Source organism: Serratia sp. NA_112.1 (assembly GCF_052691715.1).
Genome location: NZ_JBQZFO010000001.1, coordinates 339,146 through 396,816 on the forward strand (window position 1 = coordinate 339,146; position 57,671 = coordinate 396,816).

The 57,671-nt window shown below is 54.9% G+C and carries 53 protein-coding genes, 5 tRNA genes and 1 pseudogene (2 of these 59 running past the window's edge); 48 read left to right on the forward strand and 11 right to left on the reverse strand.

Translation table 11 applies throughout. The features are described from left to right. From ACUTQ5_RS01700 to ACUTQ5_RS01715, 4 genes are all read left to right on the forward strand, one after another. Window positions 1–142: the 3' portion of a beta-N-acetylhexosaminidase gene (locus ACUTQ5_RS01700; RefSeq protein WP_445649812.1), read on the forward strand. The gene continues 2,516 nt to the left of window position 1, outside the view; the window shows 142 of its 2,658 coding nt (coding positions 2,517–2,658); its start codon lies off the left edge, out of view; it ends in the stop codon at window positions 140–142. A 76-nt stretch (window positions 143–218) separates the two neighbouring features. Then, window positions 219–1,364, forward strand: a complete 1,146-nt coding sequence (locus tag ACUTQ5_RS01705; RefSeq protein ID WP_445649813.1) for an MFS transporter — start codon at window positions 219–221, stop codon at window positions 1,362–1,364. Window positions 1,365–1,413: 49 nt separating this feature from the next. Continuing rightward, window positions 1,414–2,466 carry a UDP-glucose 4-epimerase GalE gene (gene galE, locus ACUTQ5_RS01710; protein WP_261090236.1) on the forward strand — a complete coding sequence of 351 codons (1,053 nt, stop codon included), beginning with the start codon at window positions 1,414–1,416 and terminating at the stop codon, window positions 2,464–2,466. Beyond that, window positions 2,456–4,417: a glycosyltransferase gene (locus ACUTQ5_RS01715; RefSeq protein ID WP_445649814.1), complete on the forward strand. Its 1,962-nt coding sequence runs from the start codon at window positions 2,456–2,458 to the stop codon at window positions 4,415–4,417. Before galE ends, ACUTQ5_RS01715 begins: the two co-directional genes overlap by 11 nt. A gap of 177 nt (window positions 4,418–4,594) precedes the next feature. Here ACUTQ5_RS01715 and fur read toward each other — a convergent pair whose 3' ends face one another. The 4 genes from fur to ybfF all read right to left on the reverse strand — a co-directional run bounded on the left by fur (window position 4,595) and on the right by ybfF (window position 7,483). Further along, window positions 4,595–5,041, reverse strand: coding sequence for a ferric iron uptake transcriptional regulator (gene fur / locus ACUTQ5_RS01720; RefSeq protein ID WP_135315525.1), 447 nt, complete (start codon window positions 5,039–5,041; stop codon window positions 4,595–4,597). A 320-nt stretch (window positions 5,042–5,361) separates the two neighbouring features. Beyond that, entirely contained in the window at window positions 5,362–5,901 is a 540-nt protein-coding gene (fldA, locus tag ACUTQ5_RS01725) for a flavodoxin FldA (protein WP_012005674.1), read from the reverse strand. Window positions 5,902–6,129: 228 nt separating this feature from the next. After that, window positions 6,130–6,417, reverse strand: a complete 288-nt coding sequence (gene ybfE, locus ACUTQ5_RS01730; protein ID WP_012005675.1) for a LexA regulated protein — start codon at window positions 6,415–6,417, stop codon at window positions 6,130–6,132. Between the two features lie 292 nt (window positions 6,418–6,709). After that, on the reverse strand, window positions 6,710–7,483 hold the full coding sequence (gene ybfF, locus ACUTQ5_RS01735) for an esterase (protein ID WP_445649815.1): 774 nt from the start codon (window positions 7,481–7,483) through the stop codon (window positions 6,710–6,712). A gap of 300 nt (window positions 7,484–7,783) precedes the next feature. On the opposite strand from ybfF, the gene seqA reads away from it, so the two are divergent. From seqA to ACUTQ5_RS01765, 6 genes and pseudogenes are all read left to right on the forward strand, one after another. Next, window positions 7,784–8,323, forward strand: a complete 540-nt coding sequence (seqA, locus tag ACUTQ5_RS01740) for a replication initiation negative regulator SeqA (protein ID WP_445649816.1) — start codon at window positions 7,784–7,786, stop codon at window positions 8,321–8,323. Window positions 8,324–8,400: 77 nt separating this feature from the next. Next, window positions 8,401–10,044: a phosphoglucomutase (alpha-D-glucose-1,6-bisphosphate-dependent) gene (gene pgm / locus ACUTQ5_RS01745; protein ID WP_445649817.1), complete on the forward strand. Its 1,644-nt coding sequence runs from the start codon at window positions 8,401–8,403 to the stop codon at window positions 10,042–10,044. A 186-nt stretch (window positions 10,045–10,230) separates the two neighbouring features. Next, window positions 10,231–10,881: a PadR family transcriptional regulator gene (locus ACUTQ5_RS01750; protein ID WP_445649818.1), complete on the forward strand. Its 651-nt coding sequence runs from the start codon at window positions 10,231–10,233 to the stop codon at window positions 10,879–10,881. Continuing rightward, a complete protein-coding gene (locus tag ACUTQ5_RS01755) occupies window positions 10,881–11,180 on the forward strand; it encodes a DUF3861 domain-containing protein (RefSeq protein ID WP_445649819.1) in 300 nt (99 codons plus the stop codon). The genes ACUTQ5_RS01750 and ACUTQ5_RS01755 overlap by 1 nt, the downstream gene beginning before the upstream one ends. Window positions 11,181–11,636: 456 nt before the next feature. Further along, window positions 11,637–13,709: pseudogene (scpA, locus tag ACUTQ5_RS01760) on the forward strand (methylmalonyl-CoA mutase); the annotation flags it as partial. Between the two features lie 7 nt (window positions 13,710–13,716). Further along, window positions 13,717–14,814, forward strand: coding sequence for a 3-oxoacyl-[acyl-carrier-protein] synthase III C-terminal domain-containing protein (locus ACUTQ5_RS01765; protein ID WP_445649820.1), 1,098 nt, complete (start codon window positions 13,717–13,719; stop codon window positions 14,812–14,814). A 52-nt stretch (window positions 14,815–14,866) separates the two neighbouring features. On the opposite strand, the gene kdpE is transcribed toward ACUTQ5_RS01765, so the two are convergent. From kdpE to ACUTQ5_RS01795, 6 genes are all read right to left on the reverse strand, one after another. After that, window positions 14,867–15,556, reverse strand: a complete 690-nt coding sequence (kdpE, locus tag ACUTQ5_RS01770; RefSeq protein WP_445649821.1) for a two-component system response regulator KdpE — start codon at window positions 15,554–15,556, stop codon at window positions 14,867–14,869. A gap of 18 nt (window positions 15,557–15,574) precedes the next feature. Then, window positions 15,575–18,268, reverse strand: coding sequence for a two-component system sensor histidine kinase KdpD (gene kdpD / locus ACUTQ5_RS01775; protein ID WP_445649822.1), 2,694 nt, complete (start codon window positions 18,266–18,268; stop codon window positions 15,575–15,577). Window positions 18,269–18,344: 76 nt separating this feature from the next. After that, on the reverse strand, window positions 18,345–18,914 hold the full coding sequence (gene kdpC, locus ACUTQ5_RS01780) for a potassium-transporting ATPase subunit KdpC (RefSeq protein ID WP_445649823.1): 570 nt from the start codon (window positions 18,912–18,914) through the stop codon (window positions 18,345–18,347). Window positions 18,915–18,933: 19 nt separating this feature from the next. Then, window positions 18,934–21,003 (reverse strand): potassium-transporting ATPase subunit KdpB, encoded by a 2,070-nt coding sequence (gene kdpB / locus ACUTQ5_RS01785; RefSeq protein WP_445649824.1) that lies wholly within the window; start codon window positions 21,001–21,003, stop codon window positions 18,934–18,936. Between the two features lie 26 nt (window positions 21,004–21,029). After that, the gene (kdpA, locus tag ACUTQ5_RS01790; RefSeq protein WP_445649825.1) at window positions 21,030–22,718 is read right to left on the reverse strand and encodes a potassium-transporting ATPase subunit KdpA; all 1,689 of its coding nucleotides are present in this window, start codon (window positions 22,716–22,718) and stop codon (window positions 21,030–21,032) included. Continuing rightward, on the reverse strand, window positions 22,718–22,807 hold the full coding sequence (locus tag ACUTQ5_RS01795; protein WP_004949718.1) for a K(+)-transporting ATPase subunit F: 90 nt from the start codon (window positions 22,805–22,807) through the stop codon (window positions 22,718–22,720). The genes kdpA and ACUTQ5_RS01795 overlap by 1 nt, the downstream gene beginning before the upstream one ends. Before the next feature lie 446 nt (window positions 22,808–23,253). Between ACUTQ5_RS01795 and ACUTQ5_RS01800 the strand changes: the two genes are divergently transcribed. The 12 genes from ACUTQ5_RS01800 to nei all read left to right on the forward strand — a co-directional run bounded on the left by ACUTQ5_RS01800 (window position 23,254) and on the right by nei (window position 33,655). After that, window positions 23,254–23,460: a YbfA family protein gene (locus tag ACUTQ5_RS01800; protein WP_012005686.1), complete on the forward strand. Its 207-nt coding sequence runs from the start codon at window positions 23,254–23,256 to the stop codon at window positions 23,458–23,460. 142 nt (window positions 23,461–23,602) lie between these two features. Next, complete coding sequence (locus tag ACUTQ5_RS01805) at window positions 23,603–24,556, forward strand: YbgA family protein (RefSeq protein WP_445649826.1); 954 nt, start codon at window positions 23,603–23,605, stop codon at window positions 24,554–24,556. A 15-nt stretch (window positions 24,557–24,571) separates the two neighbouring features. Next, a complete protein-coding gene (gene phrB, locus ACUTQ5_RS01810; protein WP_445649827.1) occupies window positions 24,572–26,002 on the forward strand; it encodes a deoxyribodipyrimidine photo-lyase in 1,431 nt (476 codons plus the stop codon). 21 nt (window positions 26,003–26,023) lie between these two features. Further along, a complete protein-coding gene (locus ACUTQ5_RS01815; RefSeq protein WP_445649828.1) occupies window positions 26,024–27,004 on the forward strand; it encodes an MBL fold metallo-hydrolase in 981 nt (326 codons plus the stop codon). Between the two features lie 17 nt (window positions 27,005–27,021). Beyond that, on the forward strand, window positions 27,022–27,765 hold the full coding sequence (locus ACUTQ5_RS01820; protein WP_445649829.1) for a type 2 GTP cyclohydrolase I: 744 nt from the start codon (window positions 27,022–27,024) through the stop codon (window positions 27,763–27,765). Window positions 27,766–27,917: 152 nt separating this feature from the next. Then, window positions 27,918–28,574: a 5-oxoprolinase subunit PxpB gene (pxpB, locus tag ACUTQ5_RS01825; protein WP_445649830.1), complete on the forward strand. Its 657-nt coding sequence runs from the start codon at window positions 27,918–27,920 to the stop codon at window positions 28,572–28,574. Next, a complete protein-coding gene (gene pxpC, locus ACUTQ5_RS01830; RefSeq protein WP_445649831.1) occupies window positions 28,568–29,500 on the forward strand; it encodes a 5-oxoprolinase subunit PxpC in 933 nt (310 codons plus the stop codon). Before pxpB ends, pxpC begins: the two co-directional genes overlap by 7 nt. Beyond that, on the forward strand, window positions 29,490–30,227 hold the full coding sequence (pxpA, locus tag ACUTQ5_RS01835) for a 5-oxoprolinase subunit PxpA (protein ID WP_445649832.1): 738 nt from the start codon (window positions 29,490–29,492) through the stop codon (window positions 30,225–30,227). Before pxpC ends, pxpA begins: the two co-directional genes overlap by 11 nt. 177 nt (window positions 30,228–30,404) lie before the next feature. Further along, window positions 30,405–31,136: a DUF969 domain-containing protein gene (locus tag ACUTQ5_RS01840; protein WP_012005694.1), complete on the forward strand. Its 732-nt coding sequence runs from the start codon at window positions 30,405–30,407 to the stop codon at window positions 31,134–31,136. Then, the gene (locus ACUTQ5_RS01845) at window positions 31,133–32,152 is read left to right on the forward strand and encodes a DUF979 domain-containing protein (protein ID WP_445649833.1); all 1,020 of its coding nucleotides are present in this window, start codon (window positions 31,133–31,135) and stop codon (window positions 32,150–32,152) included. The genes ACUTQ5_RS01840 and ACUTQ5_RS01845 overlap by 4 nt, the downstream gene beginning before the upstream one ends. A 9-nt stretch (window positions 32,153–32,161) precedes the next feature. Further along, complete coding sequence (pcp, locus tag ACUTQ5_RS01850) at window positions 32,162–32,806, forward strand: pyroglutamyl-peptidase I (protein ID WP_445649834.1); 645 nt, start codon at window positions 32,162–32,164, stop codon at window positions 32,804–32,806. Window positions 32,807–32,863: 57 nt separating this feature from the next. Then, the gene (gene nei / locus ACUTQ5_RS01855) at window positions 32,864–33,655 is read left to right on the forward strand and encodes an endonuclease VIII (RefSeq protein WP_445649835.1); all 792 of its coding nucleotides are present in this window, start codon (window positions 32,864–32,866) and stop codon (window positions 33,653–33,655) included. 92 nt (window positions 33,656–33,747) lie between these two features. On the opposite strand, the gene ACUTQ5_RS01860 is transcribed toward nei, so the two are convergent. Further along, window positions 33,748–35,040 (reverse strand): citrate synthase, encoded by a 1,293-nt coding sequence (locus tag ACUTQ5_RS01860; protein ID WP_153857678.1) that lies wholly within the window; start codon window positions 35,038–35,040, stop codon window positions 33,748–33,750. Between the two features lie 733 nt (window positions 35,041–35,773). On the opposite strand from ACUTQ5_RS01860, the gene sdhC reads away from it, so the two are divergent. From sdhC to pnuC, 26 genes are all read left to right on the forward strand, one after another. Further along, window positions 35,774–36,163, forward strand: coding sequence for a succinate dehydrogenase cytochrome b556 subunit (gene sdhC, locus ACUTQ5_RS01865; protein WP_445649836.1), 390 nt, complete (start codon window positions 35,774–35,776; stop codon window positions 36,161–36,163). After that, window positions 36,157–36,504, forward strand: coding sequence for a succinate dehydrogenase membrane anchor subunit (sdhD, locus tag ACUTQ5_RS01870; RefSeq protein ID WP_012005699.1), 348 nt, complete (start codon window positions 36,157–36,159; stop codon window positions 36,502–36,504). Before sdhC ends, sdhD begins: the two co-directional genes overlap by 7 nt. 1 nt (window position 36,505) lies before the next feature. Then, the gene (sdhA, locus tag ACUTQ5_RS01875; protein ID WP_012005700.1) at window positions 36,506–38,272 is read left to right on the forward strand and encodes a succinate dehydrogenase flavoprotein subunit; all 1,767 of its coding nucleotides are present in this window, start codon (window positions 36,506–36,508) and stop codon (window positions 38,270–38,272) included. 16 nt (window positions 38,273–38,288) lie between these two features. Continuing rightward, window positions 38,289–39,005, forward strand: coding sequence for a succinate dehydrogenase iron-sulfur subunit (locus ACUTQ5_RS01880; protein WP_445649837.1), 717 nt, complete (start codon window positions 38,289–38,291; stop codon window positions 39,003–39,005). Between the two features lie 397 nt (window positions 39,006–39,402). After that, a complete protein-coding gene (sucA, locus tag ACUTQ5_RS01885) occupies window positions 39,403–42,210 on the forward strand; it encodes a 2-oxoglutarate dehydrogenase E1 component (protein ID WP_445650240.1) in 2,808 nt (935 codons plus the stop codon). An 18-nt stretch (window positions 42,211–42,228) separates the two neighbouring features. Further along, window positions 42,229–43,443: a 2-oxoglutarate dehydrogenase complex dihydrolipoyllysine-residue succinyltransferase gene (odhB, locus tag ACUTQ5_RS01890; RefSeq protein WP_445649838.1), complete on the forward strand. Its 1,215-nt coding sequence runs from the start codon at window positions 42,229–42,231 to the stop codon at window positions 43,441–43,443. A gap of 238 nt (window positions 43,444–43,681) precedes the next feature. Next, entirely contained in the window at window positions 43,682–44,848 is a 1,167-nt protein-coding gene (sucC, locus tag ACUTQ5_RS01895) for an ADP-forming succinate--CoA ligase subunit beta (RefSeq protein WP_012005704.1), read from the forward strand. Next, window positions 44,848–45,720, forward strand: a complete 873-nt coding sequence (gene sucD / locus ACUTQ5_RS01900; RefSeq protein ID WP_012005705.1) for a succinate--CoA ligase subunit alpha — start codon at window positions 44,848–44,850, stop codon at window positions 45,718–45,720. The genes sucC and sucD overlap by 1 nt, the downstream gene beginning before the upstream one ends. 782 nt (window positions 45,721–46,502) lie before the next feature. After that, entirely contained in the window at window positions 46,503–48,071 is a 1,569-nt protein-coding gene (cydA, locus tag ACUTQ5_RS01905) for a cytochrome ubiquinol oxidase subunit I (protein ID WP_445649839.1), read from the forward strand. 14 nt (window positions 48,072–48,085) lie between these two features. Then, window positions 48,086–49,225, forward strand: a complete 1,140-nt coding sequence (gene cydB, locus ACUTQ5_RS01910) for a cytochrome d ubiquinol oxidase subunit II (RefSeq protein WP_445649840.1) — start codon at window positions 48,086–48,088, stop codon at window positions 49,223–49,225. Between the two features lie 17 nt (window positions 49,226–49,242). Next, a complete protein-coding gene (gene cydX, locus ACUTQ5_RS01915) occupies window positions 49,243–49,356 on the forward strand; it encodes a cytochrome bd-I oxidase subunit CydX (protein ID WP_012005708.1) in 114 nt (37 codons plus the stop codon). Beyond that, window positions 49,356–49,652: a cyd operon protein YbgE gene (ybgE, locus tag ACUTQ5_RS01920; RefSeq protein ID WP_445649841.1), complete on the forward strand. Its 297-nt coding sequence runs from the start codon at window positions 49,356–49,358 to the stop codon at window positions 49,650–49,652. The genes cydX and ybgE overlap by 1 nt, the downstream gene beginning before the upstream one ends. 130 nt (window positions 49,653–49,782) lie before the next feature. Next, entirely contained in the window at window positions 49,783–50,187 is a 405-nt protein-coding gene (ybgC, locus tag ACUTQ5_RS01925) for a tol-pal system-associated acyl-CoA thioesterase (protein WP_012005710.1), read from the forward strand. Continuing rightward, window positions 50,184–50,867 carry a Tol-Pal system protein TolQ gene (gene tolQ, locus ACUTQ5_RS01930; protein WP_135315564.1) on the forward strand — a complete coding sequence of 228 codons (684 nt, stop codon included), beginning with the start codon at window positions 50,184–50,186 and terminating at the stop codon, window positions 50,865–50,867. Before ybgC ends, tolQ begins: the two co-directional genes overlap by 4 nt. Window positions 50,868–50,879: 12 nt before the next feature. Next, the gene (gene tolR / locus ACUTQ5_RS01935; RefSeq protein ID WP_135315565.1) at window positions 50,880–51,308 is read left to right on the forward strand and encodes a colicin uptake protein TolR; all 429 of its coding nucleotides are present in this window, start codon (window positions 50,880–50,882) and stop codon (window positions 51,306–51,308) included. An 81-nt stretch (window positions 51,309–51,389) separates the two neighbouring features. Then, window positions 51,390–52,610: a cell envelope integrity protein TolA gene (gene tolA, locus ACUTQ5_RS01940; protein ID WP_445649842.1), complete on the forward strand. Its 1,221-nt coding sequence runs from the start codon at window positions 51,390–51,392 to the stop codon at window positions 52,608–52,610. Between the two features lie 132 nt (window positions 52,611–52,742). Beyond that, on the forward strand, window positions 52,743–54,035 hold the full coding sequence (gene tolB / locus ACUTQ5_RS01945; protein WP_445649843.1) for a Tol-Pal system beta propeller repeat protein TolB: 1,293 nt from the start codon (window positions 52,743–52,745) through the stop codon (window positions 54,033–54,035). Between the two features lie 44 nt (window positions 54,036–54,079). After that, window positions 54,080–54,589 (forward strand): peptidoglycan-associated lipoprotein Pal, encoded by a 510-nt coding sequence (gene pal / locus ACUTQ5_RS01950; RefSeq protein WP_445649844.1) that lies wholly within the window; start codon window positions 54,080–54,082, stop codon window positions 54,587–54,589. Between the two features lie 9 nt (window positions 54,590–54,598). Then, entirely contained in the window at window positions 54,599–55,399 is an 801-nt protein-coding gene (gene cpoB, locus ACUTQ5_RS01955; RefSeq protein ID WP_445649845.1) for a cell division protein CpoB, read from the forward strand. Between the two features lie 178 nt (window positions 55,400–55,577). Beyond that, a tRNA-Lys gene (locus ACUTQ5_RS01960) sits at window positions 55,578–55,653 on the forward strand. Window positions 55,654–55,685: 32 nt separating this feature from the next. Then, window positions 55,686–55,761 (forward strand) — tRNA-Val (locus ACUTQ5_RS01965). 7 nt (window positions 55,762–55,768) lie between these two features. After that, a tRNA-Lys gene (locus tag ACUTQ5_RS01970) sits at window positions 55,769–55,844 on the forward strand. 69 nt (window positions 55,845–55,913) lie between these two features. Continuing rightward, window positions 55,914–55,989: transfer RNA gene (locus ACUTQ5_RS01975), tRNA-Lys, on the forward strand. A 53-nt stretch (window positions 55,990–56,042) separates the two neighbouring features. Then, window positions 56,043–56,118 (forward strand) — tRNA-Lys (locus tag ACUTQ5_RS01980). Window positions 56,119–56,419: 301 nt separating this feature from the next. Further along, window positions 56,420–57,481, forward strand: a complete 1,062-nt coding sequence (nadA, locus tag ACUTQ5_RS01985; protein WP_445649846.1) for a quinolinate synthase NadA — start codon at window positions 56,420–56,422, stop codon at window positions 57,479–57,481. A gap of 21 nt (window positions 57,482–57,502) precedes the next feature. Continuing rightward, window positions 57,503–57,671, forward strand: partial view of a nicotinamide riboside transporter PnuC gene (gene pnuC, locus ACUTQ5_RS01990; protein ID WP_445649847.1) — the beginning only. 545 nt of this gene lie beyond the right edge of the window; only the first 169 of its 714 coding nucleotides appear in the window; its start codon is at window positions 57,503–57,505; its stop codon lies off the right edge, out of view.

Here is a 57,671-nt window from a genome sequence, read left to right on the forward strand (position 1 = left end):
TCTGGGCATTGAGTATTCCACCGATGGCGGCAAGCAATGGCAGCGTTACGATGCCAGGGCCAAGCCAGCGGTCAGCGGTGAGGTGCTGATCCGTGCGGTCAGCCCGGACGGCAAGCGTTATAGCCGCACCGAGAAAGTGTAACTCCTGAACCACGGCCCGTCTGTTCGCCGGCGGGCCGTTATTGATGGTTAACAGCAGCGACCGGCGGTAATCAGCGATGAATTCGATACGGCTGACCTTTATGGTCGTTGCTTTTTTTTCTGGCATTGCCGGGGCACTGCAAATACCGACCCTGAGCCTGTTCCTCACCACCGAGGTTCGGGTGACTTCATTATGGGTCGGTTTTTTTTATGCGGTTAATGCCGGGGTCGGCATCATTGTCAGCTTTTTGCTGGCGAAAAAATCAGATCGCCAGCGTGACCGGCGCCATTTGATTTTAATCTGTTATTTATTGGCGGCGGGAAACTGTCTGTTATTTGCTTTTAATCGCAATTACCTGACGTTAATTACCGCAGGTGTGCTGTTAACCGCCATCGCCAATACGGCGATACCACAATTATTCGCCCTGGCGCGGGAATACGGAGAGAGGTCATCGCAAAACGTGGCGTTGTTCAGCGCCATCATGCGCGCCCAACTCTCTCTGGCCTGGGTTTTTGGCCCGCCATTGGCTTTTATGCTGGTGGTGAATTATGGCTTCACGGCGATGTTTATGTTTGCTGCCGGCATATTCCTGCTGGTCACGCTGCTGGCCTGGTGGATATTACCCGAGGTGGCTCGCCCGTCTGTGGGTAATGAAATCGCCATACCGCAAAAAACGGTCTTCGATAAAGACATTAGCCGGTTATTTTTTGCCTCGGTATTGATGTGGACCTGCAGCGCCATGTATCTGATTGATGTGCCGCTGTATATCGCGGCCGAGTTGGGTTTGCCGCAAAGTCTGACCGGTTGGATGATGGGCATCGCCGCCGCGATCGAAATCCCCATCATGATCCTGGTAGGGCGTTATGTAAACCGGGTGGGCAAGCGCCTGATGATGGCGGGGGCGATGGTGGCCGGCATACTGTTTTATGCCGGGATGCTGTGGTTTACCTCGGCCGCCGGGTTGCTGGTCTGGCAGCTGTTTAACGCGATATTTATCGGCATTATCGCCACCGTCGGCATGTTGTATTTCCAGGATTTGATGCCGGAGCGGGCGGGCATGGCCACCACTTTATTCACCAACAGTATTTCCACCGGTGTGATCCTGGCCGGAATATTACAAGGGATCCTGACCGAGTACGGGCCGCATTCCTCCGTTTATCTGTTAGCCATATTACTGCTTTGTATTGCTTTACCTGTCGGTTTTAAAACCCGGGAAGTTTAGGTGGTTTCTGAGTGAGTCGTTTATTTTTAAACACAAACAAGGATATACGATGGCTATATTGGTGACGGGCGGTGCCGGTTATATCGGTTCGCATACGGTATTGGCACTGTTGGAAAGGGGGGAGGAAGTTGTTGTACTGGACAACCTGTCGAACAGCTCGCCAGAGTCTTTGTTTCGGGTGGAGCGATTAACCGGTAAAAAAGTGATTTTTTATCAGGGAGATATCCAGCAACATCATTTGCTGGATCATATTTTCCGCCAGCATGATGTTCATGCGGTTATTCATCTTGCGGGTTTGAAGTCGGTGAGAGAATCTACCGAAGAGCCACTGAAGTATTATCAAAATAATATTTCCGGCTCATTGATCGTACTGGACAGAATGCGCCATGCTGGTGTTAAGCAATTTATTTTCAGCTCTTCAGCCACCGTCTATGGGCCGGCAGAATATACCCCACTGACGGAAAGCTGCCGTGTTGGGCAGACCACCAATCCTTACGGAACCTCAAAGCTGATTGTCGAGCAGATCCTGGCGGAGTTCGCTTCCACGGCACCGCAGATGGCAATCACCGCGCTGCGTTACTTTAATCCGGCCGGGGCGCACGAGTCCGGCTTGATTGGTGAGGATCCCGCCGGCATTCCCAATAATCTTCTGGCTTATCTGGCGCAGGTGGCTATTGGCAAACTCGCGGTGTTGCCGGTGTATGGCAACGACTACCCTACCAGCGATGGTACTGGGGTACGTGATTACATTCACGTTATGGATTTGGCCGAAGGGCATTTAAAAGCGCTGGATAATCTGCAGCCAGGTTTTAACGTCTATAACCTGGGCACCGGTAAAGGCTACTCGGTGCTGGAGATTATTCGGGCGTTTGAACGCGCCTGTGGCTTCAAAATCGCCTACCAATTTAATCCCCGGCGTGCGGGAGACATTGCCGAGTGTTGGTCCGACCCGTCACTGGCGGCAGAAAAGCTGGGCTGGCAAGCCAAACGCAGTCTGGAAAAAATGGTGTGCGATGCCTGGTCATGGCAGAGCAAAAATCCGCAGGGTTATGGCTCTTCGGTGCCGCTGTCATCGATAAGGATGCTGGCCGATGAAGCTTAACGACGGACATTTGGGGGTTATGCAGGATGATCTGTTCCGGGCAGAATACGAAGCGCGGATCAGCGACCTGAAGTTTGAGTTCGTTAAATATCAGCGCCAGACTTCACCGGCACGGCTGGAAAGCTATCAGCGTGGGGTCGCGCAACTGCGTGAGTGGCTGGCAGCGCATGGGGATTTATTCGATGCCGCCTGCTGTTCTTCACTATTTTGTGTGCCTACTCGCCCACTGGCTGCGAGTGAAAAACGGCTGCACCGTATCTGGTTGGGGGGCGCCATACCTGACGACGCCAGAGAGGTTATCTCTCAGTGGGGCGACGCGCAGCAGGCGGTGGCTAGCGCCGAGACAAATGACTGGGTCGGCATGTTATGGGTTTGGGACGCGCAGCAGTTGGCAAGGGATGCGTATTTCCTCCCCGTACAGGTGATAAAAGGCGGCTACCTGGGGGAGTATGATGCGGGCAATCATCGCTTGCAGGTACATTCGCTGAGCGAACTGGCGCAAAAAAGGGTCGGCGACAATCTGGGCTTTATCCATCAACTGCACGATAAGCGCTATTACGCCACGCTTTCTGATTACTTCCGCTTTCTGATTTTGATCGAGATGGGGGGGCTGTACATGGATATCGATACCATACCCCACCGGTCGGCGACGCTGTTTTTGAGCAAACCAGAGGTGCCTGATTATCTTCAGTTTCTGGCTGAGGGCGAGGTCAGCCACGTCAGCTGGTTGAATCTGTTTCTTGATGAAACCGGCATGATTATCAGCCGGAAAGGGGACATTTCGCTGTGCCGAATGCTGGCGGGGTTGGATCAGATCTATGCGGCGGAAAGCGGCGAAGTGCCGGACAAGAATTCGGTTTATGAACGGAAGCTGTTTGATCCCTTTTATCAGCTGTGGAGCCGCCACATAGGCCGGTCTTTCCTCAGTCACGATCGCTTCTGCCAGGATTATGGCGTCCATTATGATGCGCACCCACAGGCAGTCACCTGTGGTATCCGTGGCATGCGCCTGTTGGAGGATGTGATCACCAATGAACGGTTACCGCTGTCGCAGGAGGAACAGCACAGCTACCGGCAATGCGTCAGCCGCTTAGAACAGGTGGACTGGCAGCTTGAGCAGCCGCTGGATCTGGCTCGTTATGCGGAAATATTCACCGTTGATGAAGTACCTCGCATGGCCTATCCGGCGCAGATCCGTTCCGATATCGACCATTACCACTATTATTCCGTGCTTTCCCATGACCGTACGCTTGATCGGGTAAATCAACTTTTTGGTGAATACCTGATCGCCGATAACCGGCGACGGATTACGGCGGGTAATTACTGGTGCCCGACCGCTGGAGTAGGGGACGCGGTGTTACCGGAGCAGGGCGGGGCATTGCATTTTCTACCGGGGCGGCAGGCGAGTGCAGCCGATAAGACTCGCATGGCAAAGCTGATTTTCACCACCAGTTACCTTGAATACTGCTCTATCGGCAATCGAGCTGGGCTGGATCTGGTGTCATTGCAGCAGGCGCAAAATATTGAGCCTTATCTCGGGCTGATCACGGTAGCTTACGATCGGCGTGGAGAGTTTGTCGGCTTTTTTAATGCGGCCACCATCAGCGAGCTGTATGGCATAGAAGCGGATTATCATTATCGCGATGAAATAAAACCGCTTGATGAGGCTTATGACAGCTTTGTGCAAAGCCTGTGCACTGCTGACGATTATTTCATCTGCAGTCTGGCAATCGAGAGTCAATTCCGCGGACAAGGGCATTTTAACCAATTGTTTGCGCTGATAAAGCAGCGAGCACAACAGCACCAGGCGAAAAATATCGTGCTATGTGTATGGCAACGCAGTGATGCCAGCCAAATTTATCTGAACAAGGGGTTCCGTGTTCGAGGTGTATTCGATCACGCCTGGCCGTTGTTTTTTGATCGGTTGCTGTTTCTTGAGTATGAGCTGTGAAGAGGTTTGCCCATCCGCGTGTCGGCGGGTGAGTTGACGGTGAAGTGAGTGTAAGTGGGAAGACGGAAAGAAGTGCCTCTGCAATTGTTGTATTTCAAGCTGTGAACTTTCCCCGGGCCTGTCCGGGGATTTTTTTATCTGTTCAGTTAAGGCGGTTCTTAATGCCGGTTAAGGGCATTATTTTTTATCGTGCAGAGTTTCGTCTTCGCGGCAGTCACCAATTGCACAGTGGCCGTACAGGTACAGGCTGTGGTTGCTGAGCTTAATGCCGTGTTGCTTGGCGATATCACGCTGACGAACTTCGATTGATTCATCGCTGAATTCGATCACTTTGCCGCAGTCCAGGCAAATCAGGTGATCGTGGTGATGCTGCTGGGTCAGTTCGAACACGGACTTGCCGCCTTCGAAGTTGTGACGGGTCACAATGCCGGCATCATCAAATTGGTTCAGTACGCGGTAAACCGTAGCCAGGCCAATTTCTTCGCCCATATCTATCAGTTTTTTGTACAGATCTTCCGCACTGACGTGATGGCATTCCGGATTTTGCAGTACTTCCAGGATTTTGAGTCGCGGAAGCGTGACTTTTAAGCCGGCCTTCTTCAATGCGGTGTTGTTGTCAGTCATGCGGATTCAGTCCTGTTACTATGCTAATCAAGTTGAGGCGTTCTCGCCTGTGGCATCGGTCGGCACAAAGAGTTAATTGCGTCTCATTATAGAACCGGTTGACCTAAATAGAAACCGCCGGTTGTTAACAAAGATATAATTGCACTATTGCATGTTGCACACGCAACGTCTTGATGGGCGGGATAAACCGATAACTCAGTCTACCTTGACGATGTGGGAAGTTACAAATATGTATCTTCGATTGCAGTAATCAGTACTGCCAATGATGGCCCTGCTGGCAACACTATGCACTTTGCAGGGCTTTTGTTCAACGTTTGGCGTTAGCCGACGATTTCGGCCAGGCTCAGCTCTTCGACGATTTGTTTTACCCAGCCTTCAACACGCTCATTGGTCAGCTCAGGTTGACGGTCTTCGTCAATTGCCAGACCAATAAAGTGGCTGTCGCTTGCCAAACCTTTTGAGGCTTCGAAATGATAGCCTTTGGTTGGCCAGTGGCCGACTATGGCAGCGCCACGCGGTTCAATGATGTCGCGGATGGTGCCCATTGCATCACAGAAATATTCTGCGTAGTCTTCCTGATCGCCACAGCCAAACAGGGCTACCAGCTTGCCGTTGAAGTCGATGTCTTCCAGCGTTGGGAAGAAGTCATCCCAGTCGCACTGGGCTTCACCGTAGTACCAGGTTGGGATACCGAGCAACAGAATATCGAAGCCTTCCAGGTCTTCTTTGCTGCTTTTGGCGATGTCGTGAATTTCGCACACATCGTCACCAAACTGTTGCTTAAGAATTTTCTGGATCATCTTGGCAATGTTTTCGGTATTGCCAGTGTCGCTGCCAAAGAAAATGCCTACATTAGCCATATCGCGTATAACCTTTAAATTCAATAAATTGCATTACACGATGTTAGCGATGACCACGATAACACCGATTAAAATGATGCCATGGCAAGGGGGACCCTCACCGGTAATTGCGTATCATGCCAGAAATTTACCCCGGGGTTTTATCACGTTTATGCGATACCGGGTGGAATAAAACGATGTTGATCGGGCGTCATCCTTAACGCCGCGCCGCATGTGCGGCTGCAATGATCAATGTTCTGGCTGGTCGTCCGCCAGTTGTGCCAACAGCATTTGCTCAATAAGCTCGCTGCGGCTGATATTCCGCTGTTCCGCCAGTTTGTTCAGGGCGTCCACCGCATCCGCGTTAATCTTCAGTTCCACACGCCGTAAACCACGGACTTTATCGCGTCGAAGCTGATTACGCTTATTGATTCTAAGCTGTTCATCTCGGGATAGCGGGTTGGTTTTCGGGCGCCCCGGACGGCGTTCATCTGCGAACAGATCCAGCGTCGTGCGATCCGTTTGTTCTTTTGCCATAGGTAGCGGTACTGCAAGGGAGTTTGCATCTAAAAGCGCGTAGACGCTTCTGGATGGTTCGGTTAACACACTTCGGGCCAATAAACCCTAACCCAAATTTACCCCCAGCCAGGCGTTAATCAACACGCCGGGCACGGCGGCAAAATTATAGCGCGCCATATTACCCCAGCAGGTGGAGCAACGACAATGCTTAACTGAGCCGAAAACGCGCTAAGTCGTTATCTTTAGCGCGTTTTTTCACCAGATGGCCGTTTTGGGTGGTTGTCCGCACCAGGGGAAAGCGCCGGTCGGCTCAGGCTTCGTCGAGAAAACGGTGAATAGCGCGCAGCACCGGCTCCGGTTTTTCCGCATGAACCCAGTGCCCGCTGCCGGCGACCACATGTGCGCGAGCCTGTGGGAACTGGCGGGCAATGTCTGCACGGTAGCTGTCCTGCACGTAGGGCGACAAACCACCACGAATAAATAATGTGGGATGCGGCCAGGCGGGAACCTCCTGCCAGCCAGTGATGTTTTCATATTGATCGATCAGCACCGGCAGGTTAAAACGCCATTCGCCCTGGTGGAAGGATTTCAGCAGGAACTGGATCACTCCTTCTTCCTTCAGGTAGTCGCGCATCAATTCCGCCGCCTGCTGGCGTTGGGTGATGCCGGCCGCACTTACGGCCTGTAAGGCGACAAAAATCTCGTCGTGGCGACGGGTTTGATAATCCACCGGTGCCACGTCAATAACGATCAGTTTCTCCACTCGCTCAGGTGCGATTGCCGTCAGCGCCATCGCCGCTTTGCCTCCCATCGAGTGGCCGATCACAATGACCTTGTCCAACTGCAAGTCATCCAGCAGCGCCAGCAGATCCTTTGCCATTTCCGGGTAGGTCATTACCGGTGAACGTGGTGACAGGCCGTGGTTGCGCAGATCGACTTTAATCACGCTGTGCTGTCGGTTGAGATCGCGAGCCAGCACGCCCAGATTGTCCAGATTGCCGAACAGCCCGTGGATCATGACAACCGGCAGAGCGTCGGACTCGCAGGCCAGCAGTTGATAATGTAATTTCATGGCAAAGTTCATACTGAGTGAGATTCAGATTAGGGTATCATGATTAAAACACACGATGAAAATACCCGTCGCCTTTCAAGCCACAGGTAACAACGCTGCGGCTTGAAATCCATAGGGTATAACGCGGATTTTTCATGGTAAGGTGCGGGTTTGGCAGAGCCAATGCCAGGCAGGCTTTAGGTAATAGTCTGCTTTTGCCGTGTTGAGGCACATTGTGATGTTCGCATCTGCGCTTTTAACCTTATAATCCCATGGCTTGAATGCAGGATCTGGCTTCAGGTTCTAAGTAGAAAAAAACAGTACTGGATAAAGATGAAAACTATTGAAGTCGACGAAGAGCTCTACCGTTATATTGCCAGCCACACGCAACATATTGGTGAGAGCGCGTCCGATATTTTGCGCCGCATGTTGAAGTTTACCGCAGGTCAGCCGTTACGTGCGGTGCCGTCCGGCAGCGCCCAGAGCGCTGAGCAGGATAAAATTGTTGCCGCGTCGCGCCCGCGCGATCGCGTACGTGCCGTGCGTGAGCTGCTGTTGTCGGATGAGTATGCCGAGCAGAGCAAAGCGGTGAACCGTTTTATGCTGGTACTTTCCACCCTGTATACCCTCGACGCGGCGGGCTTTGCCGCAGCTACCGATGCATTGCATGGCCGTACCCGCACCTATTTCGCTGGCGATCAGCAAACCCTGCTGGCGAACGGAACGCACACCAAACCCAAGCACGTTCCGAGCACCCCGTACTGGGTGATCACCAATACCAATACCGGTCGTAAACGCAGCATGGTGGAACACATCATGCAGGCTATGCAGTTCCCCGCGGAACTGACAGAAAAAGTTTGCGGTACTATCTAATTTAGCGAACAGCCCGTCATGGTGGCCGTGAGCGACATATTGCCAGGCCGCAGGACAGGGATTAGGGAGATATGTCGATGGCGAATAATCCACGTGCCGGGCAGCCGGCTCAGCAAAGCGATTTGATCAACGTAGCCCAGCTGACGTCGCAGTACTATGTACTGCAACCTGAAGCCGGCAATGCAGCACACGCGGTGAAGTTCGGCACTTCGGGCCACCGCGGCAGCGCTCTGCGTCATAGCTTTAATGAAAATCATATTCTCGCTATTGCACAGGCGATTGCGGAAGTCCGTCATCAGCAAGGGGTGACCGGCCCATGCTACGTGGGTAAAGATACCCATGCGCTGTCCGAGCCTGCCTTTATTTCTGTGCTGGAAGTGTTGACCGCCAATGGCGTCGATGTTGTCGTGCAGGAAAATAACGGCTTCACGCCAACTCCTGCGGTATCCCATGCCATTTTGTGCCATAACCGTAACGGTGGGGCACTGGCCGACGGTATCGTTATCACCCCGTCTCACAATCCCCCGGAAGACGGTGGCATCAAATATAACCCGACCAACGGCGGCCCGGCTGATACCAACCTGACCTCCGTGATTGAAAAGCGCGCCAATGAACTGCTGTCATTGCAGTTGAAAGGCGTTCAGCGTCAGTCATTGGATAAGGCCTGGAACAGCGGCCGCGTGCACGCGCAAGATCTGGTGCAGCCGTATGTCGAAGGGTTGGTAGATATCGTCGATATGCCTGCTATCCAGCGTGCCGGCCTGAAGTTGGGTGTCGATCCGCTTGGCGGTTCCGGTATTGCCTACTGGCAGCGTATTGGCGAGCATTACAAGCTGGATCTGACGCTGGTGAACGACTCTATCGATCAGACCTTCCGCTTTATGCACCTGGACCACGACGGCGTGATCCGCATGGACTGCTCGTCCGTTCCGGCGATGGGCGGTTTGCTGGCGCTGCGTGACAAGTTCGATCTGGCGTTCGCCAACGATCCGGATTACGACCGCCACGGCATTGTTACGCCGAAGGGGCTGATGAATCCGAACCACTATCTGGCGGTGTCCATCAACTACCTGTTCCAGCATCGTCCAGAGTGGGGTGCCGATGTGGCGGTGGGCAAAACACTGGTTTCCAGTGCAATGATTGACCGCGTGGTTGCTGACCTGGGCCGTAAACTGGTGGAAGTGCCGGTGGGCTTCAAATGGTTTGTCGATGGCTTGTACGATGGCAGCCTGGGCTTTGGTGGTGAAGAGAGCGCGGGGGCATCCTTCCTGCGTTTCAACGGCACACCTTGGTCGACCGATAAAGACGGCATGATCATGTGCCTGCTGGCGGCGGAAATTACCGCAGTCACCGGTGAAAACCCACAAAATCACTACGAAGATCTGGCCAACCGCTTTGGTGCACCAAGCTACAATCGCATTCAGGCTCCAGCTACCCATGCGCAGAAAGCCGCATTGGCCAAGCTGTCGCCGGAAATGGTCAAGGCCAACACCTTGGCGGGTGACCCGATCACCGCTCGTCTGACGGCGGCTCCGGGCAACGGTGCCTCCATCGGCGGCCTGAAAGTGATGACCGACAACGGCTGGTTTGCCGCACGTCCTTCAGGTACCGAAGAAGCCTACAAAATCTATTGTGAAAGCTTCCTGGGTGCCGAGCATCGCGAAAAGATCGAGCATGAAGCGGTAGAGATTGTCAGCGAAGTGCTGGCTTCCGCCAAATAATTTCTTTTCTGCCTGATGAAAAGCGCTGTTTTTACAGCGCTTTTTTTATGCCTGCAATTTAGATATATCTATTTACAGAGACACTTTGCATATTTAGATATATCGATCTAGATTAGATATATCGAGGTTATTTAGATATATCTAAATAACCTCGTCAACTGACTATTCATTGAGAGGTAAAACCCTATGTTCCATCGATTAGGTTTACACCGCCGGCCCGGTTGCCACCATGACGGCGAAGAAGGGCTCGAACATCGTCGGCGCGGCGGGCGCCACCACTTTGGCGGCGAGCACGACGAAGAACATGGACGCGGTGGGCGTGGTGGCCGTGGCGGGCGTCACCGCATGTTTGAACATGGCGATTTGCGGTTGGTGCTGCTGGCGCTGGTGGCGCGCAAGCCGAGCCACGGCTATGAGCTGATCAAGGCGATCGACGAGGCTTCCTCCGGCTTGTACGTGCCAAGTCCGGGTGTTATTTATCCGACCCTGACGCTGTTGGAAGAGCAAGATTTCCTTGAGCCGATCACCACCGGTAACGGCCGTAAAAGCTACCAAATCACCGCGCTTGGTCAGAGTGAACTGCAAAAGCACCAGGCCACCGTAGATCTGATCCTTGCCCGTTTAGCCGGGGCCGGCCGCAGCCATCATCATCACGGTAATCTGGCGGAGGGTATCTCCGAAGCCATGAACCGCCTGCGCAGTTTGCTGCGCGGTAACGTGATGCGCGCCGATCTCTCGCCCCAGCAGGTTGAACGCATCAATAAGGCGTTGCTCACCGCAGTGGCGACGATCGAAAGCGAAATGAACATTCGCCCAACAGCGCAGGAGAACGACTGATGCCAGGCCACCGTTTCCGTATCACCGTTGAAGCCCTGAACGATCGCCAGGGTGAGCCGGTGGATAAAGCGCCGTTGAGTTTTGAAGTGGAAAACCACGACGATATTCTCGGCATTGTTGAGCGTATCAAAGCGCGTGAAGATCTGAACTTTGGCGAAGATAAAAGTGCAGCCTTTGCCGTCGGCTTGAAGCTGTTCTCGGAAGTGATGATCGAGAACCGCAAGCATCCGGTGTTCGCACCGCTGCGCGAGGCGTTCAAGGAATTTATGATGGGGTTGAAGAAAGGGCCACATTCGTAGGGGCGTCGCACAGGCCTCATGAACTGGGTTTGCATTTAACAGAATGGCAACTATCATTAACTCTGGTTATTTTATAAAAGTAAGCGGTTGCCATTTTTTTAATAAATATTTCAAGATTATTAATAACTAGAAACGTCATAAAACCAGTTTTTCTGCAGTAATTAAGTACAGTAAGTAATAATAGCCCTAATTAATTTAATGCTAACAATAGCATCATTTCCCCTTACCGCCATTATATTGATGGTGAGAAATTTTATTGATATTCAAAGGATTGCTTTTAGGTGTGAATTCGAAAATGAATTCACGCCGAGTCGTGCTGCGCCTGCTGTATCACTAAAGGGGGGAGTGATGAGAAAAACATACGTTAGCAGTAATAAAAAATCCGATGGTTTTGATTACGCGGTTTATTCTAATGTGCCGATAGAGGAAAGTTCCCGTTATCATTATGACTTTCCGCTAAAAGCGGTTTATAGCCGTGAGGATATCACGTCATTTCCCTATGTGGATACCTTGCCGGGAATACCGCCTTATATTCGTGGGCCGAATGCGACTATGTATACGGTAAAACCCTGGACCATAAGGCAATATGCTGGTTTTTCTACCAGTCAAGAGTCCAATGCTTTTTACCGTAAAGCATTGGCAGGGGGAATGCAGGGAATTTCTGTGGCTTTTGATTTGGCTACGCACCGTGGGTATGACTCGGATCATCCTCGTGTCGAGGGCGATGTCGGCAAGGCTGGCGTCGCCATTGATTCTGTAGAGGATATGAAAGCCTTATTTGACGGCATACCGCTTGATAGGGTTTCGGTGTCGATGACGATGAACGGCGCTGTTTTGCCGGTGATGGCAGCCTATATTGTTGCCGCGGAAGAAAGCGGCGTGGCACCAGAACAGCTTAAAGGAACGCTGCAAAATGATATCTTGAAAGAGTTTATGGTTCGTAACACCTATATTTATCCTCCCGTACCCTCAATGCGTATTGTCACCGATATTCTCGCTTACACCGCTGAGTACATGCCGAAATTCAACGCCTTGTCTATTTCGGGTTACCACATGCAAGAGGCCGGTGCGCCTGACGTACTGGAGTTGGCCCTGACGTTGGCTAATGGTAAAGCCTATATTCAGGCGGCTCTGGATCGCGGATTGAAAATCGACGATTTTGCCGGCCGCCTGAGTTTCTTTTTCGGCATGGGCATGCAGTTCTATGCCAACATCGCCAAGCTGCGTGCCGCCCGCCTGCTATGGTGCCAAATCATGCAGTCATTTGGTGCGAGTAAGCCCAGTTCATTGCTGCTGCGTACGCATTGCCAGACTTCGGGCTGGTCGTTGACGGAGCAAGATCCGCTGAACAATGTGGTACGTACCACTATTGAAGCTATGGCTGCCATTTTCGGCGGCACCCAGTCTTTGCACACCAACGCGTTCGATGAAGCCATGGGGTTGCCAACCGATAACTCCGCCAGGCTCGCCCGCAATACCCAACTCATTTTGCAGGAAGAAACCGCCATCTGTGACGTGGCCGATCCCTGGGCCGGCTCTTACATGATGGAAACGCTGACGATGGAGATGGCGGAAGGGGCGCGAAACATCATGAACGACATCAGTGCCATGGGCGGAATGCTGGTCGCTCTGGAAAACGGTTGGGTAAAACGACAAATTGAACATTGTTCGGCCATTACCCAGGCGCAGATTGATTCCGGCAAAATAGTGATTGTCGGCGTTAATAAGTATCAGTTATCGGGAGAGCGGCCGCTTGAGGTTCGCTTTATTGACAACAGTAAAGTGCGGGCTCAGCAAATAACCCGGCTGGCCTCACTGCGCCGGCAACGCAATGATACCCAGGTCGCCCATGCGCTGGCGGCATTGACGCGCTGTGCCGAGAGCGATGGCAATTTATTGGCTGCAGCAGTCGATGCAATGCGTCTGCGGGCCACGGTCGGTGAGGTGACCGCAGCGCTCGGGCAGGTATGGGGGCGTTATCAGGCGGAGCCGCAGTTTGTCACTCATGTTTATGGCGAGGAGCTCAGGCACGACCCGCAGTGGCAAAGAGTGACAGCGCAGATTGGCGCGTTCACCCTGCGACTGGGCCAGCGGCCAAAATTGCTGATCGCAAAAATGGGGCAGGACGGACACGATCGGGGGGCAAAGGTGGTGGCAGCCGGTCTGCATGACATGGGCTTTGACGTTGTACTGGGCGCATTATTCCAGACCCCGGAGGAAGTGGTACAACAGGCCAGCGCAAGCCACTGCCATGCTATTGGCGTCTCATCGCTGGTGGCAGGGCATAAAACGCTGGTTCCTGCATTAATGACGGTGCTGGCGGCGGCCGGAAGAGAGGATATCACCGTGTTCGTTGGCGGGGTGCTGCCTGTTGCCGATTACCCCTTTCTCTTCGATTGCGGTGTGGCCGATATTTTTGGCCCCGGTACGACATTGCTGACCTGCGCCGATCGGATCCTGGAACACATCGAACGCCAGCAGGTTGCTCAACAGAGTTCCGCAGCAATTCATTCTCCAAAAATCAAGTGAGGCGTATATGAACGGTGAGCAGCAAGGGCAGACCTTCAAATATAAACTGGCGGGCATCTCTACGTTAATTGGCCAGGTGGTATCGATGGACGAATGGGCGGAAATGTTTAAAGTCCCACACCGGAAAAAACCGGGGCAATACTTAACTGGCAAGGACATTCAAAAAATTATTGGTCCCGTGGAGTCCAAAAGCTGGGATCCGGATTTATTTCGCGATTTCACTCATGTCGTCAATGTGGCGCAAGAGGCTATGCAGGCGGCGGGGCTTGGCCCGAACGATATTGACGTCGTGATGGTAGCCAGCAGTACTCCGTATGAGGTTCAACTGGATTACGACTCTTTTCGCCTGATGCGAGCGCTGGGAATTCCCGATCACATTCCGCCATTACAATTGGCTGCCGGCTGTGCCGGTATGGGGCGAGCGCTGTCTTTAGCCGCCCGTTTACAGGCGAAAAATATCCTGGTAGTGACGTATGAAGTCTCTAGCCTGTACATGGTTTCACCCATTTACCGTTATAACAGCGTGCACCCGTTGCGCGATTCGTTATGGGCTTCGCCGGCTCTATTTTCTGATGGTATAGCGGCGATCGTATTAAGACAGCATGACGATGCGCAAGGCTACAGTCTTTATAGCCGGGACTCACTGTCCTTCGGTGATGAAGCGGGGTTTGAAGATCCGCTCATTCATTACCCCGGCGGCGGCGGATTGAATCCTCCCGGCGTTGAGCGTAATGAAGAACTGTCTTGCTATGCGATGGCGGGTGAGCAAACCAAACGTTACTATGCAAAAGGGATGAAATTGAATCACCTGGGGTTGGCTCAATATAATAGCAATTATTACAATGAGGTAGCGCGAATTTATACCCATCAAGCTAGCCCTAATATGGTCGAAAGCTATATTGAGCAATACTGTCATGAGACGCAGGTGGAGCAGGGTAAATTCAGTACTCACGCCCGGCGTTATGGCAACCTGGTGATCCCGAGTACGCTAAAACTTATTCACGATGATTTGAAAGAGAACAAACTCCATTCGGGCGATGATATTGCCGTGCTGGTGGTCGGTGCCGGGCCGGAAAGGGGCGCGTTTCTTATTGGGATAGAATAACCTATCTGGCCACATGTCCCGCTCGCTAAACCACATGTGGCACCCATTGACCTCAAGGTACAAAGCGGTAACCGACGCCGGTCTCGGTCAGCAAGTGTTTCGGCCGGGCCGGGTCGGCCTCTAGTTTTTGTCGCAAGTGACCCATATAAATGCGCAGATAATGACTGTGTTCGACGTAGTTCGGCCCCCAGACGTGGCTTAATAGCTGACGTTGGGTGATCACCTTGCCGGAGTTGGCCAGCAGTTCGGCCAGCAAACGGAACTCTATCGGCGTCAGATGCAAATCCTCACCCTGACGAAGTACCCGGCGGTTGATCAGATCGACGGTGATTTCGGAGAAGCTGACCAGTGGACTTTCTTGCAGGCTACCGGAATGACGGCGTAAGGCGACCCGTACGCGTGCCAACAGCTCACCGATACCAAACGGCTTGCTGAGATAGTCATCCGCCCCGGCGTCGAGCGCGGCGATTTTGTCTTCCTCAGCGTTGCGTGCCGACAACACGATGACCGGAATGGCGCTCCATTGGCGTAAATCACGAATATAGTTAAGCCCGTCGCCGTCCGGCAACCCCAAATCGAGAATAATCAGATCCGGCTTACGCGTACCGGCTTCAATCAGCCCGCGTTGCAGCGTTTCGCTTTCAAACACCCGCAGGCCTTCACTTTCCAGGGCGGTACGGACGAAACGTCGGATCTCTTTCTCATCTTCAACAATCAGAATATTGGTTGGCGTATTGCTCACAAGACTCCCGGGACTTGATTAAAGATCAAAGGCTTCGCTGTCTATTTCTGGCGGTTTCTCCAGCGGTAGCACAAAGCGGAAACGGGCACCGCCGTTGGCCCCGTTTTCGGCCCAGATACGGCCACCGTGCACTTCAATGATGGCACGGCAAATCGCTAACCCCAAACCCACGCCGGGGATCGCCGACTCTTTATTACCGCGGGAAAACTTATCGAAAATAAGCTGTAATTTCCCTTCGGGAATGCCCGGACCATCGTCCCAGACTTCGACTTCCAGCCACTCTGGCAGAGTATGGGCACGGATACCGATAGTAGCATCGTAGCTGGCATATTTATTGGCATTTTCCAAAAGGTTAGTGAACACGCGCTCCAGCAGGCTACCGTCGCAATTAACCAATACCAGCTCCGCCGGAAGCTCAACCTTGATTTGATGCTGGGCCATCAGCGGCTCCAGCATGTGCAGCGATGCGCCAACGATCTCCTCCAGCGATTGCCACTCTTTACGCAGATTAAAACCACCGGATTGGATGCGCGCCATATCCAGCAGGTTGTTCACCAGCCGGGTGGTGCTCAACACCTGCTGGCGGATCTGACTGGCCTGGGTTGCATGGTTGGAGCCTTCCGCCGCCAGATCGAGCGTCAGAATTTCCGCCTGACCGAACAGCACCGTCAGCGGAGTACGCAAGTCGTGGGACAGCGCCGCCAGCAGCGAGTTGCGCAGTTGTTCGCGTTCGGCGTCCAACTTGGCTTCCTCGGCGCTGCGCGCCAAATGCAAACGTTCCAGCGCGCTGGCAATCAACACCGCAAAGGTCTGTAGCAGCCGCTGTTGCTCCGGCACCATCAGCTGACGCAGGTTGCTGGGCTCGATGGCCAACAGGCCAAAGGTTTGTTTCGACGTGGCTAACGGCAACAGCTGATAGGGCACGCCGGGCAGGGTATCGGTACCGGCTCCGGCTGGCATGCCTTTGTCGAAACTCCAGCGCGCAATAGCCTCATCCACCGACAGCAGGCCGCCGGTTTCCCCGACCATTTGCTGTAGTTTGCCGTCTTCCTGTGGCAGCAACAGCACGGTTTTGGCCTGGAAGCTGCTGGAAAGGAAGTGGCGGCTGGTTTTGGCGATGTCTTCGGTGGTCAGCGCCTGGCTCAGCCCACGGGAGATCTCATACAAATGACGAGCCCGCTGCTCACGATAGCGCGCCACCCGCGCCTGATAACGTACGCCGGCGGTCAGGTTACCGATAGTGATACCGACAATCAGCATGACGCCAAAGGTCAGCAGATATTGCATATCACTGACGGCAAACGACCACTCGGGCTGGACGAAAAACAGGTCAAAACTGGCGACGTTGATCACCGCCGCCAACACAGACGGCCAACGGCCAAAGAACAGCGCAACAATGGCCACGCCAAGCAGGTAGACCATCACCAGGTTGGCCTGATCGAAGCCCGGCAGCAGCCACTGGGACAGCAGGGTGATCAGGGCGCAGAGTGCGACGGCGACGGCACAGCCACGCAGTTGGATGCGCCATTTCTCGCTAAAGTTTCGACTGTCATGTTCTTTGCCTGGCTGCGGGAGGCTGTCGTTTTCCAGGGCGACAATCACCAGATCGAGGTCCGGCCCCAACTTGCCAAGGCGATCGGCAAAGCTACCACGCAGTTTCCAGCGTTGTTCGCTGCGACGGCCAATAATGATTTTTCCCAGGTTGTGCTCACGGGCGTAGCGTAAGACGGCGCGTTCTTCATCAGGTTCGGACAGGGTGGCGGTTTCGGCCCCCAACTCCTGCGCCAGTCGCAGCGCTCGCAAAATTGCCCGGCGCTGGCTCTCTGGTAAACGGTGCAGCTTGGGCGTTTCGACATAGACTGCGTGCCAGTGGCAACCCAGCCGGGCCGCCAGCCGGGCGGCGATACGCACCAACTTTTCGTTGCCGCTGTTATGGCCGACGCATAGCAGGATACTGTCACGGGTGTGCCACACGCGTTCGCGGCCCTGGGTATCCCGGAAGGCGCGCATCTGGTCATCGACCCGATCGGCGGTGCGGCGCAGTGCCAGTTCGCGCAGGGCAATCAGATTGCCCTTACGGAAAAAGTGCTCGATGGCACGTTCGGCCTGACCGGGAATATACACTTTGCCTTCATTCAGACGCTGGCGCAGATCGTCCGGTGGCAGGTCAACCAGCACCACCTCGGTGGCTTCGTCGAACACGTGATCGGGCACTGTTTCACGTACCCGCACTCCGGTCACACCGCCAACCACGTCGTTCAGGCTTTCCAGATGTTGTACGTTGACGGTGGTCAACACGTCGATACCGGCATCCAGCAGCTCTTCGACATCCTGCCAGCGCTTCGGATGGCGTGAGCCATGGGCATTGCTGTGCGCCAGTTCATCCATCAGGATCAATGCCGGGTGGCGAGCCAGTGCGGCGTCGAGATCAAACTCCTGCACCATTCTGCCGCGATACTGAATGCGCTTTTGCGCCAGCAAATCCAGCCCGCCCAGCAGCGCGGCGGTTTCGCTGCGGCCATGGGTTTCCACCACGCCGACCAGCACGTTCAGCCCTTGGGCACGCAGCCGCTGGGCTTCCTGTAGCATGGCGTAGGTTTTGCCTACCCCGGCGCAGGCGCCGAAGAACACCTTCAGGCGGCCACGGGGCTTTTCATTGGCCAGCGCCAGCAGGCTGTCAGGGTCGGGGCGCTGTTGTTCCTCTTCCACCATCGGAGTTCCTTTTTGCAGCAACGTAAAGCGGGTCCGGCACGCCGAACCCGTTACTTATCTTTTAACACGCGAGGCATTATTTCAACGCGTCGAGTGCCAGATTCAATTTCAGCACGTTTACCACCGACTCACCCATAAAGTTGGGGGTGGCTTGATCAGTGCTTTCATCAATCAGTTTGGCGATTTGCTCCGGTGCCAATTGGCGCGCCGCAGCCACCCGGGCCAGTTGATACTGTGCCGCCGCGAGGGAAATCTGCGGATCCAGGCCACTACCGGATGCGGTCAGCAGATCGACCGGGATCGGGCCTTTCATCGCTGGATTAGCCTGGTGCAGCTGTGCCGCACGCTCGGCAATGGCTTTATCCAGCGCCGGGTTGGTGGCGGCCTGATTGCTGCCGGCAGACGCCATGGCATTATAGGCCGAATCCGCGGTGGCAGAAGGGCGACCCCAGAAATACTCGGGTTTGGTAAAGTTTTGGCCGATTAACGCTGATCCCACCACTTTGTCGTCCCGGTACAGCAGCGAGCCGTTGGCCGCGCCGGAGAACAACAACTGCGATAGTCCGGTGGTCAACAGCGGGTAGGCGATACCGGTAATCAACGTCAGCAGGAACAACATCACCAGCGAAGGTCGTAAATAAGACATTTTCATTTCCTCTTAATGATTAACCGGCGATATGCAGCGCGACCAGGAGCAGGTCGATCAGCTTGATACCAACAAAGGGCACCAGCAGACCGCCCACGCCATAAAGCCACAGGTTACGACGCAGCAGCGCAGCGGCGCTCATTGGCTTGTAACTCACCCCTTTCAGCGCCAGCGGGATCAGGAACACGATCACCAGGGCATTGAATATAACCGCCGACATAATGGCGGAAGCGGGGGAGTGCAGATGCATCACGTTCAGCGCGTTCAACTGCGGATAGGTTGCCGCGAACGCCGCCGGGATGATGGCGAAATACTTGGCCACGTCGTTGGCAATACTGAAAGTGGTCAGCGAACCGCGGGTCATCAGCATCTGTTTGCCGATATGCACCACTTCAATCAGCTTGGTCGGGTTGGAGTCCAGATCGACCATGTTGCCCGCTTCTTTGGCGGCCTGAGTCCCTGAGTTCATCGCCACCGCCACGTCGGCCTGTGCCAGCGCCGGGGCGTCGTTGGTGCCGTCGCCGGTCATTGCCACCAGGCGGCCTTCCGCCTGATATTGGCGAATCAACGCCAGCTTGGCTTCCGGCGTCGCTTCCGACAGGAAGTCGTCCACCCCGGCTTCGGCGGCGATGGCGGCAGCGGTCAGTGGGTTATCGCCGGTGATCATCACCGTTTTGATGCCCATTTTACGCAGCTCGACAAAGCGTTCTTTGATACCGCCCTTGACGATATCCTTCAGCGCTACCACCCCCAGCACGCGTGGCCCTTCGGCCACTACCAACGGCGTACCGCCGGTGCGTGCCACGCTGGCCACCAGGTTATCTACCGCCTGCGGGAAGTGGCCCTGATTGGACTCCACGTGACGGCGAATGGCATCTACTGCGCCCTTACGGATCATGCGGTCCTGCACGTTGACGCCGCTCATGCGCGTCTGTGCAGAGAAGGGCACGAAAGTAGCGTTCAGCGCCTGCAGGTCACGCTCACGCAGGTTAAAGCGCTGTTTGGCCAGCACCACAATGCTGCGGCCTTCCGGCGTTTCATCCGCCAGTGAAGACAGCTGCGCGGCGTCAGCCAGGTCCTGTTCTTTCACTCCCGGCGCCGGCAGAAATTCGGAGGCCTGACGGTTACCCAGTGTGATTGTGCCGGTTTTATCTAGCAGCAGCACATCCACGTCCCCGGCGGCTTCAACCGCACGGCCACTGGTGGCGATGACGTTGGCACCCAGCATCCGGCTCATCCCGGCCACGCCGATGGCAGACAGCAGACCGCCGATGGTGGTAGGGATCAGACAGACCAGCAGGGCCACCAATACGGTGATACTGACCACCGAACCGCCGTTGGCGGCGTCGACGCTGTATTGCGAGAACGGGAATAGCGTGGCGGTTGCCAGCACGAACACCAGGGTCAGCGCTACCAACAGAATGGTCAGCGCCACCTCGTTCGGGGTTTTACGGCGTTTTGCGCCTTCAACCATGGCAATCATCCGGTCAAGGAAGGTTTCGCCCGGATTGACGCTGCACTGAACCACCAGCCAGTCGGACAGCACGCGGGTACCGCCGGTGACCGATGAGAAGTCACCGCCGGATTCACGGATCACCGGGGCGGATTCACCGGTAATGGCGCTTTCATCCACCGATGCGCCGCCTTCCAGCACTTCGCCGTCGCAGGGAATGGTATCGCCGGCTTCCACCAGTACGATGTCACCTTTGCGCAGGCTTTCGGCGGACACTTTCTCGGTGGCACCTTCGCGGCGTGGCGTGGCCAGTTTCTTCGCCCAACTGGTTTTCTTGGTGCCTTTCAGGCTTTCCGCCTGAGCTTTGCTGCGCCCCTCGGCCAGCGCTTCGGCAAAGTTGGCGAACAGCACGGTGAACCACAGCCACAGCGCGATGCTGCCGGTAAAAGCCGCGCTGCCGTCGGTCTGTCCGGCGAGGATCGCCAGCCAGATGGCCGTAGTCAGGATGCTGCCGATATACACCACGAACATCACCGGGTTACGCCACTGGGTGCGTGGATCCAGCTTTTTCAGCGCATCGATCAGCGCGGTACGGACCAGTGCCGGTTCAAACAGCGCACGTTGTTTGCGAGTCATCTCTTAATCTCTCTCTATGAGCTCTGTTATTTGGCCAGCCAAAGTTGCAAATGTTCGGCCACCGGTCCCAGCGCCAGCGCCGGTACGAAGGTCAATGCGCCCACCAGCAGCACGGTACCGACCAGCAGGCCGATAAACAGCGGCCCGTAGGTTGGCAGGGTGCCGTTGCCAGCCGGCTGGCGTTTCTTGGCGCACAATGAACCGGCGATCGCCAATACTGGCAGGATCACCCCGAAGCGGCCGACGAACATGGCAAAGGCCAGCAGCAGGTTGTAGAACGGCGTGTTGACGCTCAGCCCCCCAAAGGCGCTGCCGTTGTTATTGGCGGCGGAGGACAGGGCATACAGCACTTCGCTGAAACCGTGCGCGCCCGGGTTAAGAATGCCGGCGCGACCTACGTCGGTAGAGATGGCCAGTGCGCTGCCCAGCAGCACCAGGGTCGGCGTGACCAGGATCGCCAGCGCGGTCATTTTCATGTCATAGACGTCAATTTTTTTACCCAGATATTCCGGGGTACGCCCGATCATCAGCCCGGCGATAAACACCGTCAGCAGCACGAACAGCAGCATGCCGTACAGGCCGGAACCGACGCCGCCGAACACCACTTCACCAATCTGCATCAGCCACATCGGCACCATGCCGCCCAGTGCGGTGAAGGAGTCATGCATGGCGTTGACTGCCCCACAGGACGCTGCGGTGGTGACCACCGAGAACATGCTGGTGGCAAGAATGCCAAAGCGCGACTCCTTGCCTTCCATATTAATGTTGCTGGCACTGCCCAACTCGCTCAGATGCGGGTTACCCGCCAGTTCGGCGAACATCACCACCACCACGGCCACGATGAAGATCAGTGACATCGCCCAGATCAGCGCATGGCCCTGGCGGTTTTCACCGGCAACCTGACCGAAAGCAAAACACAACGCGCAAGGGATCAGGAAGATCGCCAACATCTGCACAAAGTTGGTCAGCACGGTCGGGTTTTCGAACGGATGAGCCGAGTTGACGCCGAAGAAGCCGCCGCCGTTGGTGCCGAGCATCTTGATCGCTTCCTGCGAGGCCACCGGCCCCATCGGCAGCGTCTGCTGCGCGCCTTCCAGCGTGCTGATATGCAGGTAAGGCAGGAAGTTTTGCAGCGTGCCTTGGCTGACGAAGAACAGCGCGATCAGCAGCGAGATCGGCAGCAACACGTACAGCGTTATGCGGAACATATCGATCCAGGCATTACCAATGGTGGCGCTGGAACGGCGGGTGAAGGCGCGGATCAACGCAAAGGCCACGGCGATACCGGTAGCGGCAGACAGGAAGTTCTGCACTGCCAGCCCGGCCATTTGGCTAAGGTAGCTGAGGGTGCTTTCACCGCTGTAGGCTTGCCAGTTGGTGTTGGTGACGAAACTGACGGCGGTATTGAACGCCAGATCCCACGACAGACCAGAGAAGCCCTGTGGGTTTAGCGGCAGTGAGCCTTGCGCCATCAGCAACGCGAACAGCAGCACCAGCCCGAGCAGGTTGAACCACAAGATCGCCAGCGCATACTGCCACCAGTTCATTTCAGCGCTGGTAATGCCACAGCCGCGCCAGACGGCGGCCTCCACCCGACGCAGAGCGGGTAAAGGTTCACCTTCGATCAGGCGCGCCAGGAAACTGCCTAACGGCCGGGCCAGCAGCAAAAGCACCAGCATGAAGCTGGCAATCAATAAAAAGGCTGAAGCTGCCATCAGAAATCCTCCGCATTGAACAGGGCATAAACCAGATAGCCCAACAGCAGCAGGACCAACAGCGCACCACCAATAACGCTGATACTCACAGGACACCTCCAGAGGTGTAGTTTTTGATATGGCGAGTGTAGGGAGGGCGGTAGAAAGAAGATGAAAAAATAGCGACGACCGGTGTAAAAAAAGTATAAAAATGGCTGAAATTACAACAAAAAATGACTTTTTAATGAGGGCGGGGTGAGCGGGGGGCGCGTTTGGGGCAGGGCTTGGTCATCGGCAAAGACGCTACGGGTATAAACAGGTGATAAATATCCATAATGTAACTAATGGTTAGTTAGTTATTAACATTGACGTAACAAAATTACGTAATGGGGTATTTATTTGCGATTTTTTGACCAGTTTAGTGGTCGGATGAGTAGTAAACTTTCATCAATTGCGCTAAAATTTTGTCCAGTTACCAAATCATCCCGTTTTAATGGTTTACGCCAGTGCTGTTTGCAAGACAAATCAACAGCCGGGCGTTTTTAAGGAGGTTCGCATGTCTATCTACCCAGCTTATTCATTGCATCGGATTCTCCTGCGTCGCAGCGCAGTGATCCTGGCAGGTGTGTTGGCTTTACCGGTAATGCTTTTCCGCAGTGACCGTGCTCGTTTTTACAGCTATTTGCACCGCGTCTGGTCTAAAACCAGCGATAAACCGGTCTGGCTGCAGCAGGCGGAACTGGCGGCCTGCGATTTTTACTGATCGTTGCCGCTGTCCCCTGAAACCCTCGCTTCGCAGCGGGGGTTTTTTTATGGGCGCGGGGCGGTCATTGTGTTGGTAAGGTTCGTCCTGAGAGGGAAATTCCTCTACACTTTTACATCATCCAACGCTGCGGGAGCCCAATATGAGTGACAAAATCCCGGTCGGGATCAGTGCCTGCCTGTTAGGTGAAAAGGTGCGTTTTGACGGTGGCCATAAACGGCTGGCCTTCGCGGTGGAACAACTGGCGCCCTATGTGCGGTTTGAGGCGATTTGCCCGGAAATGGCGATTGGTTTGTCGACCCCGCGCCCGGCGCTGCGGTTGATCAAAAAACAACATCATATCGCGCTGCGTTACAGCAACGACGACAGTATCGATGTGACCGACCAGATGCAGCAGTTTTCCACCCAGCGGATTGCTGCTTTGCAGCATCTGTGCGGCTACATTGTCTGCGCCAATTCGCCAAGCTGCGGTATGGAACGGGTGCGGCTGTACGAGGAGAGCGGTGAAGGCGCGCGTAAAAGCGGCGTCGGGCTGTTCACCGCCGAACTGCAGCGCCAAATGCCCTGGCTGCCGGTGGAAGAGGACGGACGCCTGAATGACGCTACGCTGCGGGAAAACTTTGTCGAACGGGTTTATGCCTTGTATGAGTTGAACATGCTGTGGCGCAAGGGGGTGACTCGTGGTGGGCTGATCGCCTTCCACAGCCGTTATAAGCTGTCGCTGCTGGCGCACTCACAGCCGGAATACCGCGAGCTGGGGCGCTTTGTGGCGGACGTGGATAAATGGGAGTCTCTGGAGGCGTTCGCGATTGAATACCGCAGCCGCCTGATGAAACTTTTGGCGCACAAGGCGACGCGACGCAACCACACCAACGTGCTGATGCACGTTCAGGGTTATTTTCGCAGTCACCTGAGTTCCGCACAGCGTCAGGAGCTGGCGCAGTTGATCGACCGCTATCGGCAGGGCGTGCAGCCGCTGCTGGCGCCGATTACGCTGCTCAAACATTACATGGCCGAATACCCCGATCGCTATCTGGCCGATCAACGTTATTTCGAGCCCTATCCTGAGGCGTTGCGCCTGCGTTATGGCCATTAATTGACAAGGAGTTTTATGGTCACGCATCTGGTCTGGTTGCGTAACGATCTGCGTATTACCGACAACAAAGCGTTACACGCCGCCTGCAGCGATCCCGAAGCCCGCGTGTTGGCGGTGTTTATCGCCACCCCGCAACAATGGCGACAGCATGAAATGGCCCCCCGTCAGGCTGCATTTATCCATGCCAACCTGCTGCAGGTGCAGCAGGCTCTTGCCGAACGGGGCATTCCGCTTGGCTACCACCAGTGTGATGATTTTGCCGCCTCGGTTGACTGGCTGACGGCGTATTGCGCGCAGCAGCGGGTGGATACGCTGTTTTACAATCGCCAGTACGAAATCAATGAACGCCAGCGCGACCAACGGCTGGAACAGCGTTTGTCCGGGCAGGTGATTTGCCAGAGCTTTGATGACAGCCTGCTGTTACCGCCGGGTAGCGTGCAAACCGGCGGTGGCGAAATGTACAAAATCTACACGCCGTTTCGTAAAGCCTTTATCCAGCGTCTGACTGAATCCGACGCTCAATCCTTGCCTGCGCCCAAACCACGGGTAGGCGGCGCATTACCGGTAGCCGCTACCCCAGAAGCATTTGATTATCCGCCGGCAGAGTCGAACGAGGATTTCCCCGCCGGAGAAGAAGCGGCGCTACAGCGGCTACGCAGCTTTTGCCGTGAGCTGGTGCAGGATTACCTTCAACAGCGGGATCTGCCCGCCATTGCAGGGACCAGCAGCCTGTCGCCTTATCTGGCGATTGGCGTGTTGTCACCGCGCCAATGTTTTAACCGCCTGCGAGCTGAATGTCCGCAGCTGCTGGAAAACCAGGACAGCGGCGCCTTTGGCTGGCTCAATGAGCTGATCTGGCGCGAGTTTTATCGGCATTTGATGGTGGCCTATCCCGCGTTATGTAAGCACCGTCCCTTTATCGAATGGACGGATAGGGTACGCTGGCGGAATAACCAAGAACTTTTGCAGGCCTGGCAGCAGGGCGCGACCGGTTATCCGATTGTCGATGCTGCCATGCGCCAGTTGAATTCCACCGGCTGGATGCACAACCGATTACGCATGATCAGCGCCAGCTTTCTGGTGAAAGACTTGTTGATCGACTGGCGTGCCGGTGAAAGCTATTTCATGTCACAGCTATTGGACGGCGATCTGGCAGCCAATAATGGCGGCTGGCAGTGGGCGGCCTCAACCGGCACCGATGCTGCGCCGTACTTCCGCATCTTTAACCCGATCACCCAGGGCGAACGTTTTGATCCGCAAGGCACTTTTATCCGTAAATGGTTGCCCGAACTGGCGGATGTACCGGACAATGCTATTCATCAACCCCATCGCTGGGCGGAACAACAGCAGCGCGTGCTGGATTATCCGTTGCCGATTGTCGACCACAAGCAGGTGCGGCTGGAGACACTGGCCGCCTTTGAAGCGGCGAAGCGCGGGGAATATTAAGGCAACAGCAAGGAGCGAAAAATGATGAAAAAGGTGCTGGCCCTGTGCCTGAGCGGCTATTGCGCCCTGGCGCAGGCCGGTTTTGACGTGGTGGCCCTGGGCGTGGACGGCGGCGTCAGCGACGGCAATCTGACCTCCTACCTGATCCGCAGCGACAACCAGCCGCAGTATCTGGCGCTGGATGCTGGCTCACTGCTACCGGGGATCGCCAAAGGGCTGGAAAAGGGCAGTTTCCCGCAGGTTACCCCTGAACTGGCTGCGCCTTATACCCCGCAGGGCTATATATTCCGCCAGTTAATCGGCGCTTACTTTATCAGCCATGGTCATCTGGACCACGTGGCGGGGCTGATTATCGGTTCGCCGGAAGACGGTAAAAAGAATATCTATGCCCAGGTCGATACGATTCTCACCCTGCGTAATCATTATTTTAACTGGAAGGCCTGGCCTAACTTCACTGATTCCGGCAACGGTTCGCGACTGGGGACTTACCGGCTGCAAACGGTGCGGCCACAGCAGCGCGTGACTCTGGGTATGACCGGTTTGAGTGGCGTGATGTATCCGCTCAGTCATGACCGTTACCCTTCTTCGATGTTGCTGGTGTCCGATCGAAGCGGATCTTTCGCCTATTTTGGTGATACCGGAGCGGATACGCTTGAGCAGTCGCGCAATCTTGATAGCGTCTGGCGTGCGCTGGGGCCGCTGATTGAGCAGAAAAAGCTGAAAGGGATGATTATCGAAACTTCCTATCCCAATGAGGTGGAAGATAAAAACCTGTATGGCCACCTGACGCCGGCGTGGCTGCAAAAAGAGTTGAAAAATCTGACTCAGTACAGCGGCGGCGAAGACTCGCTGAAAGATTTCCCGGTGGTGATCAGCCATATCAAGCCCAGCCTGAAGCAGGGCGAAGACGTGCGCGCGACCATCAAACAGCAGTTGGAACAGGGTAACAGCCTGGGCGTAAAATATATCCTGATGGAACAGGGCGACCGGCAGACATTTTGAATTGAAGAGAGAACTCTATGCGTAACCTCGATCTGGAACAGTTGATCAACACAGAACTGAATACCGCTGCGTTTCAGGATTACGGGCCGAATGGCCTGCAGGTGGAAGGGAGAGCACACGTGCAGCGTATCGTCACCGGCGTGACCGCCTGTCAGGCGCTGCTGGATGCGGCAGTGGCACATCAGGCGGACGCCATTGTGGTGCATCACGGTTATTTCTGGAAAAACGAAGCGCCCTCGGTGCGCGGCATGAAGCGTAACCGGCTGAAAACGCTGCTGAGTAACGACATCAACCTGTACGCTTATCATCTGCCGCTGGACGCGCATCCGGTGCTGGGCAACAACGCACAGTTGGCACATTTACTCGGGATCCGGGTGATTGGCGAAGTGGAGCCGCTGGTGCCGCACGGTGAATTTGAGCAGCCATTGACCGGTATTGAATTGCAACAGCGCATCGAAAGTCGTCTGGGCCGTGCCGTGCTGCACTGCGGCGATAACGCACCGGCGCATATCCGCCGTGTAGCCTGGTGCACCGGCGGCGGTCAGGGCTTTATCGACAGCGCCGCACGCTTTGGCGTTGATGCCTTTATCAGCGGTGAAGTTTCTGAGCAAACCATTCACAGCGCGCGCGAGATGGGTATTCACTTCTTTGCCGCCGGTCACCATGCCACTGAACGCGGTGGCGTTAAGGCGCTCGGTGAATGGCTGACCCAACACTATGGCTTTGACGTGACCTTTATCGATATCCCCAACCCCGCCTGATTATCCCCCCAGGATCCAGCCCGGTGTTTACCGTGGCTGAATCCTTTTAATAGCCTAATCCCTTATTTTATAAAAGGTTATTCTATTGACAGCCAGAGCGCTGTCGCGCATAACTGTTGTGTTTTCATCGCGATAATAATAAGGAGAAAAGGGTGCAACGAGCACGATGTTACCTGTTAGGTGAAAGAGCGGTGGTGCTTGAACTGTCGCCACCGGTGACGCTGCCGAGCCAGCAGCGGATCTGGGCGCTGGCCGAAAAACTTAATCATCATCCCGATGTGCGTGAAGTGATACCGGGTATGAACAATTTGACCTTGCTGCTGCATACGCCGCAGGCCGACGCAGAACAAATGCTGACGCTGTTGCAACAGGGCTGGGACAGTAAGGAAATCCTGGTGCCTGAATCGCGCCAGGTGGATATTCCGGTGATCTATGGCGGTAAGGACGGTCCGGATCTGAACGAAGTGGCACGCCACACCGGTATGACGCCGAAGCAGGTAGTGGAATGCCACTCCTCAGCGGCCTATGTGGTCTATTTCCTCGGTTTTCAGCCCGGCTTTTCTTACCTGGGCGGAATGTCGGAAAAGTTGGCGGTGCCGCGCCGTGCCGAACCGCGCTTGTCGGTGGCGGCAGGCTCAGTTGGCATCGGGGGCAGCCAGACCGGGATTTATCCGTTGGTCACCCCCGGTGGCTGGCAGTTGATTGGCCGTACTCCTTTGGCGCTTTTTAATCCTTATGAAATGCCGCCAACCTTGCTGCGCCCAGGCGATAGCGTGCGGTTTGTGCCACAGAAGGAGGGCGTATGCTGAAGATCTTGCGTGCGGGCATTTACACCACGGTGCAGGATCTCGGCCGTAACGGTTTCCGTCGTTTGGGCGTCAGCCAGGGCGGGGTGCTCGACGAACCTGCGCTGAGGATCGCCAATCTACTGGTGGGCAATGCTGCCAATGCCGCCGGGCTGGAAATCACTCTGGGGCAATTTAGTGCCGAATTTACTCAGTCAGGTTGGATCGCTCTGACCGGTGCCGGTTGCGATGCGCAACTCGATGGCAAACCACTGTGGACTGGCTGGCGCTACCCGGTCAATGCGGGCCAACAGCTGATACTGAAAACGCCAAAACGCGGTATGCGCACCTATCTGGCGATCAGCGGAGGCATTGCGGTAGCGGAAATACTCGGTTCGCGCAGCACCGATAATAAAGCTGCTTTTGGTGGGCTGGAAGGGCGCAACTTGCGAGATGGCGACAGCCTGCCGCTGGGGCAAACCCATTCATTGCCAAAGCAGAGTTTTGGTGTGAAGCAACCGCTGTTCAACAACCGCATCCGTGCGTTGCCGGGGCCGGAATATGATGAATTCAGCGAAGAGGCGAAAGAGGCTTTCTGGCGCACCGCCTGGCAACTGAGCCCGCAGAGTAACCGCATGGGGTATCGTCTGCATGGCAGCTATGCGTTAAGCCGCACCACTGACCGCGAAATGCTATCGCATGGTCTGTTACCGGGAGTCGTACAGGTACCGCATAACGGCCAGCCGATCGTGTTGATGGCCGATGCGCAGACTACCGGTGGTTACCCGCGTATTGCCTGCGTGATCGAGGCCGATCTCTACCATTTGGCGCAGATCCGTCTGGGGGAGGCCATCCACTTTGTTCCCTGTACTTTGGCCGAGGCACAACGTGCCCGGGTCGAACAGGAGCACTTTATCCAACAGATTGCCTGGGGGTTAGATGATCGTTGATTTAAATGCCGATCTCGGTGAGGGCTGCGCCAACGATCAGGCGCTGCTGCAACTGGTCAGCTCGGCCAATATTGCCTGCGGTTTTCATGCCGGGGATGCGCAAACCATGCGTCAATCGGTGCGTTGGGCACTGCAGTACGGCGTAGCTATTGGTGCGCACCCGAGTTTTCCCGATCGCGAGAACTTTGGCCGTACCCGGATGCAACTACCTGCGGAAACGGTATATGCCCAAGTGGTCTATCAGCTTGGTGCGCTGGCTGCGATTGCCCGTGCCGAAGGCGGAGTGATGGTTCACGTCAAGCCACACGGCATGCTTTACAACCAGGCGGCTGTGGAGCCGGAACTGGCGCAGGCCATCGCCCGGGCGGTTAAAGCGGTCGATCCGACGCTGCGGCTGGTAGGGCTGGCTGGCAGTGAGCTGATCCGTGCCGGTGAAGAACAAGGATTGGTAACACGGCAGGAAGTGTTTGCCGATCGCGGCTATCAGGCCGATGGCACATTGGTACCGCGTGGCCAGCCGGGGGCGCTGATTACCAGCGACGAACTGGCCCTGGCGCAAACGCTGGAAATGGTGCGTCATCATCGGGTTCGCACCCTGAACGGCACCTGGGCCGCGGTGCAGGCCGAAACCGTCTGCCTGCACGGCGACGGTGAGCACGCGCTGGAATATGCGCGTAGGCTACGCGAACGTTTTGCCCTGGAAGGCATCAGCGTCAACGCAGAATAAAAATAATTAAATACATACAACACAAACACACAACACAATATTACCCAATGAATTTCGAGTTGCAGCTAGGCGCCCAGCTTGCTCATTCCCAGGCGCTTACTTTAGTAAGTAACTGGGGTGGACTAGTGCAGGTAACAACGCTGCGGCTTGAAAGGCGAAGGGTAAAAGGGAGATATAATGGAACAGGCCGTTAACCTCTGGCCACTGATTGGCATCGCCGCCATCGTGGTTGGGTTTGTTTTACGCTTCAACCCAGTGCTGGTGGTGATTGCCGCCGGCATTATCACCGGGCTGGCAGCGCTGATGCCGCTGGATACGATCCTGGAAAAACTGGGTGAGGGCTTCCTCAATACCCGTAACCTGCCGCTGATCCTGCTGTTGCCACTGGCGGTGATCGGCCTGCTGGAACGTCACGGGCTGAAAGAACGCGCACAGGCGTGGATCGCCAAGATCAAAAGCGCCACCGCCGGACGCTTGTTGATCGTCTATCTGTTTGTGCGTGAAATTACCGCCGCCATGGGGCTGACCAGCCTGGGGGGGCACCCGCAAATGGTGCGCCCACTGCTGGCACCGATGGCCGAAGGGGCAGCGGAAAACCGTTACGGTGAGCTGCCGGAGCGTACGCGCCACCGCCTGCGGGCCATGTCTGCCGCCACGGATAACGTCGGGTTGTTCTTTGGCGAAGATATTTTTGTCGCCTTTGGCGCAATCATCTTTATGCACAACTTTATGCTGGAATCCGGCGGCATCCAGACCGAGCCGCTGCATATCGCCTTGTGGGGCATTCCTACCGCCATCTTTGCCTTCCTGATCCATGCGTTCCGGCTTTACCGGATGGATAAACAGCTCAGCGCCGAACTTTCGCAGCTCAACCAGGCGGCGCTGCAGGCCAAAGGAGATGCCCAATGATTTTCCAACAACAATATCTCTACTGGCTGGCGGGCGTGGTGCTGTTGCTCGTCGCGGTGATGTCTTTCCGCGATCGCGCCAACCCGCGCCGCGTCACCACGGGCCTGTTCTGGGCATTGTACGGCCTGATTTTCCTGGTCGGTGACTGGACCTATAGTCTGTTGGGGGACGTGCTGGGTGAGGGCAGCAATGAGAAACGCATGCTGCATATCATCGTCGGTGTAGTGGTGGTGATCATGGCTTTAATCGCAGGTTTCGGCGGTGTGCGTCTGGGCAGCTATCACCAACGTACCCCGCAGCAGCGCGAAGAGAGCGCAAAACGCCTGGGCAACCGACTGTTTATTCCGGCGCTGGCGATCCCGGTGGTAACGGTGGCGGGCGTGCTGTTGTTCAATAATATTCCGGCGCTGCAAACCGCGGTCTTCGGCAGCGGCAACCACGCCACCCTGATTACTCTGTTCTCGATGACCGTCGGCTGTGTGCTTGGCCTGGTTATCGCGGTGAAAATGACCCACGAAAAAGCGCTACAACCAATTCAGGAAGCACGTCGCCTGCTGGACTCCATCGGCTGGGCGTTTATTTTGCCGCAAATCCTCGCCACGCTGGGCCTGCTGTTTACCACTGCCGGCGTTGGCACGGCCATTTCTCATCTCACCCAGGAGTATCTGGCGGTAGATAACCGCTTTATCGCAGTGGCGGTTTACGCCATCGGCATGGCGCTGTTGACCATGATCATGGGTAACGCCTTTGCGGCTTTCCCGATCGTCACCGCCGGTATCGGTATCCCGATCTTGATGCTGCAGCACGGCGGCAATCCGGCGGTGATGGCGGCCATCGGCATGTTTTCCGGCTATTGCGGCACGCTGATGACGCCAATGGCTGCTAACTTTAATATTGTACCGGCGGCGTTGCTGGAATTGCCGGACAAGAATGCGGTTATCAAGGCACAGATCCCGACAGGGGTGCTGCTGCTACTGGTCAACGTATTCCTGCTTTATTTCCTGATGTTCCTGTAAGGAGAACGCATGCAAAAGGTATTGATCACGGGCTTTGAGCCCTTTGGCGGCGAACGCGTTAATCCTTCGTGGGAAGTGGTAAAGCAACTCAATGATATGGAACTGGCCGGTGCGCGTATTATTGCCCGCCAACTGCCTTGTGTGTTTGGCGCAGCGCTGGAAGCACTGAATGTGGCGATTGATGAAGTGCAGCCGGTGATGGTGTTGGCTATCGGCCAGGCCGGTGGACGTACCGACATCACCCTCGAACGAGTGGCGATCAACGTTGATGATGCCCGAATCCCTGATAATCAGGGGCAGCAACCGATCGACGAGCCTATCGTTGAAAGCGGACCGGCGGCCTATTTCAGCACGCTACCGATCAAGGCCATCGTCGACTCGATGCGTGAAGCGGGTATTCCCGCCTCGGTATCGCAAACGGCCGGCACCTATGTCTGCAACCATGTGATGTACGGTCTGTTGCACCGTTTAAACAGTCAGCAGGCGATCAAGGGCGGGTTTATTCATATTCCTTATCTGCCGGAACAGGCTGCCGCACACCCTGGCGCACCGAGCATGGCGGCGACCACGGTATTGTTCGCCCTGGAACTGGCCATTTCCATTGCGTTACAGGTTGAACATGACCTGAAAGTGGTCGGCGGCGCGACGCATTAATTGCAGTTATCCCCCCGGTGCGGCCTGCTGCGCCGGGGTCCATTCAGGAGTTTTCATATGCCGGAAGGACCGGAAATTCGCCGGGCGGCGGATGCATTGGCGGCGGCGGTGATCGACCAGCCACTGACCGAAGTCGGTTTTGCCTTTCCCCAGCTTAAACACTACCGCGACCGGTTAATCGGTGAGCGCATTATCGCTATTGAGCCGCGGGGTAAGGCACTGCTGACCCATTTTTCCAACGGTCTGACGCTGTATAGCCATAACCAGTTGTATGGCTTGTGGAAAGTGGTGCAAGCGGGGGAGACGCCGGAAACCAAGCGGGAGCTGCGCGTGCGCCTGGAAACGGCGGAACGGGCGATTTTGCTGTACAGCGCCTCGGAGATTACCGTCGGGCCGCGTGAAGAAATTGAACAGCACCCGTTCTTACAGCGTATCGGCCCCGACGTACTGGATATGACATTAACGGTAGCTGCGGTGGAGCAACGGTTGCTGTCACCGGTGTTTCGCCGCAGGCTACTTGGCGGTATGTTGCTCGATCAGGCGTTTCTTGCCGGGCTGGGCAACTACCTGCGCGCTGAAATCCTCTGGCAGGCTGAGCTGGCACCCCAGCATAAGCCACAGGATCTGGAACCTGAGGTTTTACAGCGGCTGGCAGAGGCGTTGTTGGCAGTCCCACGCTTGTCTTATCAGACGCGTGGGCAGGTGGATGAGAACCGCCATCATGGCGCGCTGTTCAGCTTTAAGGTGTTCCACCGCAGTGGTGAACCTTGCGAGCGTTGTGGTGCGATGATCGAGCGCACGACGCTGTCTTCACGACCCTTTTATTGGTGCCCGGGTTGCCAGAAATAGGTTATTCAATGTTTGCCTTCCCCTTGGGAGAGGGCAAAAAAAAGCCGCCCATCGGGGCGGCTTTTTGCTGCAATACCTGGGGTAAAGCGGCGTTATTTGTTCTTCACTTGAGACTTGAAGTCACGCTCGGCATAGCCAGTGTATAACTGACGCGGACGCGCAATCTTGATGCCTTCGTCATGCATTTCGTTCCAGTGTGCAATCCAGCCGATGGTACGGGCGATGGCAAAGATAACGGTGAACATGGAAGAAGGGATCCCCATTGCCTTCAGGATGATGCCTGAATAGAAGTCGACGTTCGGGTACAGTTTCTTCTCGATGAAGTACGGGTCGTTCAGCGCGATGTGTTCCAGCTCCATCGCCACTTGCAACAGGTTGTCGTCCTTCTTGTTCAGTTCTTTCAGCACTTCGTGACAGGTTTCACGCATCACGGTGGCGCGTGGGTCGTAGTTCTTGTACACGCGGTGGCCGAAGCCCATCAGACGGAACGAGTCGTTCTTGTCTTTGGCGCGCTTGATAAACTCAGGAATGTGATCGACGGTTTTGATCTCTTCAAGCATCTTCAGTGCGGCTTCGTTGGCGCCGCCGTGTGCTGGCCCCCACAGGGAAGCGATACCGGCAGCGATACAGGCAAATGGGTTAGCGCCTGAAGAACCTGCGGTACGCACGGTAGAAGTGGAAGCATTTTGTTCGTGGTCTGCGTGCAGGATCAGGATGCGATCCATTGCGCGTTCCAGCACTGGGTTCACCACGTATTCTTCGCATGGGGTGGCAAACATCATATGCAGGAAGTTACCGGCATAGGACAGATCGTTGCGTGGGTAAACGAACGGCTGACCCAGCGAATATTTGTAACACATAGCCGCCACGGTAGGCATTTTGGACAGCAGGCGGAACGCGGTGATCTCGCGGTGACGCTCGTTGTTGACGTCCAGTGCATCATGGTAGAACGCCGCCAGGGCGCCGGTCACACCGCACAGTACGGCCATTGGGTGTGAGTCACGACGGAAGCCACGGAACAGATGGGTGATCTGGTCGTGGATCATGGTGTGACGGGTCACGGTAGTTTTGAAGGTCTCGAACTCTTCTGCGGTCGGCGTTTCTCCGTACAAAAGGATGTAGCACACTTCCAGATAGGAAGACTCTTTCGCCAGCTGTTCAATCGGGAAGCCGCGGTGCAGCAGTACGCCTTTGTCACCGTCGATAAAAGTGATTTTGGATTCGCAGGAAGCGGTAGAGGTAAAGCCGGGATCAAACGTGAAATAACCTTTGGAGCCCAGGGCGCGGACATCGAGGACATCGGGGCCCAGTGTCGGGGTTAATACGCCCAGTTCGATTGGAGCTTCACCATCATTAATGGTTAGCGTCGCTTTCTTATCAGTCATTTACAGTCTCCTTTGCGCCTTATTTTAAAAACCTCTAACAACTGAAATACCTTAATTCTCCTCAGGTTGCCCGCAAAAAATGGAGCGGACGCTAACTCTGTGAGCGACTGCGCAAATGCGCGGGTAGGGTACAGAGTGCTAACCAGGCGAACGAGGTGGGTGACCAGTTGTTAACGATTCATCGGAATTCGTTATGTTCTGTTAATCTTACCTACGACGTGTTCGGGGGTGGTTGAACCTATCCCAATAAACTGTTTTATATGCCTTATTTGTTCTCGTCTGCGGTGATGTGCTGCAAACATGACCGGCAAAAACCGCCATTGGGATAGGTTCTTTCAAATACACTGTTGCACATCCTGAACATCGGGGGAAGTGTATCTGCTGACCTATAGCGCATCATAGGACCGTTTGTGCCCCTATATGTAATGGAATTGTTGATCTCTTGTCAAATCAGATAATTAATTTTATGCCAATTGTGAAATCCGTGATCTAAATCACTGTTCGGGGGAAATGTTACCAAAGGGATTGTATGGGAATTGTAATAAGAATGTGATCCTCCTATACTGCCGCCAGGTCTCCGGGATACCCTGAAGTAGGAGCACCCAGCGTTATAACTACGCGCCGTTTAAGCACAGAGGATGTTGTTGTTTGAGCGCGTGACGTGTAAGGGTTTTGGCTCTTAACGCTGTCTGATCCCCGCCCAGGCCGGAGGAAGGAAAATAATAAGAGCTGTGTGGGCAAAAACGTGAAAAAACAAAGACCTGTCAACCTGGATCTTCAAACGATTCAGTTTCCCGTAACTGCGATAGCGTCCATCTTACACCGAGTCTCTGGCGTAATTACCTTCGTTGCCGTGGGTATCCTCCTCTGGCTGCTGGGCCTGTCACTCTCTTCCCAAGAGGGTTTCATGCAGGCTGCTGCCATCATGAATAGCTTCGTTGTCAAATTCATATTCTGGGGCATCCTCACTGCGCTGGCCTATCACATTTGCGGTGGCATTCGCCACTTGTTAATGGATTTTGGCTATATCGAAGAGAGTTTAGCCGTAGGTCAACGTTCTGCCCAGGTGGCAATCGGTCTGACCGTCGTGCTGTCAGTTCTGGCTGGAGTCCTCGTATGGTAAACAATGTTTCTGCATTAGGACGCAACGGCGTACACGATTGGTTGTTACTGCGTGCTTCCGCTATCGTCATCACCCTGTATGTTCTGTATATCCTGGGCTTCTTTGTCACGGCTCCGGATCTCACCTACGAAATCTGGCGCGGCTTCTTCGCCACTTCTATTACGAAAGTGTTCACGCTGCTGACGCTGCTGTCGATTCTGGCTCACGCCTGGATCGGGTTGTGGCAGGTGCTGACGGATTACGTCAAGCCGGTAGCGGTACGTCTGGTGTTGCAACTGGCGATCGTTGTCGTGTTGCTGGTCTATTTACTGTACGGAACAATCGTAGTGTGGGGTGCGTAAGATGAAACTGCCGGTCAGAGAGTTTGATGCTGTAGTTATCGGTGCAGGCGGCGCAGGTATGCGCGCGGCACTGCAAATTTCTCAAGCGGGTTCTTCTTGTGCCCTGCTGTCCAAAGTATTCCCGACCCGTTCCCATACCGTGTCTGCACAGGGCGGCATTACCGTCGCCCTGGGTAACAACCACGAAGATAACTGGGAATGGCATATGTATGACACGGTGAAAGGTTCCGATTATATCGGTGACCAGGACGCCATTGAGTATATGTGTAAAACCGGCCCGGAAGCGGTTCTGGAGCTGGAGCATATGGGGCTGCCATTCTCCCGTACCGACGATGGCCGCATCTATCAGCGCCCATTCGGCGGCCAGTCACTGAATTTCGGTGGCGAGCAGGCGGCACGTACCGCTGCGGCGGCTGACCGTACCGGTCACGCCCTGCTACACACCCTGTATCAGCAGAACCTGAAAAATCACACCACTATCTTCTCCGAGTGGTATGCGCTGGATCTGGTGAAAAACCAGGATGGCGCAGTAGTCGGTACTACGGCTATCTGCATTGAAACCGGTGAAGTGGTTTACTTCAAAGCCAAGGCTACCGTGCTGGCGACCGGCGGCGCAGGCCGTATTTACCAGTCCACCACCAACGCCCATATCAACACCGGTGACGGTGTCGGCATGGCGCTGCGCGCTGGCGTGCCGGTGCAGGACATGGAAATGTGGCAGTTCCACCCGACCGGCATCGCCGGTGCCGGGGTACTGGTGACCGAAGGTTGTCGTGGTGAAGGCGGTTATCTGCTGAACAAACACGGCGAGCGTTTCATGGAGCGCTATGCGCCGAACGCCAAAGACCTGGCGGGCCGTGATGTCGTAGCCCGTTCGATCATGATTGAAATCCGCGAAGGCCGTGGTTGTGACGGCCCGTGGGGCCCACACGTTAAGCTGAAACTCGATCACCTGGGTAAAGAAGTGCTGGAATCCCGCCTGCCGGGTATTCTGGAACTGTCGCGCACCTTCGCGCACGTCGATCCAGTGAAAGAGCCTATCCCGGTTATTCCAACCTGCCACTACATGATGGGCGGTATTCCGACCAAAGTGACCGGCCAGGCGTTGACCGTGAACGAGAAAGGCGAAGACGTAGTGATCCCGGGGCTGTTCGCCGTGGGCGAAATTGCCTGCGTATCGGTGCACGGCGCCAACCGTCTGGGCGGCAACTCGTTGCTGGATCTGGTGGTGTTCGGTCGTGCCGCCGGCATGCATCTGCAGGAGTCAATCCTGGAGCAGGGCGCCAGCCGTGAAGCCAGCGAATCCGATGTGGAAGCGTCGCTGGATCGTCTGAACCGCTGGAACAACACCCGTTCAGGTGAAGATCCGGTTGAAATCCGCAAGGCGCTGCAAGCCTGTATGCAACACAACTTCTCGGTATTCCGTGAAGGTGATGCGATGGCGAAAGGGCTGGAAGAACTGAAAGAGATCCGTGAACGTCTGAAGAACGCACGTCTGGACGATACCTCCAGCGAATTCAACACCCAGCGCATCGAATGTCTGGAGTTGGATAACCTGATGGAGACCGCGTTTTCCACCGCCGTGTCGGCCAACTTCCGTACCGAGAGCCGTGGCGCACACAGCCGCTTCGACTTCCCGGAACGTGATGATGCCAACTGGCTGTGTCACTCGCTGTATCAGCCGCAATCGGAAAGCATGACGCGTCGTGAAGTGAACATGCAACCGAAGCTGCGCCCGGCATTCCCGCCGAAAGTGCGTTCTTACTAATTGCGGAGATCGATTGATGAAACTCGAATTTTCAATTTATCGCTACAATCCGGATGTTGATGACGCTCCGCACATGCAGGACTACAGCCTGGAAGCGGAAGAAGGTCGCGACATGATGTTGCTGGATGCGTTGATCCAGCTGAAAGAAAAAGATCCAAGCCTGTCGTTCCGTCGTTCCTGCCGTGAAGGCGTGTGTGGTTCCGATGGGATCAACATGAACGGTAAAAACGGCCTGGCCTGTATCACACCGGTGTCGTCGCTGACCAAAGGCAACAAAAAGATTGTGATCCGTCCGTTGCCGGGCTTGCCGGTAGTGCGCGATCTGGTGGTCGATATGGGGCAGTTCTACACCCAGTATGAAAAGATCAAGCCTTTCCTGCAGAACGACGGCAAGAACCCGCCGGCGCGTGAGCACCTGCAATCACCGGAAGAGCGTGCCAAGTTGGACGGTCTGTACGAGTGCATTTTATGCGCTTGTTGTTCGACCTCTTGCCCGTCATTCTGGTGGAATCCTGACAAGTTTATCGGCCCGGCTGGCCTGTTGGCGGCGTACCGCTTCCTGATTGACAGCCGTGACACGGAAACGGAAGAACGTTTAGACGATCTGGACGACGCTTTCAGTGTTTTCCGCTGCCATAGCATTATGAATTGTGTCAGTGTATGTCCTAAGGGCTTGAATCCGACCCGTGCAATCGGTCATATCAAGTCTATGCTGCTGCACCGCGGCGCATAAATGGAATGAGATGCTGCGCCGGGCAGTTTCCGGCGCACATCAACGAGGAGGGAGCCTCTAAAAACTGACCCGCGGCTGCGGCGCTAAGCAGCCTGGTTCGCCCGCCGGTTTTTAGAGGTTCCTTGTAAGGGACCGCAAGGTCCATAGCAGAACGTACCGAGCTTAATAGCTATATCCTATGAATTTCGAGTTACAGCTAGGCGACAAGCTCGTTCATCCCCAGGCGCTTACATTAGTAAGTTACTGGGGTGAGCGAGTGCAGGTAACAACGCTGTAACTTGAAAGGCGACGGGTATAAAAGTACGTCGAGTGAACCGTTTTTACGGCAAACCGTATCCATCACGGTAATTATGTTAACCACGGCGAAAACTAAAGCTTCAAAGCTTAAGGGATCATGATGCAGAACGGCGCAATGAAGGCCTGGCTGGATTCCTCCTATCTGGCGGGCGCGAACCAGTCTTACATAGAACAGCTCTATGAAGACTTCTTAACCGATCCGGGCTCCGTTGAAGATAGCTGGCGTTCCATTTTTCAACAGCTACCAACCGCGGGTGTAAAACCCGATCAGCTTCACTCTCAAACGCGTGACTACTTCCGCCGCCTGGCGAAAGACTCCGCGCGTTACAACACCACCATCAACGATCCAGACACCGACGCCAAACAGGTCAAGGTACTGCAGCTGATTAACGCCTTCCGTTTCCGCGGACATCAGCATGCCAACCTCGATCCGCTCGGTCTGTGGCAGCGTGAGCAAGTTCCTGACCTTGAACCCGCCTACCACAACCTGACCGAAGCCGACTTCCAGGAAACCTTCAACGTGGGTTCTTTCGCCATCGGCAAAGAAACCATGAAGCTGGGCGACCTGTACGCTGCGCTGAAGCAGACCTACTGCGGCTCTATCGGTGCGGAATACATGCACATCACCAATACCGAAGAGAAACGCTGGATCCAACAGCGCATTGAATCGGTGGTGGGGCACGCCAGCTTTACCCATGACGAGAAGCGCCGTTTCCTGAACGAGCTGACTGCAGCGGAAGGTCTGGAGCGCTACCTCGGCGCCAAATTCCCAGGGGCAAAACGCTTCTCGCTGGAAGGTGGTGATGCGCTGGTGCCAATGCTCAAAGAGATGGTGCGCCACGCCGGTAAGAACGGCACGCGTGAAGTGGTGTTGGGCATGGCCCACCGCGGTCGTCTGAACGTGTTGATCAACGTGCTGGGTAAAAAACCTGCTGACTTGTTCGACGAGTTTGCCGGCAAGCATAAAGAACACCTCGGCACCGGTGACGTGAAATATCACCAGGGCTTCTCCTCCGACGTAGAAACCGAAGGCGGCATGGTTCACCTGGCGCTGGCGTTTAACCCGTCGCACCTGGAGATCGTCAGCCCGGTAGTTATGGGTTCCGTACGTGCCCGTCGTGACCGTCTGGACGAAGCGCGCAGCAACATGGTACTGCCAATCACCATCCACGGTGACGCCGCCATTACCGGCCAGGGTGTGGTTCAGGAAACCCTGAACATGTCGCAGGCTCGCGGTTACGAAGTGGGTGGCACGGTACGTATCGTGATCAACAACCAGGTTGGTTTCACCACTTCCAACCCGTTGGATGCGCGTTCTACCGAATACTGTACTGACATCGCCAAGATGGTGCAGTCGCCGATCTTCCACGTCAATGCTGACGATCCGGAAGCGGTGGCCTTTGTTACCCGTCTGGCGTTGGATTTCCGTAACACCTTCAAACGTGACGTGATGATTGATCTGGTCTGCTACCGTCGCCACGGGCATAACGAGGCCGATGAGCCAAGTGCAACCCAGCCGGTGATGTACCAGAAGATCAAGAAACACCCAACGCCGCGCAAGATTTATGCTGACGTGCTGACCGAACAAAAAGTCGCCAGTCTGGAAGATGCCACGGAAATGGTCAACCTGTACCGTGATGCACTCGACCGCGGTGATTGCGTGGTTGAAGAATGGCGTCCGATGAACCTGCACTCCTTTACCTGGTCGCCGTACCTCAACCACGAGTGGGACGAAGAGTACCCAAGCAAGGTTGAAATGAAGCGCCTGCAGGAACTGGCCCGTCGCATCAGCACCGCGCCGGAAGCTATTGAAATGCAGTCACGCGTAGCGAAAATCTACGGTGACCGCGCCGAGATGGCTGCAGGCAATAAAGCGTTCGACTGGGGTGCAGCGGAAACGCTGGCTTACGCTACTTTGGTTGACGAAGGCATTCCAATCCGCCTTTCCGGTGAAGACGCCGGTCGCGGCACCTTCTTCCACCGTCATGCGGTGGTGCACAACCAGAAAAACGGTTCGGTCTACGTACCACTAGCCAATGTTCACAGTGGGCAGGGCGAGTTCAAAGTTTGGGACTCCGTACTGTCTGAAGAAGCCGTTCTGGCGTTCGAATATGGCTATGCCACCGCAGAACCTCGCACCCTGACCATCTGGGAAGCGCAGTTCGGTGACTTCGCCAACGGCGCTCAGGTGGTGATCGACCAGTTCATCAGTTCCGGCGAGCAGAAATGGGGCCGTATGTGTGGCCTGGTGATGCTGCTGCCGCACGGTTACGAAGGCCAGGGCCCAGAGCACTCCTCGGCGCGTCTGGAACGTTACCTGCAGCTGTGTGCCGAGCAGAACATGCAGGTGTGTATCCCGTCCACCCCGGCACAGGTTTACCACATGCTGCGTCGTCAGGCGCTGCGCGGTATGCGCCGTCCGTTGGTGGTGATGTCACCGAAATCTCTGCTGCGTCACCCGCTGGCAACGTCTTCTCTGGATGAACTGGCTAACGGCACCTTCCTGCCGGCGATTGGCGAAATTGACGATCTGGATCCGAAAGAAGTCAAACGCGTGGTGCTGTGCTCCGGTAAGGTCTATTACGATCTGCTGGAACAGCGTCGCAAGAACGACCAGAAAGACGTGGCCATCGTACGTATCGAGCAACTGTACCCGTTCCCGCATCAGGCCCTTCAGGCGGTGCTGGAGAAGTATGCTCACGTGCATGATTTCGTCTGGTGTCAGGAAGAGCCGCTGAACCAGGGGGCCTGGTACTGCAGCCAACACAACTTCCGTGAAGTGGTGCCGTTCGGGGCTTCTTTACGTTATGCCGGACGCCCAGCCTCCGCCTCGCCGGCGGTCGGTTATATGTCCGTACACCAGAAGCAGCAACAGGCTCTGGTTAATGACGCGCTGAATATTGAATAAAGATTAAGGGAAAGCTAAATGAGTAGCGTAGATATTCTGGTTCCTGACCTTCCTGAATCGGTTGCCGATGCGACCGTCGCCACCTGGCACAAGAAACCAGGCGACAGCGTCCAGCGTGACGAAGTTATGGTTGAAATCGAAACTGACAAAGTGGTGCTGGAAGTTCCGGCCAGCGAAACAGGCATTCTCGATGCGATCGTGGAAGAAGAAGGCGCAACCGTGCTTTCTCGCCAGATCCTTGGCCGTATTCGTCCGGGCGACAGCTCTGGCAAGCCGACCGAAGAAAAAAGCCAGGCTAAAGAAGCCACTCCAGCCCAGCGCGCAACCGCCAGCCTGGAAGAAGAAAGCAACGACGCACTCAGCCCGGCTATCCGCCGCCTGATTGCCGAACACGACCTCGATGCAGCTGCTATTAAAGGCAGCGGCGTGGGTGGCCGTATCACCCGTGAAGACGTGGAAGCGCACCTGGCCAACGGCAAGAAAGCCGACAAGCCGGCCGCCGTTGACGTCGCACCGCAGCCTGCTCTGAGCGGCCGCAGTGAGAAGCGTGTTCCTATGACCCGTCTGCGCAAGCGCGTGGCTGAGCGCCTGTTGGAAGCGAAGAACAGCACTGCGATGCTGACGACCTTCAACGAAATCAACATGCAGCCGATCATGGACATGCGCAAGCAGTACGGTGAAGCCTTCGAAAAACGCCACGGTGTTCGTCTGGGCTTCATGTCCTTCTACATCAAGGCGGTGGTTGAAGCGCTGAAACGCTTCCCGGAAGTGAACGCCTCTATCGACGGCACCGACGTGGTGTACCACAACTATTTCGATATCAGCATTGCGGTATCTACTCCTCGTGGCCTGGTGACCCCGGTGCTGCGCGATGTAGACAGCATGAGCATGGCGGACATCGAGAAGAAAATCAAAGAGCTGGCAGTTAAAGGCCGTGACGGAAAATTGACCGTGGAAGAACTGACCGGCGGTAACTTCACCATTACCAACGGCGGCGTATTCGGTTCATTGATGTCTACCCCGATCATCAACCCACCGCAGAGCGCGATCCTGGGCATGCACGCCATTAAAGATCGCCCAATGGCGGTGAATGGTCAGGTTGTGATCCAGCCAATGATGTATCTGGCACTTTCTTACGATCACCGCCTGATCGACGGCAAAGAGTCCGTTGGTTACCTGGTGACGGTTAAAGAGATGCTGGAAGATCCGGCTCGTCTGCTGCTGGACGTATAACCCTGATGGGCGCGGTACCTTAAATAATTGGAGTTGCATCGCGGCGGCAACCGAACGAATCCCCAGGAACATAGCGAACTATGTGATTGGGGTGAGAGAAGGCAGCCAACAAAGATGTGGCTTGAAGTATGACGGGTACGCCGCGCCCACACTCTGTGCTATGTGGCCGATTAAAGTCATGCGGTTTTCCGCCAAAATGGCTCGGCTAAAACCTTCAGAACTGAATGGATAGAACATCATGAATTTACACGAATATCAGGCAAAACAGCTGTTTGCTCGGTATGGTATGCCGGCACCGACCGGTTATGCCTGTACCACACCGCGTGAAGCGGAAGAAGCCGCATCCAAAATCGGCTCCGGCCCGTGGGTGGTTAAATGTCAGGTTCATGCTGGCGGTCGCGGTAAAGCTGGTGGCGTTAAAGTGGTTAACAGCAAGGAAGACATCCGTGCTTTCGCTGAAGCTTGGCTGGGCAAGCGTCTGGTGACCTACCAGACTGACGCGCTGGGCCAACCGGTTCACCAGATCCTGGTAGAAGCGGCGACCGACATTGATAAAGAACTGTACCTGGGCGCGGTTGTTGACCGTGCCAGCCGTCGCGTGGTGTTCATGGCATCCACCGAGGGTGGCGTTGAAATCGAGAAAGTTGCGGAAGAAACTCCGGAACTGATCCACAAAATGACCATCGATCCACTGGCAGGTCCACAGCCTTACCAGGGCCGTGAACTGGCTTTCAAATTGGGTCTGACCGGTAAGCAAGTCGGCCAGTTCGCCAAAATCTTCATGGGTCTGGCGACCTTGTTCCTGGAACGTGACCTGGCCATGGTTGAGATCAACCCGCTGGTGGTGACCAAGCAGGGCGATCTGATCTGTCTGGACGGCAAACTGGGCGCTGACGGCAACGCACTGTTCCGCCAGCCTGAGCTACGTGAAATGCGTGACCTATCTCAGGAAGATGAGCGTGAATCCCGTGCGGCACAGTGGGAGCTGAACTACGTTGCTCTCGACGGCAACATCGGTTGCATGGTGAACGGCGCAGGCCTGGCGATGGGAACCATGGACATCGTTAAACTGCACGGCGGCGAACCGGCCAACTTCCTCGATGTGGGCGGCGGCGCAACCAAAGAGCGCGTGACCGAAGCCTTCAAAATCATCCTGTCTGACGACAAGGTGAAAGCGGTTCTGGTTAACATTTTTGGTGGGATCGTGCGTTGCGACCTGATCGCTGACGGTATCATTGGCGCAGTAGCCGAAGTGGGCGTTAACGTCCCGGTGGTGGTGCGTCTGGAAGGGAATAACGCCGAACTGGGCGCCAAGAAACTGGCGGACAGCGGTCTGAATATCATTGCTGCGACCAGCCTGACTGATGCGGCTCAGCAAGTTGTTGCGGCAGTGGGGAGCAAATAATGTCCATTTTAATCGATAAAAACACCAAAGTAATTTGCCAGGGCTTCACCGGTAGCCAGGGGACTTTCCACTCCGAGCAGGCTATCGCTTACGGTACCAAAATGGTCGGTGGCGTCACGCCGGGCAAAGGCGGTACCGAGCACCTGGGTCTGCCGGTGTTCAACACCGTGCGTGAAGCCGTAGAAGCGACTGGTGCCACCGCGTCCGTTATCTATGTACCGGCTCCGTTCTGCAAAGACTCCATTCTGGAAGCTATCGATGCAGGCATCAAACTGATCATTACCATCACCGAAGGTATCCCGACGCTGGATATGCTGACCGTGAAAGTGAAGCTGGATGAAGCCGGCGTGCGCATGATTGGCCCGAACTGCCCAGGTGTTATCACCCCAGGCGAGTGCAAAATCGGCATCATGCCTGGCCACATCCACCTGCCGGGTAAAGTGGGTATCGTTTCCCGCTCTGGCACCCTGACCTACGAAGCGGTAAAACAAACTACCGATACCGGTCTGGGCCAGTCTACCTGTGTGGGCATCGGCGGTGACCCGATCCCAGGTTCCAACTTCATCGATATCCTGAAACTGTTCCAGGAAGATCCGCAAACAGAAGCGATCGTCATGATCGGTGAAATCGGTGGTAGCGCGGAAGAAGAAGCGGCAGCCTACATCAAAGAGCACGTGACCAAGCCAGTGGTTGGCTATATCGCGGGCGTGACCGCGCCTAAAGGCAAACGTATGGGCCATGCTGGTGCCATCATTGCCGGCGGCAAAGGTACTGCAGACGAGAAGTTTGCGGCGCTGGAAGCGGCAGGGGTTAAAACCGTACGCAGCCTGGCTGACATCGGTGAGGCAGTAAAAGCGGTTCTGAATCGCTAATTTACCGTCAGCAGTAAGCTCTATTTGAACAGGGCCAGACTTTTTGTCTGGCCCTGTTTTTTTACCGGCTCAAGGCAACAGTGTTGGTCTATATCCCGTGTACCGGGCATCAGGCACCTGTGGAGAGCCATTTCGTGGCGGAAAGAGGATATGCGGCGGGTTTATATGCTGGCTGTTTCAATCAATAAGTTTTCTTTTTCATTGCCAGAAATTATCAGAGCAAAAAAATAAGCTAAGCTTGTTCTGAGAGTAGGTTAATTAAAGCTAACATTAGTCACAGGCTAACTTCGATTTAAATACAAATAACCATTAAATATCACATCTATTTAACACAAAAACTACGTACAGAGACTACGAAACCATTGTGTAACATAACCACAAGATAATTATGAGAAATTGTGAACTGAATCTGGAAATAAAATCCGGATAGGCTTAAATTGTTTCAGATCAAATTACGCCTGAATACCACTTTGGGGGAAAATTTGACACGTAACCCAAAGTCTAACCCACATCACGTAAAAACCTATTTATTGTGTGGGATTGGGCGAGTATCATCCATGTTGAATATGGATGTTTGATCTTGTTGCATTTGTTACCCGTTGTCGGTTTTCAGTGGTGTGTTTTGTGCACTGGCCAGTAAGGCCCGCGTTGAAAGCGGAGAAGCTGGATCAAATTTTTGTTGTGTTTAAGGGCATTCACTGCGGGGCGTTACCGGTAGCTTCACCCGAAGTCATATCGATAACCGCATGTCGGAGTCTTCCTGCGAGGAGCAAGGAGTCAAGATGTTTGATATTGTCGAACTGTCGCGCTTACAGTTTGCTTTAACGGCGATGTACCATTTCTTATTTGTCCCATTAACGCTGGGTATGGCGTTCTTGCTGGCAATTATGGAAACGGTATATGTACTGTCAGGCAAGCAAATCTATAAAGATATGACCAAATTCTGGGGCAAGTTATTTGCAATTAACTTTGCTCTGGGTGTGGCCACCGGTTTGACCATGGAGTTCCAGTTCGGGACTAACTGGTCATATTTTTCCCACTACGTCGGTGATATTTTCGGGGCCCCTCTGGCCATCGAAGGTCTGATGGCGTTCTTCCTTGAATCGACGCTGGTCGGCCTGTTCTTCTTCGGCTGGGATCGTCTGGGCAAGGTGCAGCACATGGCCGTTACCTGGCTGGTGGCACTGGGCTCAAACTTTTCTGCGCTGTGGATCCTGGTTGCCAACGGTTGGATGCAAAACCCGATCGCTTCGGATTTCAACTTCGAAACCATGCGTATGGAGATGCTCAGCTTCTCCGAACTGGTGCTCAACCCGGTTGCGCAGGTGAAGTTCGTGCATACCGTGGCAGCCGGCTACACCTGTGGCGCGATGTTCGTTCTGGGTATCAGCTCTTACTACCTGTTGAAAGGCCGTGATCTCGCCTTTGCCAAACGCTCCTTCGCCATTGCCGCCAGCTTCGGTATGGCTGCCGTGCTGTCCGTTATCGTTCTGGGTGATGAATCCGGCTACGAAATGGGCGATGTGCAGAAAACCAAACTGGCCGCTATCGAAGCCGAATGGGACACGCAACCGGCACCGGCTTCCTTTACCCTGTTCGGTATTCCGAATCAGGATAAAATGGAAAACTCCTACTCAATCCAAATCCCTTACGCGCTTGGCATTATTGCTACCCGCTCGACAGATACCCAGGTCACCGGCCTGAAAGATCTGATGGCGAAGCATGAAGTGCGCATCCGCAACGGGATGAAAGCCTATGGGCTGCTGGAAGAGTTGCGTGGTGGCAATACCGACCCGGCGGTACGTACCGAGTTCAATAAAGCCAAGCAGGACCTGGGCTATGGCTTACTGCTGAAGCGTTATACCCAGAATGTCACCGACGCGACGGAAACGCAGATCCAGCAGGCAACCAAAGACTCGATCCCACGTGTAGCACCGCTGTATTTCGCCTTCCGTATCATGGTGGCCTGTGGCGCGCTGATGCTGTTGATCATCGGCCTGTCGTTCTGGAGCGTGATTCGCAACCGTATTGGCCAGAGAAAATGGCTGCACCGTGCGGCGCTGTATGGCCTGCCACTGCCCTGGATCGCGATCGAAGCTGGCTGGTTTGTGGCTGAATACGGTCGTCAGCCTTGGGCGATTGGTGAGGTGTTACCGACTGCAGTCGCCAACTCTTCACTGACTGCCGGCGACATTCTGTTCTCGATGGGGCTGATTTGCGGCTTGTACACCCTGTTCCTGGTGGCTGAAATGTACCTGATGTTCAAATTTGCACGTCTGGGTCCAAGCAGCCTGAAAACTGGCCGCTACCACTTTGAACAACCGACTGCCGCCGTGCAGGAAGCGCGCTAAACAGGAGTCCACGTATGTTTGATTATGAAGTACTGCGATTTATCTGGTGGGTCCTGATTGGCGTACTGCTGATCGGTTTCGCCGTCACCGACGGTTTCGACATGGGAGTCGGCATCCTGGTGCGCATTATCGGTAAAACCGATACCGAGCGCCGGGTGATGATCAACTCCATCGCACCACACTGGGACGGTAACCAGGTGTGGCTGATCACTGCCGGTGGCGCATTGTTCGCCGCCTGGCCGATGGTCTATGCGGCGGCGTTCTCCGGTTTCTATGTTGCCATGATCCTGGTGCTGTCCGCCTTGTTCTTCCGCCCGGTCGGTTTTGACTACCGCTCGAAACTGGAGAGCAGCCGCTGGCGCAACATGTGGGACTGGGGCATCTTTATCGGCAGCTTTGTGCCTGCGGTGGTATTCGGCGTGGCGTTCGGCAACCTGTTGCAGGGCGTGCCGTTTCACATGGATGAATACATGCGTCTGTTCTACACCGGCAACTTCTTCCAACTGCTCAATCCGTTTGGTCTGTTGGCGGGCGTGGTCAGCTTGACCATGCTGGTGGCTCAGGGGGCAACTTACCTGCAGATGCGTACCAGCGGTGAAATTCACCTGCGTGCTCGCGCTGCGGCGCAGATCTCTACCCTGGTGATGGCGGTGTTCTTCCTGTTGGGCGGTATCTGGCTGGTGAAAGGCATCGATGGTTATGTGATTACCTCGACGCTGAACACCATGGCGGAATCCAACCCGATGCGTAAAGAAGTGGCTCATCAGGCCGGTGCCTGGTTGATCAACTTCAACAAGTATCCGTTGCTGTGGGCACTGCCTGCACTGGGCGTGGTGTTGCCGCTGTTCACCGTGCTGTTCTCGCGCTTGTCGAAAGACGCGCTGGCGTTTGTGACCTCGTCGCTGACCATTGCCTGTGTGATCCTGACCGCCGGAGTGACCATGTTCCCGTTCGTGATGCCGTCAAGCACCGTGCCTAACATCAGCCTGACCATGTGGGATGCCACCTCCAGCCTGTTGACGCTGCAAGTGATGACCATTGTCGCGGCGATCTTCGTGCCTATCGTTCTGGCGTACACCAGTTGGTCGTACTACAAAATGTTCGGCCGTCTCGATAAGAACTTCATCGAGAACAACAAGCATTCGCTGTATTAAGGATAGGGAGCTAAACCATGTGGTATTTTGCCTGGATTCTCGGAACGCTTCTTGCCTGTGCCTTCGGCATCATCACGGCGCTGGCGCTTGAGCACCACGAAGATTCAAAAGCACAGCAAGACGATAAGTGATGAGTTTGTCACTGACTGAAAAGCTGTACGCTATCACCGACAAGGGCCCGGTTCGGGCCCTTTCACTGGTGCTGGCGTTGATTTTGGCGGGCTGTATTTTCTGGGATCCGACCCGCTTTGCGGCGAAGACCAGCTCGCTGGAGATTTGGGAAGGGCTGCTGCTTATTTGGGCAGTCTGTGCCGGGGTGGTTCATGGCGTCGGGTTCCGACCGCAACGCACCCTGTGGCGAGCTTTTTTTGCGCCACTTCCGGCAATTGTGATCCTGGCCGCAGGATTACTTTACGTTTCTTTATAATCTCCGCTATATCCCCAAGTTATGGGCCATCGCGGCCCATAATTATTTTCGTTCCCATCTTGTAACCCATTCCCAACCCGATCCGTCTTGCGTATAGTAGCACCGTTAAATTGCATTGCTGGGAAGTAGAGTGAGTAATACGTTGTTTCGATGGCCGGTTCGCGTTTACTACGAAGATACCGATGCCAGTGGTGTGGTCTATCACGCCCGCTATGTGGCTTTTTTTGAAAGAGCGCGCACCGAGATGCTGCGTCATCATAACTTTCATCAACAGCAGCTGCTCAGTGAAAATGTCGCCTTCGCTGTCCGGCGCATGACGGTTGATTATCTGCTTCCTGCTCGTCTTGACGACCAGCTGGAAGTCCAGAGTGAAATCACCTCAATGCGCGGGGCTTCTCTTACGTTTGCTCAACGCATTGTCAATTCTGACGGAACTCTTTTGAGTCAGGCCGACGTGTTGATTGCATGTATTGATCCACACCAAATGAAGCCGATAGCGCTTCCTAAGTCTATTGTCGCGGAGTTTAAGCAGTGAATGACATGAACATCCTAGATTTATTCTTGAAGGCCAGCCTGCTGGTTAAGCTTATCATGTTGATCTTGATATGCTTCTCAGTGGCCTCCTGGGCGATCATCATCCAGCGTACCCGCATCCTTAATGCGGCCACGCGTGACGCCGAAGCCTTTGAAGACAAATTCTGGTCCGGTATTGAGCTTTCCCGTTTGTATCAGGAAAGCCAGGCACGTCGCGATAGCCTGACCGGTTCAGAGCAAATTTTCCACTCTGGTTTCAAAGAGTTCGCTCGTTTGCACCGCGCTAATAACCATGCGCCGGAATCGGTGATCGAAGGTGCGTCACGCGCTATGCGCATCTCGATGAACCGCGAACTGGAAACGCTGGAAAACCACATTCCTTTCCTCGGCACCGTGGGTTCGATCAGTCCGTATATCGGTTTGTTCGGCACCGTGTGGGGGATCATGCACGCCTTTATCGCACTGGGTGCGGTGAAACAGGCCACGCTGCAAATGGTAGCACCGGGTATCGCCGAAGCACTGATCGCCACCGCCATCGGTCTGTTCGCCGCTATTCCGGCCGTGATGGCCTATAACCGCCTCAACCAGCGCGTCAACAAGCTTGAGCAGAATTACGACAACTTTATGGAAGAGTTCACCGCTATTCTGCATCGTCAGGCCTTCTCCAGCGACAGCAAATAAGTAGGAGGTAGCATGGCGAGAGTTCGTGGACGTAATCGGCGCGAGCTGAAGTCCGAAATTAACATAGTTCCGTTGCTCGACGTGTTGCTGGTGCTGTTGCTGATCTTTATGGCAACCGCACCGATCATCACCCAGAGCGTTGAGGTTGACTTGCCGGATGCCACCGATTCCAAAGCGGTCTCCAGCAGTGATAACCCGCCGGTGATCCTCGAGGTTTCCGGCGTGGGCCAATACACCATGGTGGTGGATCACGACCGCATGGAACTGTTGCCGCCGGAGCAGGTTGCAGCCGAAGCCAAGTCACGTTTGGCGGCCAACCCTAAGACGGTCTTTTTGATCGGTGGGGCGAAGGAAGTTCCGTATGATGAGATTATCAAGGCATTGAATATTCTCCATCAGGCGGGCGTCGCTTCCGTGGGGCTGATGACCCAGCCAATTTGACCCTAAGGTCAGTGGCAACCCGGTTCCTGCGCTGCGGTGCAGGAACCCCGTATAAGCAACACCAGTTTTTGGGAATCTATTTTGGTAAAGGCAACTGAGCAAAACGATAAGCTGAACCGCGCCGTTATTGTTTCGGTCGTTCTGCACTTTGTATTGATTGCCCTGCTGATTTGGGGCTCGCTGCAAGAAAACGTCGAAATGAGTAGTGCCGGCGGTGGCGGCGAAGGTTCGGTCGTTGGTGCAGTGATGGTCGATCCTGGAGCAGTGGTGGAGCAGTACAACCGCCAGCAACAGCAGAATAACGACGCGCAACGTGCTGAAAAGCAGCGCCAGAAAAAAGCGGAGCAACAGGCCGAAGAACTTCAGCAGAAGCAGGCGGCGGAACAACAGCGCCTGAAAGAGCTGGAGAAGGAGCGTTTGAGCGCGCAGGAAAAAGCGGCTCAGGACGCGAAAGAACAGGCTGAACAGCAAAAGCAGGCAGCTGAACAGCAAAAAGTGGCCGAGAACGCCGCGGCGAAAGCCAAAGAACAACAGAAGGTAGCGGAAGCGGCTGCCGCCAAGGCCAAGGCCGAGGCAGATAAGGTCGCTAAGGCACAGGCAGACGCGCAGAAGAAAGCCGAGTCTGAAGCCAAGAAAGAAGCTGCCGCCGCGGCGACCGCCAAGAAACAGGCGGAAGAAGCGAAGAAAGCCGCAGCTGCCGAAGCCGCTGCAGAGAAAAAAGCCGCTGCCGACGCCGAGAAGAAGGCTGCAGCAGAAGCCGAGAAAGCCGAGAAAAAGGCGGCTGCTGACGCCGAGAAGAAAGCGGCCGCAGAGGCTGAGAAAAAAGCCGCTGCTGCCGAGAAGGCGGCTGCCAAGAAAGCCGCAGCGGATGCCAAGAAGAAGGCGGCTGCCGAAGCTGCGAGTCAGGCTTCAGAGGTTGATGATATTTTTGGCGGCCTGGCGGACGGTAAAAACGCGCCGAAAGGCGGCGGCAAGCAGAAGGGTGACGGTAAACCGGCCGGTCAGGGCAATGCCAAGACTGCGGGGGCCAGTGGGGCCGAGATCAACGGCTATCTGGGGCAGATCACTTCAGCCATCCAAAGCAAGTTTTACGACGCGGATTTGTACAAAGGGCGGAAGTGCGACCTGCGAATCAAACTGGCTCCGGACGGTTTGTTAATTGATGTTAAATCGGAAGGGGGCGATCCGGCACTGTGTCAGGCGGCAATAGCCGCAGCGAAACAGGCCAGAATACCGAAACCACCAAGTCAGGCGGTTTATGAGGTGTTTAAGAATGCTCCCCTTACGTTTAAGCCACAATAATGTTTGTTTAGCTAAGTCATATCGCAGGGATGTACTAAGGTAACCAACAGGGATTATGTAGTTTTGTTTGAGTTGGTTTGTTAAAATTCTGCTAATTTATCGCAGGCATTCCGCCTGGATAAGGGAGATGAGATGAAGCAGGCATTTCGAGTAGCGCTAGGTTTTTTAATACTGTGGGCATCCGTTCTTCACGCGGAAGTTCGCATTGAAATCACCCAAGGGGTCGACTCCGCTCGCCCGATTGGCGTGGTGCCGTTTAAATGGGCGGGTCCAGGCACGCCTCCGGAAGATATTGGCAAGATTGTCGGCGCAGACCTGCGCAACAGCGGCAAATTCAACCCAATTGACGTGGCGCGTATGCCGCAGCAACCGACCACCGCGTCTGAAGTGACGCCGGCGGCCTGGACTGCATTGGGTATTGACGCGGTTGTGGTCGGCCAGGTGCAACCTGGTGCAGACGGCGGCTACCTGATCTCTTATCAACTGGTGGACACTTCTGGCTCACCGGGCACCGTTCTGGCGCAGAATCAGTACAAAGTGACCAAACAATGGTTGCGTTATTCTGCTCACACTGCCAGTGACGAAGTGTTTGAAAAGCTGACCGGTATCAAGGGCGCATTTCGTACCCGTATTGCTTACGTAGTGCAGACCAACGGCGGGAAATTCCCGTATGAGCTGCGCGTAGCGGATTACGATGGCTACAACCAGTTTACGGTACATCGTTCGCCAGAACCTCTGATGTCCCCGGCCTGGTCGCCGGACGGCAGCAAACTGGCGTACGTAACCTTTGAAAGCGGCCGTTCTGCGCTGGTAGTGCAGACCCTGGCTAACGGTGCTATTCGTCAGATCGCTTCGTTCCCGCGTCACAACGGTGCGCCGGCGTTCTCACCGGATGGCAGCCGCCTGGCGTTTGCGCTGTCTAAAAGTGGCAGCCTGAACCTGTACGTGATGAATCTTGGCTCTGGCCAGATTACCCAACTCACCGACGGGCGCAGCAACAATACCGAACCGACCTGGTTCCCGGATGGACAGTCTCTGGCCTATACCTCCGATCAGGGCGGCAGACCACAAATTTATAAAATCAGTGCCAGTGGCGGTGCGTCACAGCGTCTGACATGGGAAGGCTCTCAGAATCAGGATTCTGAAGTCAGCTCTGATGGTAAATTCCTGGTGATGGTGGGGACCAACGGTGGTGCTCAGCATATCGCCAAACAAGATCTTGGATCGGGGGCGGTTCAAGTTTTGACCGGCACCTTCCTGGACGAAACGCCTAGTATTGCGCCAAATGGCACCATGGTGATCTATAGCTCCACGCAAGGTATGGGCTCCGTGCTGCAACTGGTATCGACTGATGGGCGTTTTAAAGCGCGTCTTCCGGCAACTGATGGACAGGTCAAATTCCCTGCCTGGTCGCCGTATCTGTGATGCATGTGTAAATATGTATGGCAAACTATAAAAGGATTAAAGAAATGCAACTGAACAAAGTGCTGAAAGGGCTTCTGCTGGCACTGCCAGTTCTGGCTGTAGCGGCTTGTAGTTCTAACAAAAGCGCAAACAACGACCAATCTGGTATGGGCGCTGGCACTGGTACAGAAAATGGCAGCAGCAACCTGTCTTCTGAAGAACAAGCTCGTCTGCAGATGCAAGAACTGCAGAAGAACAACATTGTTTACTTCGGCCTGGACAAGTATGACGTGAGCTCTGAGTTCGCTCAGATGCTGGACGCGCACGCTGCATTCCTGCGTAACAACCCGTCTTACAAAGTGACCGTTGAAGGCCACGCGGATGAACGCGGTACGCCGGAATACAACATTGCCCTGGGTGAGCGTCGTTCTAACTCAGTCAAAATGTACCTGCAAGGTAAAGGCGTTTCTGCTGACCAGATCTCTATCGTTTCTTACGGTAAAGAAAAACCAGCAGTACTGGGCCACGACGAAGCGGCTTATGCTAAAAACCGTCGTGCAGTTCTGGTTTACTAAGAGAATCGCATGAACAGTAACTTCAGACGTCACTTGTTGAGTCTGTCGTTACTGGTTGGCGTAGCGGTCCCATGGGCCGCTACTGCCCAAGCGCCAATCAGTAATGTCGGCTCCGGCTCGGTCGAAGACCGTGTCACCTCACTTGAGCGCATCAGCAATGCTCAGGGCCAGCTTTTAAACCAACTCCAGCAACAACTCTCTGACAATCAGCGCGATATTGATTCTCTCCGCGGGCAAATCCAGGAAAACCAATATCAACTGAATCAGGTTGTTGAACGCCAAAAGCAGATCTATCAGCAGATGGATAGCATCAGCCAGGGTGGCGCTCAGAGCTCCGTTGCTGCAGCGGGTGCCGCAGGCGGGGCAGCAGCGGCTGCGTCCACCGACGGTGCTGACAGCGCCTCTGCGGGCGCTACAGCAGTAGCGCCGGCCAGTACGGGTGATGAAAACAGCGACTACAACGCCGCTGTTTCATTGGCGCTGGAAAAAAAACAGTATGACCAGGCTATTTCCGCTTTTCAGTCCTTCGTAAAACAGTACCCAAAATCGACTTACCAGCCTAACGCCAACTATTGGCTGGGCCAGTTGTTCTACAACAAGGGTAAGAAAGATGATGCGGCTTACTATTATGCGGTGGTAGTGAAGAATTACGCAAAATCACCTAAGGCACCGGACGCAATGTACAAGGTGGGTATCATCATGCAGGAAAAAGGGCAGGCTGATAAAGCCAAAGCCGTGTTCCAGCAGGTGATCAAACAATACCCAACCAGTGCTGCGGCCAAACAGGCGAAAAGTCGAGTAGCAGGTTAGTCAGTAAAAAAATGAGCCCAGAAGTTAGTCGATTTGACCGGTTTCTGGGCTCATTCGTGTGAAGAACAAGCAGTTGAACCTGTTGTTTATAAATTTAGGTTGCGCTGCCAAGATAAATTAGTAATATATGCCGCCGTTGCCAAGACATCTTGCAAGATGTTAAAGCAGCAAGGAAATTGGGTCGTTAGCTCAGTTGGTAGAGCAGTTGACTTTTAATCAATTGGTCGCAGGTTCGAATCCCGCACGACCCACCAATTTCTGAAGTAGTAGCAGTAACCACACTAGTGGGTGATTAGCTCAGTTGGTAGAGCATCTCCTTTACACGGAGGGGGTCGGCGGTTCGAGCCCGTCATCACCCACCACTGCTGTGGGCCGTTAGCTCAGTTGGTAGAGCAGTTGACTTTTAATCAATTGGTCGCAGGTTCGAATCCCGCACGGCCCACCATTTCAGAATGGTTTTCCGCAATACGAGCTTCGGTTTTGTATTGGTTGTTCAGCAGTAAACCACGTCAGTGGGCCGTTAGCTCAGTTGGTAGAGCAGTTGACTTTTAATCAATTGGTCGCAGGTTCGAATCCCGCACGGCCCACCATTATTGCAGCGAGTTCCTCTCCTGCTTACGCGGTTCAGCAGTATCCCCTCAGTGGGCCGTTAGCTCAGTTGGTAGAGCAGTTGACTTTTAATCAATTGGTCGCAGGTTCGAATCCCGCACGGCCCACCATTTCACAGAGTACCTCAGCACTTTCCCCAACTTGAACATCACATAACGCACGAATCGTATCTCCAGTACGTTTTCCACAACACTTTCAATCCGCTTTGCCTTCAAAAATGCATTTTGCTTGTTACAGCATCGTTGCTTTCATTAAAAATTCAATCCATTAAACAACAAAGACCTCACACTGAAAATATCAGCGGACTTTTCGCACAAATAAAGGTATTTTGTTTAGTATATAAAACGAAGGGGGTTGCGATGGGGTGATACCCGGGCAGCAGACACCCAGCCTAGCACAGAGATTGCAGCGATGAGTGAAATGTTTGATGTTAATTCGGCGGTGTATCCGTTCCCACCCAAGCCGGTACCGTTGGACGACGCGCAGAAGGCGTTTTACCGCGAGAAAATTAAAATCCTGCTCAAGCAGCGTAATGCGGTGATGGTAGCCCATTACTATACCGATCCGGAGATCCAGGCGCTGGCGGAAGAAACCGGTGGCTGCGTGGCGGACTCGCTGGAGATGGCGCGCTTTGGCAGCAATCATCCGGCTTCGACCCTGCTGGTTGCCGGGGTGCGTTTTATGGGGGAAACCGCCAAGATCCTCAGCCCGGAAAAACGGGTGCTGATGCCGACGCTGAACGCGGAGTGCTCGCTGGATCTCGGTTGCCCGGAAGAAGACTTCAATGCCTTTTGCGACAGCCACCCGGACCGGACCGTGGTGGTTTACGCTAATACCTCTGCGGCGGTAAAAGCGCGAGCGGACTGGGTGGTCACCTCCAGTATCGCCGTTGAACTGATCGAACATCTCGATAGCTTGGGTGAAAAAATCATCTGGGCGCCGGATCGCCATCTGGGCAGCTATGTGCAAAAGCAGACCGGTGCCGATATGCTGTGCTGGCAGGGCGCCTGTATCGTACATGATGAGTTTAAAACCCAGGCCCTGATGCGGATGAAGGCTTTGTACCCGAACGCGGCGATACTGGTGCATCCGGAGTCACCACAGGCGGTGGTAGACCTGGCCGATGCGGTAGGTTCAACCAGCCAATTGATTCAGGCAGCGAAAGCTCTGCCCAATCCGCAGCTGATTGTTGCCACCGATCGCGGTATTTTTTATAAGATGCAACAGGCCTGCCCGGACAAAGAGTTGTTCGAAGCGCCAACCGCCGGGGAAGGTGCCACCTGTCGTAGCTGCGCGCACTGCCCGTGGATGGCGATGAATGGCCTGAAGGCGATCGCCGATGGGCTGGAGCACGGCGGTGCACTGCATGAGATCCACGTCGATGCTGCGCTGCGTCAGAAGGCGCTGATCCCGTTGAACCGGATGTTGGATTTCGCCGCTGAGTTAAGGGTGCAGGTTAAAGGGAACGCTTAACCGTTTAATAAGGATGATAAAATGAGCTTTTTCAGTACCAGCAATATCCTGGTGCATATCCCGCTGGGAGTGGGGGGCTACGATCTGTCATGGATTGAGGCTATTGGCACTCTGTTTGGTCTGCTGTGCATCTGGTATGCCAGCAAAGAGAAAATTATCAATTACCTGTTCGGCCTGATTAACGTCACGC

What these genes read in the sequence shown, in the direction of transcription:
- phrB (WP_445649827.1), top strand. Translation starts at nt 24,572, where the DNA reads ATGGTCACGCATCTGGTCTGGTTGCGTAACGATCTGCGTATTACCGAC.
- ACUTQ5_RS01805 (WP_445649826.1), top strand. Translation starts at nt 23,603, where the DNA reads ATGAGTGACAAAATCCCGGTCGGGATCAGTGCCTGCCTGTTAGGTGAA.
- galE (WP_261090236.1), top strand. Translation starts at nt 1,414, where the DNA reads ATGGCTATATTGGTGACGGGCGGTGCCGGTTATATCGGTTCGCATACG.
- pcp (WP_445649834.1), top strand. Translation starts at nt 32,162, where the DNA reads ATGCAAAAGGTATTGATCACGGGCTTTGAGCCCTTTGGCGGCGAACGC.
- sdhD (WP_012005699.1), top strand. Translation starts at nt 36,157, where the DNA reads ATGGTAAACAATGTTTCTGCATTAGGACGCAACGGCGTACACGATTGG.
- ybgE (WP_445649841.1), top strand. Translation starts at nt 49,356, where the DNA reads ATGAGTTTGTCACTGACTGAAAAGCTGTACGCTATCACCGACAAGGGC.
- seqA (WP_445649816.1), top strand. Translation starts at nt 7,784, where the DNA reads ATGAAAACTATTGAAGTCGACGAAGAGCTCTACCGTTATATTGCCAGC.
- ACUTQ5_RS01705 (WP_445649813.1), top strand. Translation starts at nt 219, where the DNA reads ATGAATTCGATACGGCTGACCTTTATGGTCGTTGCTTTTTTTTCTGGC.
- tolB (WP_445649843.1), top strand. Translation starts at nt 52,743, where the DNA reads ATGAAGCAGGCATTTCGAGTAGCGCTAGGTTTTTTAATACTGTGGGCA.
- ACUTQ5_RS01765 (WP_445649820.1), top strand. Translation starts at nt 13,717, where the DNA reads ATGAACGGTGAGCAGCAAGGGCAGACCTTCAAATATAAACTGGCGGGC.
- ACUTQ5_RS01860 (WP_153857678.1), bottom strand. Translation starts at nt 35,040, where the DNA reads ATGACTGATAAGAAAGCGACGCTAACCATTAATGATGGTGAAGCTCCA.
- kdpA (WP_445649825.1), bottom strand. Translation starts at nt 22,718, where the DNA reads ATGGCAGCTTCAGCCTTTTTATTGATTGCCAGCTTCATGCTGGTGCTT.
- cpoB (WP_445649845.1), top strand. Translation starts at nt 54,599, where the DNA reads ATGAACAGTAACTTCAGACGTCACTTGTTGAGTCTGTCGTTACTGGTT.
- kdpB (WP_445649824.1), bottom strand. Translation starts at nt 21,003, where the DNA reads ATGACTCGCAAACAACGTGCGCTGTTTGAACCGGCACTGGTCCGTACC.
- sdhA (WP_012005700.1), top strand. Translation starts at nt 36,506, where the DNA reads ATGAAACTGCCGGTCAGAGAGTTTGATGCTGTAGTTATCGGTGCAGGC.
- ACUTQ5_RS01750 (WP_445649818.1), top strand. Translation starts at nt 10,231, where the DNA reads ATGTTCCATCGATTAGGTTTACACCGCCGGCCCGGTTGCCACCATGAC.
- kdpD (WP_445649822.1), bottom strand. Translation starts at nt 18,268, where the DNA reads ATGGTGGAAGAGGAACAACAGCGCCCCGACCCTGACAGCCTGCTGGCG.
- ybfE (WP_012005675.1), bottom strand. Translation starts at nt 6,417, where the DNA reads ATGGCAAAAGAACAAACGGATCGCACGACGCTGGATCTGTTCGCAGAT.
- pgm (WP_445649817.1), top strand. Translation starts at nt 8,401, where the DNA reads ATGGCGAATAATCCACGTGCCGGGCAGCCGGCTCAGCAAAGCGATTTG.
- kdpC (WP_445649823.1), bottom strand. Translation starts at nt 18,914, where the DNA reads ATGTCTTATTTACGACCTTCGCTGGTGATGTTGTTCCTGCTGACGTTG.
- ACUTQ5_RS01715 (WP_445649814.1), top strand. Translation starts at nt 2,456, where the DNA reads ATGAAGCTTAACGACGGACATTTGGGGGTTATGCAGGATGATCTGTTC.
- ybfF (WP_445649815.1), bottom strand. Translation starts at nt 7,483, where the DNA reads ATGAACTTTGCCATGAAATTACATTATCAACTGCTGGCCTGCGAGTCC.
- sucD (WP_012005705.1), top strand. Translation starts at nt 44,848, where the DNA reads ATGTCCATTTTAATCGATAAAAACACCAAAGTAATTTGCCAGGGCTTC.
- ACUTQ5_RS01820 (WP_445649829.1), top strand. Translation starts at nt 27,022, where the DNA reads ATGCGTAACCTCGATCTGGAACAGTTGATCAACACAGAACTGAATACC.
- ACUTQ5_RS01755 (WP_445649819.1), top strand. Translation starts at nt 10,881, where the DNA reads ATGCCAGGCCACCGTTTCCGTATCACCGTTGAAGCCCTGAACGATCGC.
- cydB (WP_445649840.1), top strand. Translation starts at nt 48,086, where the DNA reads ATGTTTGATTATGAAGTACTGCGATTTATCTGGTGGGTCCTGATTGGC.
- ACUTQ5_RS01880 (WP_445649837.1), top strand. Translation starts at nt 38,289, where the DNA reads ATGAAACTCGAATTTTCAATTTATCGCTACAATCCGGATGTTGATGAC.
- pxpC (WP_445649831.1), top strand. Translation starts at nt 28,568, where the DNA reads ATGCTGAAGATCTTGCGTGCGGGCATTTACACCACGGTGCAGGATCTC.
- ACUTQ5_RS01800 (WP_012005686.1), top strand. Translation starts at nt 23,254, where the DNA reads ATGTCTATCTACCCAGCTTATTCATTGCATCGGATTCTCCTGCGTCGC.
- cydA (WP_445649839.1), top strand. Translation starts at nt 46,503, where the DNA reads ATGTTTGATATTGTCGAACTGTCGCGCTTACAGTTTGCTTTAACGGCG.
- fur (WP_135315525.1), bottom strand. Translation starts at nt 5,041, where the DNA reads ATGACTGACAACAACACCGCATTGAAGAAGGCCGGCTTAAAAGTCACG.
- cydX (WP_012005708.1), top strand. Translation starts at nt 49,243, where the DNA reads ATGTGGTATTTTGCCTGGATTCTCGGAACGCTTCTTGCCTGTGCCTTC.
- sucC (WP_012005704.1), top strand. Translation starts at nt 43,682, where the DNA reads ATGAATTTACACGAATATCAGGCAAAACAGCTGTTTGCTCGGTATGGT.
- pxpA (WP_445649832.1), top strand. Translation starts at nt 29,490, where the DNA reads ATGATCGTTGATTTAAATGCCGATCTCGGTGAGGGCTGCGCCAACGAT.
- tolR (WP_135315565.1), top strand. Translation starts at nt 50,880, where the DNA reads ATGGCGAGAGTTCGTGGACGTAATCGGCGCGAGCTGAAGTCCGAAATT.
- odhB (WP_445649838.1), top strand. Translation starts at nt 42,229, where the DNA reads ATGAGTAGCGTAGATATTCTGGTTCCTGACCTTCCTGAATCGGTTGCC.
- fldA (WP_012005674.1), bottom strand. Translation starts at nt 5,901, where the DNA reads ATGGCTAATGTAGGCATTTTCTTTGGCAGCGACACTGGCAATACCGAA.
- pal (WP_445649844.1), top strand. Translation starts at nt 54,080, where the DNA reads ATGCAACTGAACAAAGTGCTGAAAGGGCTTCTGCTGGCACTGCCAGTT.
- sucA (WP_445650240.1), top strand. Translation starts at nt 39,403, where the DNA reads ATGCAGAACGGCGCAATGAAGGCCTGGCTGGATTCCTCCTATCTGGCG.
- nadA (WP_445649846.1), top strand. Translation starts at nt 56,420, where the DNA reads ATGAGTGAAATGTTTGATGTTAATTCGGCGGTGTATCCGTTCCCACCC.
- ACUTQ5_RS01845 (WP_445649833.1), top strand. Translation starts at nt 31,133, where the DNA reads ATGATTTTCCAACAACAATATCTCTACTGGCTGGCGGGCGTGGTGCTG.
- ACUTQ5_RS01815 (WP_445649828.1), top strand. Translation starts at nt 26,024, where the DNA reads ATGATGAAAAAGGTGCTGGCCCTGTGCCTGAGCGGCTATTGCGCCCTG.
- nei (WP_445649835.1), top strand. Translation starts at nt 32,864, where the DNA reads ATGCCGGAAGGACCGGAAATTCGCCGGGCGGCGGATGCATTGGCGGCG.
- ACUTQ5_RS01840 (WP_012005694.1), top strand. Translation starts at nt 30,405, where the DNA reads ATGGAACAGGCCGTTAACCTCTGGCCACTGATTGGCATCGCCGCCATC.